The following is a 57,671-nucleotide window of genomic DNA, read 5'->3' on the forward strand; positions in this document are numbered from 1 at the left end:
ACGCGGGCGTCGTCGAACGCGCCGACGTCGAGCAACCGCCGCGCCTGCGGCACGGTCAGTCGGACCACGTCGACCGCACGGCCCGCCACCGCGGCCGGGACGTCCGACACGACGCGCAGCTCGTGCCCGGCGGCCAGCCACGCCAGCTGTTCCCACAGCCCTTCGCCGGTCGCGGTGAGGGCCACGCGCCGCCGGCCCGTCGCGGCCTGGAGGTGCGGCGACCGCAGCAGGTCCGACAGCGCGCCGTGCGACAGGACCAGGCCGGCGGGTCCGTGCGCCGTGCCGGGAGTGAAGACGACCGCGGCGGCGTCCCCCGGCGCCGGGGACGACAGGTCGCCCGACGCGGCGGCGGCCTGGTCGAGCGGTAAGCCCCGGACGTGCGGCACGGTCGTCGCGGCGTCATCGCAGAGGACCACGTCCACGTCGGCGCCCAGGGCGTCGAGCAGGAGCCGTTGCCTGGCCGGCGGGTCCTCGGGGTCGAGCGGCACGACCACCGCTCCCGCGCCCAGCGCACCGAGCAGCCCCGCGACGGCCAGGCCCGACGGCGCGGCGGCGACCGCCACGTGCCGGCGCCCGCCCACGGCGGCGGCGACGGACCCGGCGGCGTCGGCCAGTTCGGCGTACGTCCACGACCGGTGCGCGTCGACTACCGCCGTCACGTCCGGCATCGTCTCGGCACGGCGGCGGAAGGCGTCGACCAGCGTGTCGGCGGGCTCGGCCGCCTGCCGGCCCTCGCCGAGCGCCGCCAACGACTCCACGTCGGCGTCCACGACCAGCGGCAGCTCCGAGACCGGGGCCTCGGCGTCGTCCACCGCGGCGGCCACGAGGGTGGTGAAGAGCTCCGCGAGCCGTTGGGCGTCCTCGGCGGAGAACACCGACTCGGCGCAGTAGAACGAGCCCCGCAGCCCTTCGCCGTCGCGGAACAGGTCGAGGTTGAGGTCGAACCGGGGCGCGTCGGTGTCGGTGTCCAGCGCCGTCACGTCAAGGCCCGGCAGGTCGAACGTGCCGTCGGCGGGCTCCTCGAACAGCTGGCACGCCACCTGCACGAGCGGCGGCACGCCCGGCACGCGGTCCGGGTTCGCCGCCTCCACCAACCGCTCGAACGGGAGGTCCTGGTGCGCGAACCCGCCCAGCAGGGCGTCCCGCGCGCCGGCGACCACGTCGATGAACGCGGGGTCGTCGCGCAGGTCGCCGCGCACGGCGAGCAGGTTCACGAAGAACCCGACCAGGTTCTCCACCTCGGGCGCGGTGCGGCCCGCGACCGGCACGCCGACGAGCAGGTCGCGCTGCCCGCTCAGCCGCGACACCAGCACCTGGAACGCCGCCAGCACCGCCATGAACAGCGTGCCGCCGACCTCGCGCGCCAGCTCGCGCAGGCCCGCCGTCAGCTCCGGCGACAGCACGACCTCCACCGTGGTGCTGCGCCGTGACGCGGTCCGCTCCCCCGGCGCGAGCCGGTCGAGCACCACCGGCGCGCCCGCGATGTGGTCGAGCCAGTACGTCAGCTGCCGTCGCAGAGCCGGTCCGCGCAACGCCTCCCGCTGCCACACGGCGAAGTCGCCGTACTGCACCGGCAACGGCTCGGACGGCACCGGCTCGCCGGTCGTCAGCGCCCGGTAGGTCGCGGCGATCTCGTCCAGCATCAGGGTGACGGACCAGCCGTCGCACACGATGTGGTGCATGCTCAGCGCGAGCACGTGCTCCTCGTGGCCGAGGCGCAGCACCTCGGCGTGGAACAGCGGACCTCGCTCCAGGTCGTAGGTCCGACCCATGACGCGGGCCGTGAACGCCTTGATCGCGTCGTCGGCGGTCGGCGCGCAGACCGTGACCTCGACGGCTCCGGGCCGGCGCGGCTCCACCACCTGCGCGGGTTCGCCGTCGACCACGGGGAACCGCGTGCGCAGCGACTCGTGCCGGTCGACCAGGTTCTCCACCGCCGTGGTCAGCGCGGCCACGTCGAGCGGGCCGCGCAGCCGGTACATCTCGCCCATGTTGTACGCGGTCGAGTCGGGTTCGAGCTCGGCCAGCAGCCACAGGCGCAGCTGCGCCGACGACAGCGGGCGCGGGCCGGGCGCGTCGACCTTGGCGATCGGCGTCGGCGCGGTCTTCGCCGAGGCGCTGACGACGGCGGCGAACCGCTCGATCGTGGGGTTGTCGAACAGCGCCCGCACGGACACCGCCGCGCCGAACAGCTCACGGGTCCGCGCGACGACCTTGCCCGCGCTCAGGGAGTGCCCGCCGAGCTTGAAGAAGTCGTCGGTCCGGCCGACGCGCGGCAGGTCGAGCACGCCCGCCACGACCGCCGCGACGACCTGCTCCGCACCCGACCGGGGAGCGGCGTGCACGTCGAGGTCGTCCCGCGCCGCGGTGGGCAGCGCCGCCAGGTCGACCTTGCCGCTCGCCAGCCTCGGCAGCTCGTCGACCAGGATGAACGCCCTGGGCAGCATGTACTCCGGCAGCCGCGACAGCACGAGCATCCGCAGGTCCTCCGCGCCGGGCCGCGTCCCCGCCGAGGGCACGACGTGGGCGAGCAGTTCGGCGCCCTCTCCCCGGACGTCGCGGAAGCTCACCACGACGTCGACCACGTCCGGGTGGGCGGCGATGACGGACTCCACCTCGCCCAGCTCCACCCGGTACCCGCGCACCTTCACCTGGTGGTCGGAGCGGCCCAGGAACTCGACGGCGCCGCCCGGCCCGACCCGGCCGAGGTCGCCCGTGCGGTACATCCGCGCGCCGGGCTCGGCCGCGAACGGGTCGGGCACGAACTTGTCGGCGGTCAGGCCGGGGCGGCCGAGGTACCCGCGCGCCAGGTGGCGTCCGGCGAGGAAGATCTCCCCGACCGCGCCCTCCGGCACCGGGTCGCCGCTGCGGTCGAGCAGGTAGACCGCCGTGTTGTCGATCGGCGTGCCGATGAGCGGGGTGTCGCTGTCGCGCAGCCGCCAGGTCAACGCGTCCACGGTGCACTCGGTGGGGCCGTAGAAGTTCCAGGCGTCCACGCCGTCCTCGGCCGCGAGCCGCTGCCACAGCGCGGGCCGGATCGCCTCACCGCCCATGATCAACGTCGTCGGCCGGTGCCCGTCGCGGTCGAGCAGGCCGAGGTCGACCAGCTGCGCCATCTGCGACTGCGGGACGTCCAGCACGTCGATCCGGCGTTCCCGCACGAACCGCAGCAGACCTTCGGAGTCGCGGCGCGTGACCTCGTCCACCACGTGCAGCTCATGCCCCCCGACCAGCCACAACAGCTGGTCCACGGCGGCGTCGAACGCGAACGACGCGGTCAGCGCCACGCGCCGGGACCCGGCCTCGCCGAAGTGCGTGCGGCGGTGCGCGTCGAGCAGGTTCACCAGCGACCCGTGTTCGAGCAGCACGCCCTTCGGCACGCCGGTCGAGCCGGACGTGAACAGCACGAACGCCAGGTCGCCCGCCCGCACCGCCGGTCCGGGCGCGCCGACCGGGCCGGCGACGGCCTCGTCCAGCGCGATCCGCCGCAGCCCCAACGGCTCCAGCGACGCCGCCGACGCGTCGTCGCACAGCACGACGGACACCCCGGCGGTCTCGACCACCGACCGGACCCGGCGGATCGGGTCGGACAGCTCCAGCGGGACGACGGCGGCTCCGGCGCCGAGCACCCCCAGCTCGGCCGCCACCACCAGCCGGGTCCGCCTGCCCGCCACGGCGACCAGCGGGCCCGCGTCGGCGACGGCCGCCGTGACGGCGTCGGCGGCACGGGCCAGCTCGGCGAACGTCCACGCGCCGTCGGCGTCGGCCACCGCCACCACGTCGGGCGTCCGCGCGCACCGCCGCCGGAACTCGTCCACCAGCGACGCGTCACGCGCCGCGGTGGCCCTGCCGAACAGCAGGCCGCCCGCCGAGTCGTGCCCGGACGCGGGAAGCTGCGAGACGCGGCGCGCCGGGTCGCGCAGCACCTCCGCGACGAGGCGCAGGAACGTGGCGACGATCCGGTCGGCCTCGGCGGAGGTGAACACCGACTCGCTGAACGTCATCAGGCCGCGCAGGCGGTCGCCGTCGCGGTACAGGTCCATGGCGAGCGGCAGGTCGGCGTTGAGCACGCCGGGGGTGTCGAGCACCGGCGTCGCGGTCGTGTCGCCGAGCCGGAAGCCGAGGCCGGTCTCGTCCTCGAACACCTGGAAGGCCACCTGCACCAGCGGTTGCACGCCGGCCTCGCGCTCGGGGGCGACCGCCTCGACCAGCCGCTCGAACGGCAGGTCCTGGTGCGCGAACCCGTCGAGCACCACCTTGCGCACGGCGCCGAGGAGGTCGGTGAACACCGGGTCTTCACGGAGGTCCGCCCGCAGCGCCAGCATGTTGACGAAGAAGCCGACGACCCCCTCGACCTGCGCGGCGGTCCGACCGGCCACCGGCATGCCGACGAGCAGGTCGCGCTGACCGGTCACCCGGGACAGCATCACCTCGAACACCGCCAGCAACGTCATGTACAGCGTGCCGCCGGTCTCGCGGGACAGCGCCCGCAGCCCGGCCACGACGTCGGCGGGCAGCTCGAACTCGACGAAACCCTCGATGCCGCCGCGCTCGTCCACCGCCCGCCGGGGACGCAGGGCGTCGATCACGGTGGGCGCGCCCGCGATCGCGTCACGCCAGTGGGCGAGCTGGTCGGCGATGCCCGCGCCCAGCTCGGCGTGCTGCCAGACCGAGTAGTCGCGGTACCGCACCGGCAGCGGCGGCAGCTCGTGCCCCGCGTACAGCCCTGCCAGCTCGTCCAGCACCAGGCCGATCGACCAGCCGTCGCTGACGATGTGGTGCATGCCCAGCGCCAGCACCAGGTTCTCGTCGTCGAACCGCAGGACGTCGACACGGAACAGCGGCCCGCGCGCCAGGTCGAACGGCCGGGCGAGCACGTCGAGCGCGAACGCCCGCGCGGCGGCGTCGAGGTCGGCGGTGGGCGGTGCGTCGACCACCGCCACGCGGCCCTGCCACACGTCGTCCACGAGCTGCACGGGCGCGCCGTCGACCACGGCGAACCGGGTGCGCAGCGACTCGTGGCGGGCCACCAACCCGGCCACGGCCCCGGCCAGCCGGTCGAGGTCGAGCGGACCGGAGAGCCGGGACACCTCGCCGAGGTTGTAGGCGGTGCTCGCGGGGTCCAGCTCCTGCACGAACCACAACCGCTGCTGGGCGAACGACATCGGCGCGGGACCGTCGCCCGCCACCACGTCCAACGGCTTGCGCGGCGTGCCCCGCAGGTCCGACAGCAGCGCGGAGAACCGCTCGACCGTCGGGTGGTCGAACAGCGACCGCACGGTCACCCGCACGTCCAGCACGTCCCTGATCCGCGAGATCAGCCTGGTCGCGGGCAGGGAGTGGCCGCCGAGCGCGAAGAAGTCGTCCTGCCGCCCGATCCGGTCCACGCCGAGCACGTCGGCCATCAGCTCGGCCACCAGCTGCTCGACGCCGGGCCGGGGCGCTTCGAACCGCGTCACTGCGGTGTCCGCGGCTTCCGTCGTGTCGGTGGTGGTGGACGCGCGCACCAGGTCCGCCGGCACGTCGAGCCGGGACACCGGGGCGTCCGGATCGGCCAGCACCTGCGCGGCCAGCGACGTGAACACCTCGGCGAAGCGGGCCGCGTACCCGTCGTCGAACACGGCGCTGTCGTAGTTCAGGCGACCGGCCAGCCCGTCACCGTCGCGGAAGAAGTCCAGCGACAGCGCGAACGGCACGGCCCGCCCGAGCACCTGCAGCTGCGTCGCGCGCACTCCCGCCAGGTCCAGCTCGTACCGGAAGTCGCCGTCGAACAGCTGGAAGATCACCTGCACGAGCGGCGCGACGCCCGCCCGGCGGGCCGGGTTGACCTCCTTGACGACCTCTTCGAGCGGCACGTCCTGGTGCCCGAAACCGGCCAGCAGCGTCTCCCGCACGGACCGGAGCAGGTCGGCGAACGTCGGGTCGTCGCGCAGGTCCGCGCGCAGCGGCAGGGTGTTGACGAACAGGCCGATCAGCGGCTCGACCTCCGGGACCGGCCGGCCCAGCACCGGCACGCCCACGATCAGGTCGTCCGCGCCGCTCACCCGCGCCAGCAACGCCTCGTACACCGCGAGGAGCGTCATGAACAGCGTGGTGCCGGCCTCGCGCGACGCCTTCCGCAGCGCCGCGGTCAGCTCGGTGGGCACGGTGAACTCGTGCAGCCGCCCGACCGGCTCCACGCCGGGCCGCCTGGCGCACAACGGGTCCACGGCGTGCGGCACGCCGTCGAGGTGCCGGACCCAGTAGGCCGCCTGGTCCCGGATCTCCTCCGCGTACACGTCCTCCTGCTGCCAGCGGGCGTAGTCGCGGTACCGGACCGGCAGCGGCTCCAGCACGGGCTCCCGCCCCTCCACCTCCGCCCGGTACGCCTCGGCGACCTCGTCCAGCAGGATCGTCAGCGACCAGCCGTCGCCGACCGCGTGGTGCAGCCCGAACACCAGCAGGTGGTCGGACTCGTCGAACCGCAGCACCTCCACCCGGAACAGCACGCCGCCCGCCAGGTCGAACGGCCGGGCGATCACGCGTTCGGCGAACTCGTGCGCGGCCGCGTCCCGGTCGGGCGCCGGACCCGCGTCCACGACCTCGACCCGGCCACCCCAGACGTCGTCCACGACCTGGCGCGGCTCGCCGTCCACCACGGTGAACCGCGTGCGCAGCGGCTCGTGTCGGGCGGTCAGCCGCTCGACGGCGGCGGTGAGCGCGGCGACGTCGAGGGCGCCCGTCAGCCGGAACGCCTCACCGTCGTTGTACGCCGGGGAGTCCGGGTCCATCTGCTGGATGAACCACAGTCCCCGCTGCCCGTGGGTGACGGGAAAGGTGTCGCTGGACATGGTGCGGCGATCCATCTCTGTCGGTGGGGACCTCGGTCGGACACGGTCGGGCGGGGTGTTCGGGGTGTTCGGGGTGAGGCAGGCGCCCGGGGTCAGGACAGGTGCTCGGCGAGCACGCGCGGCGTCCGGTGCTCGAAGAGGTCCCTGATCGACAGGGTCACCCCTCGTTGGCGCAGGTCGCGCACGCACATGGCCGCGGTGAACGACTCGCCGCCGAGCGCGAAGAAGTTGTCGTCCGGCCCGCACGGCTTGCCCAGGCGCTTGGCGAACACCTCGCGGATCACGTCGAGCGCCGACGCCTCGGCGTTCTCCGACTCCGCGCGCACGGCGGTCGCGTCGGCCCTGGGTCGCGGCAGCGCGGTCACGTCGACCACACCGCCGCTGCGCGGCAGGTCCGTCACCCACACCACGTCGACCGGCACCAGCACGGCGGGCAGCCGTTGCGCCAGGCCGCCGCGCACGCGGTCGGTGAACACGGCCGCCACACCGGGCGGGTAGACCTCCGCGACCACCGGTTCGGCCGACACCGGGTCCGCGAACCGGAAGTGCGTGGCGGCGGCGAGCGCGGGCGGCAGCAGCGTCACGTCGAACGCGCCGTCCGGGTCGCCGTCCGCCCAGCTCACCCGCGCCAGCCAACCGTGGCGCTCGGCCAGCCGCCACAGCACCTCCGGGTCGACACCGGGGCCGGTCCCGGCGGCACGGCCGGCGGGCGTGAACCCGTGCCGGTCGCGGGCGGCCAGCGCCTCGTCCAGCCGACCGTTGCGCACGGCCCGGTAGCCGAACGGCTCGGAGCCGGCGAGCAGGCGGCGTTCCAGCGCCGAGAGCTGGAGGTCCGCGCCCGGTTCGGGCACGACCCGCTCCGGGGTGTCGGCGCAGTCGACGTGCAGCACGGCGTCGTAGCGGAACAGCGGCATCTCGGTGGTCGACTCGCCGCGCCGCGGCGCTATCTCGACGCGCGTCACCCGCGGCGCGCGGGCGGGCGCCGCGGCCAGCCACGCCGGGTCGACGCTCAGCTCGCCGTCGTGGTTGCGGTCGTGCCGGATCGCCTCCCGCACGTCGTCCGCCTCGCTGCGCAGCTCGTGCTTCAGGGCGAAGAACGCGTCGGCCACGGCCTCGTTGCGCAGGTCGCCCAGCACGACGTGGCCGCCGGGCCGCACCACGGCGAGCGCGGCGTCCAACGCCTCCGTCAGGTAGTGCAGCGAAGGGAAGTACTGGACGACGGAGTTGAGCACCACGACGTCGTACTCGCCGTCGGCGACGCGGGTCGCGTCCACCGCGTCCGCTTCCGCCACCACCAGCTTCGTGGTCGCGCCGGCGTGCCGCAGCTCGTCGGCGAGCTGGTCGAGCACCGTGATGGCGGACGCGGAGAAGTCCGTCGCCACGTAGGTGTCGATGGTCCCCGACGACACGAGCGGCCGGACCAGCAGACCGGTTCCCGCGCCGATCTCCAGCACCCGCTTCGGCGCGAGCGCGGCGATGCGGGCGACCGTCGTGTCGACCCACTCCGCCATCTGCGCCGGCGCGATCGGCTTGCCGGTGAAGCTGTCGTTCCAGCCGGTGGTCGCAGCCGCCGGCGTCAGGTCGTCGCCGATGGACCCGTAGGTCTCGTCGAACACCGCCCGCCACGAGTCGACGGCGGCGGCCCGCGCCTCGGAGACGTCGGCGGACCGCTCGGGCGCCGCGTACGCCACCAGGCGCCCGTCGACCGCCGTCACCGCCGCCTCGCGCACCAGCGGGTCGGCCAGCAGCTCCGCGGTCACCTTCGTGGCGTCCACCCGGACGCCCTTCACCACGATCGCGTGGTCCACCCCGCGCTCAGCCATGCCGGCCCACCGCGTTCGACCGCTGGTCGATGCGCTCGGCGACCTGCCGGACCACGGCCTCGCGGTCGATCTTCCCGCTCGACGTGAGCGGCAGCTCCGGCAGGACGTGCAGCGACACCGGCACGGACACCGCCGGCAGCACCTCGCGCAACGCGTCGAGCAGCGCGGCGACGTCCAGCGGCGGCAGGCCCGGCTCGGCGGTCACGGCCGCGTGCAGGCTGCGGGTGCCCTCGGACAGCTCCACGACGACGCAGATCGCCTCGGCGACGCCCGGCTGTTCGAGCAGGCACGCGTCGACTTCCAGCAGGTTCACCCGCGTGCCGCGGATCTTCACGTCGTGGTCGAGCCTGCTCAGGTACTGCACGACGTCCCCGTCGAGCCGCACCAGGTCACCGGTGCGGAAGGCCCGGGTGTGCCCCTGCGGCGTGGGCGGGATGGTGATGTACCGCCGAGCGTTCAGCTCCGGCTGGTTCAGGTAGCCCAGGGCCAGCGGCGCGCCCGCCACCAGCAGCTCGCCGATCGTGTTGTCGTCCGGCTCGACCGGGTCGATCAGCAGCTCGCAGCCGGGCAGCGGGCCGCCGATCGGCGGCTGCGACGGCCACTGCGACGGTGGTCCGGTCAGCGTGTGCGCGGTGACCATCGCCGACTCGCTCTGCCCGTAGTGGTTGTCGAGGCGGCAGTCGGCGAGCCGGGTGAAGAACTCCCGGATCGGCGGCGAGCAGACGATCTGCTCCCCGGCCGTGTTGACCTCGCGGAGCGCCAGGTGCGCCAACGACTTCTCCGACGCGGCGGCGACCGACAGCATGTGCAGACCCAGGTACGGCAGGAACAGCCGCTCGATCCGGTTGTCCGCCAGCCAGTCCAGCAACTCGAACGGGTCGGAGCGCAGCCGCTCGGGCACGATCACGAGCGTCCCACCGCCCGCCAGCGTGCCCAGGATCTCCTGGAAGCACACGTCGAAGTTGAGCGGCGCGAACTGGGCGGTGCGCGGGTCCGGGCGACGCGAGTGGCCGCGCTGCCACTCGACCATGTTGTCGACGCAGCTGTGCGGCAGGGCGACGCCCTTGGGCCGGCCCGTGGAGCCGGACGTGTAGATGACGTAGACGGGCAGGTCCGCCGAGCACGCGACGACGGGCCACGCCGAGGGGTCCGGCGCGTGGCCGGGGCGCGGCTCGGGGATGGCGACGACGGCCGCGCCGGTCGTGACCTCCGGCGCCGCCCCGACGTGCAGCAGCACCTTGGGCGCGCTGTCGGACAGCATGTGCGCCAACCGCCGCGCCGGGTACTCGGAGTCCAGCGGCACGTACGTCGCGCCGACGCTCAGCACGCCGAGCATCGCGGCGACCACCTCGGCGCTGCGCGGACCGGCGACGGCGACCCGGTCGCCCGCCGCCACGCCGCGGTCGCGCAGCAGGCCGGCGATATCGCCCGCCCAGCCGAGCAGTTCCGCGTAGGTCAGCTCCCGCTCGTCGTCCACGACGGCGACCTCGTCCGGGCGCTGCTTCGCGGTGTCCACGAGGGACTCCAGGAGGCAGGGCGGGTCGGCCGCGCCTCCCCACACCGAGGGCCGTTCCACATCCACCGACGCGGCGGTGCCAAGACCGAACTCGCGCATGATCCTCCCTACGTCGCGGCGTACCCCCGAGTCGGCGGCCTCGAACCGGGCGATGATCCGGTCCTGCTGCTCTGGGGTCTGGCCCTGGCTGAGCTTGAACATCGCGTCGACGTGCTCGACCCGCAGCTGGAACGCGCCGACGGCGCGGCCGATCGAGCGGAAGTAGTCCAAAGAGGACTCGGGGTTCCACCCGACGCCGAAGTCGTTCTCGTACGCCAGCACGGTGCCGCGCACGACTTCCAGCGTCCCGTCGAGGTCTTCGATACGCCGCAGCGTGCCGACGACGTGCACGGTGACGAAGTTCCACGTCGGCGCGGCGGGTTCGGTGTGGTAGTCGACCGGGGTGACGTACCCGTGCGGGCCGGCGAAGACGAGCTTCGCCGTCATGTCGTCCTCCAGCCAGCGCCAGTGCGGGTTGGCCCGGTTCAGGTGGCCGAGCAACGTCGTGCCGACCACGTCACCGCTCTGCGGCGAGCCCGGCGCGAAGATCACCGGCACGTGGGTGGCCTGCGGAACCCTCGGTCCCGGCGTCACCAGCGTGGCCAGCGGGTGGTTGCGCATGACGAACCGCGTCCACGCGTGTTCCCGGCTCTGGTACTGCTTGGGCACGTACATCGCACACCTCCTGTGTCAGGCGAGCCGGTCGAGGACGGAATGGGTGATCTCGCCGGCGCGGACGGCGGTGGTGGACAGCAAGCCGGCCGAGATGCCGTGCGTGTGCTCGGAACCGCCGCCGTGGACGTAGATCCCGCACCGGGTGGCGCCCGAGGTCAGCACGCGGTAGTCCCGCTCCAGCAGCAGCCTGCCGTCCGCGTCGCGCTTGCAGTCGCCGCCGAGGTCGCCGAGCAGCGCCAGCGGGTCGACCGGCCGGTAGCCGGTGGCGAAGACCGCGGCGTCGGCGTCGAGCACGTCCACGGCGCCCGTGGGCAGGTGCTCGACCGACAGCCGCACGCCCTGCGCGTGCTCCTCGACGTCACGCAGACGTGCCGCGTTGACGACCCGCAGCCGCTCCCGCCCGCGCACCTTCTCCTGGTAGTGCCTGCGGAACAGCTCGGTGCTCAGCTCCGCGTCGACCACCGAGTAGTTGGTGTTGGCGTGGTAGCGCAGCAACAAGTCCTTCACCCCGGGCGGCGCGGCGTGGAACGTGTCCACCGCCTCCGGGTCGAAGATCCGGTTGGCGAACGGGTTGTCGTCGGCGGAGCTGTAGCCGTACCGGGAGAACACCGCGCACACCTCGGCGTCGGTGAACTCGCGGTGCAGGAAGTCGACGACCTCGGCGGCGCTCTGACCCGCTCCGATCACGGCGAGCCGGCGGGGGCGTCGTGCGCGCAGGCCCTCGACGGCGCCGAGCAGCCCGTCGCTGTGCAGCACGCGGTCGGAGGGCACGACACCGGGCGGCAGGTGCGGGGCCAGGCCCGCGCCGATCACGACGTTGCGGGCGCGGTGGATCCGCACACCCCCGTCGGTGCGCACGGCGACCTCGACGTACTCGTCCGCCTCGCCCACCGCGACCACGCGCAACCCCTCCACGGTGGCCCCGTAATGCACGGGGACGCGCACCTTGGCCGCCGCCCACTCCAGGTACGCGTGGAACTCCGTGCGGTACGGGTGCAGCATCTTGCTGTTGATGAAGTCCGTCAGCCGGCCTACCTCGTGCAGGTACGCGACGAAGCTGTAGGTGCTCGCCGGGTTCCGCATGGTCACGAGGTCCTTCAGGAACGAGACCTGCATCGTGGCGCCGTCGAGCAGCATGTCCCGGTGCCACCCGAACTCCGGCTGCCGCTCGAAGAACGCCACCCGGGACAGGCCCGCGTCCTCCAGCGCGATCGCCAGCGCCAGGTTCGAGGGGCCGAACCCGCACCCGACGACGTCGAGCACCGGTTCGGTTTCTTCCTTCGTCGTCACGTCAACGTCCCCTGCTGCCGCGTCGCGCGGCCGTCGGCTCGGACTCGAACAGGGCGCGGTGCAGGCGCGAGGCGCGGAACGGCCCGCCCGCGTACCGGGAGTCGGCGGCCAGCGGCGTACGGCCGCCGTCGGCGCGGACCAGGGCGCCGGTGAACGCGTAGTCGGGGTGGATGTCGTCCGCGACGGTCTCGGCCCGGCACTCCAGGTCGATCACGTCCCCGTCCGCGAGGTCGAACGCCTCGGCGAACGGCACGTAGACGGGCAGCCAGTTCGTGACGGTGTCGAGGCTGTCCAGCACGGGCTGCCCCGGCGCGCAGCGCATGTTCAGCCACAGCAGCAGGCCGTCCACGCGGCCCGGTCCGAGCGCGTCGAGCCGGACGGACGGGAAGTCGGCCACGCCCTCGTCCAGGCGCAGGTCCTCGACCAGGGCGTCGGTGGTGCGCAGCGCGGAGCGGTCCACGTTGCCGACGCAGAACCTCAGGTCGAAGAACCCGCCCGCGGCGTCCAGCAGCCGTTCCACGTAGTCGACGTACTCGGGCCGGACGCCGTACCGGCCGCCCAGCAGGTCGTCCAGGCACACCGCCGCCGCCCGCGTGCCCACCGCGGCCGGCACGGTCGCCGCACCGGGCTTCAGGTGCCGGCGGCGCGCGTCGGCGAGCACCGCGTCGATGCCCTCCGCGCCGCCGATGTTGCCGACCAGCTCGGCGATGCACAGGTCGGCGGGCTCGGGCAGGGACAACGTCGTCGCCTCGCCGCCGAACACCCGGATGTCGTGGGCGGTGGTGCTCGCGAGGTCGGCGGCCCGTGCGGCGCTGTCCTCGTTGACGTCGGCGGCGAACACGCGTGCCGCGCCCGCCTCGGCTGCGCACAGCGTCCACAGCAGGTCCGGGCCGCACCCCAGTTCGACCACGGTCGCCCCAGGGGCCTCCTGCGCGATGGCGTCGCGGAAGAGCTTGTTGCGCGGCTCGTCCTCCAGCATCACGTGGTAGAGGTAGTCGTCGTAGACGGGGTACTCGCCCACCGACGGCCAGAGGTAGGGCGCGTCGCGGTCGAGGTCGGCGAGCACGCGCACCCTTGTCCGCTCACCGCCGACGGTGACGTTCCGCCAGTCCTGCCCGCTCATGCGGCCACCCCTTCCACGCCGTGTCGTTCGTCCGCCGCAGCCCGCCACAGGACCGACGGCGGTCCCCACACGTCGACCGCGCCGTAGGCGGCCCGGTAGACCGCGCCGACCGCGGGGTCGGACGTTCCCGCGGCCCCGTGCAGCTGCACTACGGCGTGCGCGGCCGTGATGGCGGCTTCCACCGCGGTCGCCAGCGCGGTGCGCGATAGGTGGCGGTCCACGCCCGCGTCGAGGGCGCAGGCCGCCTCCCACACCTCCACCCTGGCCAGCTCGACGGCGATCGCCGCACGGGCCAGGCGGTGTGCCGAGGCCTGCCGCTCGACGAGTGGCCGGCCGCCCAGCAGACGGGTCGCCACGCGGTCCGCCGCCAGCTCCACCGCCCGCCGCGCCACGCCGACGTGGTACGCCGCGCCGCGAACCCGGTCCCGGTGAAGTGCCGCGTCGACCACGTCGGCCGACACGGGTGAAGTGTCCACTTCGGACTCTCCGGTTGCCGGTTCCCACCGCCGGTTCCCGTCCGCCACGTCCACCACGACCTCCGGTCGCGGCCCGTCGTGCGGCGCCGGGCCGAGCGGCACGACCCGGCCCGCGTCCACGGCGGGCGTCCGCCGGCGCAGCTCCGCCACGGCAGCCGAGTCCGGCGCCCACAGGTCGAGCACGACGTGCGCGCCCCGGACGAACCGGCCGTCGCACAACCGCGCGCCCAGTTCCTCGTGCACCAGGCACAGGTCGGCGTGCCCGAGCCCGAGGCCGCCCTGGTCCGCGGGCAGCGCCAGCTCGACCAGCCCCGTGGCGGCGAGCTTCTTCCACACCGCGTGCGGGTCGTCCGGCACGACGTCGGCGAGCTGGTCGCGGACGAGCCCGCGCAGCTCCCGCTGTGCCGGCCCGAGGGTGATGTCCATCAGGCGCTCCCGGTGCACTGGTCGACGGCGATCAGGTCCAGCTGCAGTTCGACGGCGCCGCCGGAGATCGACAGCTCGGGCGCCTCGGCGAGGGCGTGCCGCACGACCCGCAGCCGGTCGCCGTCGGCCCCGCCGGTCAGCTCGGTGGCGGCCCACCGGGCCACGCCCTGCGCCGCCTCGCCGCAGGCGAGCTTCGAGTAGGCGGAGGCCACCTCGTCCATGTCGAACCCGTCGGCGGTGTTGACCGCGCGGAACGCCAAGGCGCGCGCGTTCGCCACCGCCCGCTCGTGGCGCAGGAGGTCCACCCGAAGGCGTGCCCGCTCGGCCGGCGGAGCGGCGTCGACCAGCTCCCCGGCCGTGCGCAGCCACCGCTGGGCACGGCTGAGGTAGTCGAAACCCGCGCGCTCGAACCCGATCGCCCGGATCAGCAGCGGCCAGCCCTGGTGCTCCGGGCCGATCAGCGCGTCCCGGCCGACGCGGACCCCGTCCAGCACGACGGTGTAGTACGGCTCACCGGCTTCCCGCCGCACCGGCCGGAGCGCGACGCCCGGCGCGTCGAACGGGACCAGCAGGAAGCTGATGCCGTCGTAGCGGTCCCGCCCGGCTCGGGTGCGGACCGAGACCAGCCCGAAGTCCGACCAGTCGGCGTAGAGGTTCCACGCCTTCCGGCCCGTGACGACGTAGCCGTCGCCGTCCGGGACGGCGGTGGTCTCGATGGCGGTCAGGTCGCTGCCCGCGTTGGGCTCGGACAGCAGCAGGCTCGCGAACGCCCGGCCGGCGGCGACGCGCGGCAGCCACCGGCGGCGCTGCTCCTCGGTGCCCGCGGTGAGCAGCGAGCAGCCCACGCCCTGCACCGTCACGAGGTGGACCTCGTCCGGCAGCCCGGCCAGGCCCATCCGCTCGGCGACCGCGGCGTGGTCGGTCAACCGCAGGCCCCGGCCGCCGTACTCCTCCGGGTAGTGCACGGCCACCAGCCGCCGATCGCCCAGCAGGGCGAACAGCTCACGCCGCGACGCGCCGGGGCCCGCGTCCGCGAAGACCCGGTCGACCTCGTCGAGCAGCCCGCGGGTGACCTCGTCCGGGGTGAACCGCACCGCTCACGCCCCCGGTTGCCGGGCGGCGAACGACATCCGCAGCCGGTCCAGCGGGTCGGCGGGAGCCTGCGTGCCGGCGGCGGCGGACCGCTCGCGCAGTTCCCGCACGCGCGCCGCGAGGTCGCCGAGCACCGGGCCGTCGAACATGGCCTTGACCCGCAGCGGCAGCCCGGTCTCCTTGGCGATGCGGCCCACGAGGTGCATGGCCGACATCGAGTCGCCGCCGAGCGCGAAGAAGTCGTCCGCCAGGGTCGCGTCGGGCCGCTCCAGCAGTTCCGCGGCGAGCCGCAGGACGAGCGCGTCGGTGTCCACCCCCGTGTCGGGCGCGCCCTGGCCACGGGACGCGTAGCGCTCCAACGCCTCGGCGAGCGCGCGGGCGCTGTCGGCGAAGTCGCCCTCCGACCGCATGAGCGCCACCCGGACGAACCCCTCGCCCGCCGAGTGGTCCGCCCAGAAGAACGGCCACCCCGGCAGCACCGAGACCTCCTGCTCGGTCAGCCAGTCGCACAGGTCGTCCGCCCGCCAGCCCTCGGGCAGCCGCAGCCACGCGACGCTCATCGGACCGGCCGCGGGCACCGGCGTCACCGGGCCGCCCTCCAGCGCGCGTTCCAGCACGCCGCGGTTGACCGCGCCGACCTGGCGGGAGCTGAGCTCGCGGTCGGCGTCCACGTAGTCGCGGATGAGCGCGAAGATGAACGGCGACACGTTGAGCAGCAGGTCGTCGGTGATCTCCTGGAGCCTCGGGTACACCCGCGCGTCGGCGATCAGCGAGCCGATCTTCAGGTCCAGCGTGGGCCAGGTCTTGCCGGTGTCCTCGATGCCGATGTGGCGCAGTCCGATCGACTCGAAGTAGGCGTACTGGTCCCAGTCGGCCAGGTGCGCGCTGAAGAACCTGAAGCTGTAGTCCACGATCAGCAGCACGTCGTGCTCGACGCAGCGCCGGGCGATCGTCCGCATCACGTCCGGCGCGGGGTCGGCGCCGGTGGGGTTGTTCGGCGTCACCAGGAAGATCGCGTCGGTGTCCCGGTAGAACGCCGGGTCGTCCGGCTCGGTGAAGATCCGCTCGGTGATCGGGGTGAGCGGCACCTGGTGTCGGCGCAGGATCGCGGGGATGTTGTCGAACGTCGGGTGCAGCAGCGAGACCCGCGACCCCTTCTCCCGCAGGTAGTTCGCCACCACCTCGATCGACAGCGACGACGAGTAGTGGTGCAGCGGCCGGCGCTCGCGGGTCACCACGCTGTGCTGCCCGGCGAGGCCGTAGAACGCCTCCTCGAACTCGCGCTGCAACGTCAGCTGCGGCACCTCGTCCGCCGTGGTGTACAGCTCGGGCAGCCGGGCGACGACCTCGCGCATCCGCGGGGTCTGCGCCTGGCGCGCGTGGCCGTCGGCGAGGTTGTGGGTGTTCATCAGGCCCGCCCACTCGTGCCGGGTCAGGCTGTCGGCCACGTCGTCCGCGGGCAGCGCCGGGGTGTTCGGAACCGGCAGGTCAGGCAAGCTCGACACGGTCATGGCCTTTCACGTCGTCAGGGCGGGAGGGGAGGGCCGGCCCGGCGGGCAGCGGCCGGCCGAGGGAGTGCACCGACGCCGCGAGCGCTCGCCGGTCGACCTTGCCGTGGCCGGTGAGGGGGATCTGGTCCACCTGCGCCCAGCGGGCCGGGATCATGTAGTCGGGCACGCGCTCGGCGAGCACGGCGTTGAGCTGCGCCGCGGTCGGCGGTGTTCCGGCGACCTCGACGAACGCGGCGAGCCGGGTCCCGGTCGCGGTCTCGTGGGCGACGACCGCGGCGGCGGCCACCGAGGGGTGCGCCAGCAGGCCGGCTTCCACCTCGCCCAGCTCCACCCGGAAGCCGCGCACCTTCACCTGGGCGTCGGCCCGGCCGCGGAAGACGAGGTCGCCGCGCTCGTCGACCACGCCGAGGTCGCCGGTGCGGTACATGCGGTCGCCGGGCGCGCCCGTGGGATCAGGCCGGAACCGGTCCGCGGTCAGCCCCGGCTGGTTGAGGTAGCCGCGGGCCAGGCCCGCGCCGGCGATGTGGATCTCGCCGACCTCGCCGGGTTCCACCTCGTCGAGGTTGTCGTCGAGCAGGCGCACGCGGACGTTCTCGATCGGCCTGCCGATCGGCACCAGCGGCGCGGGGTCGTCGAGGTCCGCCGGACGGCAGCGGTGCACCGTGCTCCACACCGTGCCCTCGGTGGGGCCGTACTCGTTGAACAGCGCGTTGTCCGGCGCCGCCGCGAAGTGCCTGCGGGCCAGTTCGGCGGGCAGCTGCTCGCCGGCGAGGACGGTGCAGCCGACGTCGCGCACGGCGTCGGGGTGGTAGGCCAGCAGGGCCGCGTACTGCGACGGCACGCCGTCCACGTGGGTGGCCCGCTCGCGGACGATCAGCTCGGCCAGCAGCGCGGGGTCCAGCACCTCGTCCGCCGTCGGCACGACGAGCCTGCCGCCGGTGCCGAGCGTGAAGTAGATGCCGGCCACGGCGGCGTCGAACGTGAACGGCGCGAGCATCACGTACGAGGCGCACGGCCGGGGGAACACCGAATACCTGGCCAGCGTGGAGTTCACGACCTGCCGGTGCGGGGTGACCACGCCCTTGGGCACGCCGGTCGAACCCGAGGTGTAGATGACGTAGGCGACGTTGTCCGGCCCCACCGGCGCCGACACGTCCTCGTCGGTCTCCTCGCCGGCGGAGACGACCGCCCGGCCCTCCGGGACGCCCGCCAGCGCGTCGGCGGAACCGGCGAACAGCTCGATGCCGGCGTCGGCCACGATGTGGGCACGCCGCTGCGCGGGGAGGTCGGCCGCGAAGGGCACGTACCCCGCGCCGGACCTCAGCACGCCGAGCGTCGCGGCGAGGGTGTGCGTCGAGCGGTCGGTCGGCACGCCGACTAGCGACTCCGGGCCCGCGCCCAGCCGGCGCAGCCGCGCGGCGACGTGGTCGGCCCGGCGGCACAGCTCGCGGTAGGTCACGTCGGCGCCCGCGGTGGTCACCGCGACCGCGTTCGGCGTGCGCGCCGCCTGCCGGTAGACGAGTTCGTGCAGGATCGCCATTGTCACGGCCCTATTCGGCGGTTTCCCGGATGCTGCGCGGTCGCATGTCCGACCACACCCGGTCGACGTGGTCCAAGCACTCCTGGCGACTTCCCGTGAAATCCGCGGAAGTCCAGCCGTCGGGCAGCTGCCGGTCGGCTCGCCAAATGGAGTACTGCTCTTCTTCGTTGATCAAGACCACGTATTCGCTCATCGCACTCGGCCCAATCTCACCTACCGGAACGGCTGTCCGATGCCATCTTGGACACCTCCCGGCGGTGCGGAGAAGCCCTCATTTGCTTCACAGCGCAGTTCCACCGTGAAGCACCGCTGAACACCCTCAGGTCAACCGTGCGGTGTTAATCAGGCATTAACAGGGTGGGTCGCTGATTAAATCTTCGAAATAGCCGGCGGTCATCCCCACCTGATAGGAATGCGCCGATCAGCGGATTCCCGCACGGTCGACGAATTCAGCTCGCCTGGAGCGCGGAGAAGCGCGAAGAGGAGACCTCGTGGTGGAGACGAACTCCGGCGGCGACGGCGCGACGCACGACGCCGCCCGGTTGCTGCACGAGATCGCGAGTGGGCTGGCGCGGGCCGGCGCGACCTCCGACACGGTGCTCACCGACCACCTGGAACGGGTGCCGGCCGAGCTGTCCGCCGCGCTGGCGGACGTGGTGGCGCTGCCGGACCGGACCACCGGCTGGTCGGTGGCGAGCGGTCTGCTCGCGGAGTTCGGCGACCCCGGGCCCACCCCGTTGCACTGGAAGGAAGGCGGCGACGAGGCCACCCGCGCGGTGGACATCGCGCTCGTCCTCGTCGGCTCGTCCCTCGGTCAGGTGTTCGGCTGGGCCGGGCAGCAGGCCGGGCGCATCGTGCACGACATCGTGCCGAGCGCGGGGTACGAGGACATGCAGGTGGGCGCGAGCAGCACCACCGCGCTGGCCTGGCACACCGAGGACGCGTTCCACCCGGACCGCCCCGACCTGCTGATGCTGGCGTGCTTCCGCAACCACGACCGCGTCGGCAGCCTCCTGTCGAGCATCCGCCGGGTCGTGCTCGACGAGCGCGACCTTGTGGTGCTGAGCCGGCCGGACCTGGTGATCGTGCCGGACGACTCCTACCCCGGCGACTGGTCGGGCGGCGACCTGTCCGAGAACGCCATGGCGACGGTGTGGCGTGCCGACGACGGCCTCTGCCTGCGCTACGACCCGTCGTACACCCGGTTCCTCACCGACGACGCCGAGCTGCGCGCGGCCTACGACCGGCTCGGCGAGGCGATCGACGCGTCCAGCGAGGAGGTGCCGATCCAGGCGGGCGACATCCTCCTGGTGGACAACGACATCGCGGTGCACGGGCGGGCCGCCTACCGGGCCCGGTTCGACGGCACGGACCGCTGGCTCAAGCGCGTGCTCGTGCGGCTGGACCGGCCCCGGCCCGCCGAGCAGCGGTCCGGCGGCTACGACCAGGCCATGGTGCGGCCGACGTTCCGCGGTCCGGTCGCGGGCTAGGCCGGGGACGCCGTGATGACCGACCACACGCCGGGCTGGAACGACACCGCGCACGACGTGCCCGCCGTGACGCTGCCGGACCTCTTCGAGGCGCAGGCCGCCCGCACGCCCGACGCGGAGGCGGTGCGCTTCGACGGCGAGGTCGTCACCTACCTGGAGCTGGACGAGCGCGCCAACCGCCTGGCCCGCCTGCTGGTCGCGCGCGGCGCCGGACCCGGCCGGATCGTCGCGGTCGACCTGCCCCGCTCGGTGGCGCTCGTCGTCGCGCTGCACGCGGTCCACAAGGCCGGCGCCGCCTACCTTCCGATGGACGGCGCGGACCCCGTCGAGCGGGTCCGGCAGCAGCTCGTCGACGCCGCCCCGGTGGCCGTGCTGACGACGGTCGCGCAGGCAGCCGGGCGTTTCCCGCCGGACGCGAACGTCGTCGCGGTCGACTCGCCGGGCACCGCCGCGGACCTGGACCGGCTGCCCGCCACGAGCCCCGAGCGGTCGGGCGTCACCACGGCCACCCCCGCGTACGTGATCTACACGTCCGGGTCGACCGGGCGGCCGAAGGGCGTGGTGGTCCAGCACGGCGCGATCGTGAACCGGCTCGTTTGGATGCAGCACCAGTACCCGATCACCGCGGGCGACCGGGTGGTGCAGAAGACGCCGTGCACGTTCGACGTCTCGGTGTGGGAGTTCTTCTGGCCGTTGGCGGTCGGCGCGACGCTGTGCGTGGCCCGGCCGGGCGGTCACCGCGACCCCCGGTACCTCGCCGACCTGATCCGCGCCGAGCGGATCACCGTGGCGCACTTCGTGCCGTCGATGCTGGACGTGTTCCTGGACGAGCCGTCCTCCGCCGACTGCCCCAGCCTGGAGCTGGTCGTGTGCAGCGGCGAGGCGTTGTCGGCCGAGCTGCGCGACCGGTTCTTCCGGACCTCCTCCGCCCGGCTGGAGAACCTGTACGGCCCCACCGAGGCCGCTGTGGACGTCACCTACCACTCCTGCTCCCCCGACGACGCCGAGCCGGTCGTCCCCATCGGGCGGCCGGTGTGGAACACGCGGGTGCACGTGCTCGACGACCGGATGCGCGAGGCGACCGAGGGCGAGCTGTACCTCGGCGGCGCCCAGCTGGCCCTCGGCTACCTCAACCGCCCCGGCCTGACCGCGGAGCGGTTCGTGGCCGACCCGTTCGGCCCGCCGGGCGCACGGCTCTACCGGACCGGAGACCTCGGGCGCAGGCGGCCGGACGGGGCGGTGGAGTACGTGGGCCGGGCCGACGACCAGGTCAAGATCCGGGGCATGCGGGTGGAGCTCGGCGAGGTCGAGTCCACGCTCACGGCCCACCCCGCGGTCGCCCGGGCGGCGGTCTCGGTGCACCGGGACCGGTCGGGCTCGGCGGTTCCCGTCGCGTACGCCGTGCCGGACGGGTCGCGGGCCGGCGCCGTGCGCAACCTCGTCACGTGGGCCGCGGAGGGTTCCACGCCGGACCTGCCGCTGCAACGCGTCGGCCGTGACGTGGTGATGTTCGGCCGCAGCAGGTCCGAGGCCGAGTTCCTGCACGAGGAGATCTTCACCAGGCGCGAGTACCTGCGCGGCGGCATCACCCTCCCGCCCGACGCGGTGGTGTTCGACATCGGCGCGCACATCGGGTACTTCGCGCTCCAACTGTCCCAGGAGTGTCCACAAGGGACGGTCTACTGCTTCGAGCCGATCCCCGAGCTGTTCGCCACCCTGTCCGCGAACTGCGCGCTGCACGACGTCGACGCCCGGTTGTTCAACTGCGGCATCGCCGACCGGGCCGGCACGGACGCGTTCACCTACTACCCCGAGCTGTCGATCATGTCCGGCCGGTTCGCCGAGGAGGCGGCCGACCGCGCGGTCGTGGAGACGTACCTGCGCAACGGGTTCGGCGCCGAAGGAGGCGCCGGGGCGGGCCCTCAGGTTGGCTCCGAGGTTGGCTCCGAGGTTGGCACGATCGCCGCGCCCGACCTGGCCGACCTGCTGACCGACCGGCTGCGCGCCACGCGCGTGACCTGCGAGCTGCGCACGGTCTCGGACGTCATCGACGAGCACGGCGTGGAGCGCGTGGACCTGCTGAAGGTCGACGCCGAGCGGAGCGAGCTGGAGGTGCTGCGCGGCGTCCGCGACGAGCACTGGCCGCGCGTGGCACAGGTCGTCGCCGAGGTGCACGACGAGAACGGTCGGCTCGACGCGGTGCTGGACCTGTTGCGGCGGCACGGCTTCACCGTCGCCGTCGACCTGTCCGACCCGCTGCGCGGCACCGGTCTGGTCAACGTGTTCGCGCGCCGACCGGACGCCCCCACCTCGGCCCCGACCGCGCGGGAGCGGACGTGGGCAGTGCCCGAAGCGCTGGTCGAAGACCTCCTCGACCACCTGCGCGACCGGCTGCCGGAGCACATGGTCCCCGCGTCCGTCACGCTGCTCGACCGGCTGCCGCTGACGCCCAGCGGCAAGCTCGACCGGCGCGCCCTGCCCAAGCCCCGCGCCACCACGTCGGCGGGCCGCGCCCCGGACGGCGTCCGCGAGCACGTCCTGTGCGAGTTCTTCGCCGACGCGCTCGGGCTGCCGTCCGTGTCGCCGGACGACAACCTCCTGCGCCTGGGCGCGCACTCGTTGCTGATGGCCAAGCTGGCCGCGCGCATCCGGTCCGCGCTCGGCGGCGCGGTGGTCCTGAGCGACGTGCTGCGCGAGTCCACCGTGGCCGGTCTGGTCCGGCTCGCCGGCGCGTCGGACGGCGGCGCCTACGAGCCGGTGCTGGCCTTGCGGCTGCACGGGAAGCTGCCGCCGCTGTTCGCCGTCCACGGTGCGGACGGGCTCGGCCGGCACTTCGCCGCGTCGCTCGACCACCTCGAACCCGGCCGGCCGGTCTACGCGTTGCAGGCGCGCGGCCTGAACGGCGACGGCCCGGTCGCGTCGTCGCTGCGCGAGGCGGCGGCCGAGTACGTCGCACGGGTCCGGGCGATCCAGCGACGCGGCCCGTACCACCTGGCCGGCACGTCGACCGGGGCCGTCATCGCCCGGGAGATGGCCGCGTCGCTGCGGGCCGACGGGCACGAGGTGGTGCTGGTTCCCGTGGACGGGGCGCCCGGCGGCGCCAACCCGACCGCCTCGCTGCTCGACGCGCGGGCGACCTCGATGGGCGCCGACCGCGCCGCCGCCGTCGCCGAGATCACCCGGCGGTTCGCGGACCTCCTCCGCGACCACAACGCCGACCACGGCCACACCGCTGACCAAACCCACACCGGCCACCACAGCCACACCGGCCACCACAGCCACACCGGCGACCACACCGACACCGCCGGCGAGCCGCACCGCACGCGGGGCGAGCCGCACCGCACGCGGGGCGACCACCTCGTGCCCGTCACCGCCCGACCCGCCGACGACCGCGCCCCGACCGCTCCGGAGAGCCTGACGTGACCGCTTCACCGCAGACCGCCGTCCTCCCCGACGAGAGCTGGAACGACACCGCCCGCGAGTTCCGCTCGGACGCCCTGGTGCACCAGCTGGTCGCCGAGGCCGCCGAGCGGCACGGCGACCGGCCCGCGCTGGTGACCGCCGACGCGACGGTGTCGCACCGCGAGCTCGACGCCGCGTCGAACCGGCTCGCCCGGCACCTGAAGGCCTCCGGCGTCCCGGAGCAGGCCTACGTCGCCGTGCTGGGCGACCACCGGCCGGCGACCGTCACCGCGCTGCTCGCCGTGGTGAAGGCGGGGGCGGCGTACGTCCCGCTCGACCCGAGGTGGCCCGCCGAACGCCTGGTCACGCTGCTGTCGTCGCTGAACGTGCGGTACCTGCTGGTGGACCGGGCGCACTACCCGGTGGCCGAGCGCATCCGGTGGTCCGTGCCCGGCCTGCGGCACGTGGTGTGCTTCGACGAGCCGGCCGAGCGGCCGTGGGCCGACCGCCTCGACACCGACGTGCTCGGCGAGATGTGGGACGTGGTCGCGGGCAGCGACGACGAGCTGGTGGCCGCGGGCTTCAACCGCGGCGACTCCGCCGAGAGCTACACCGAGGACGACGTCCGGGCGTACGCAAGACACGTGGCCGGTCTCGTCACCGACGCCCTCGGGCCGTCCGGCGGCGTGCTGGAGATCGGGTGCGGCACCGGTCTCATCCTGCGGGAGCTGGCGCCGCTCGTCGCGCACTACACCGGCGTCGACCCGTCCCCCGTGGCGATCGGCAAGGCCGGCGCGCGGCACCCCGGCGCGCACCTGGCCGTCGGCTTCGCGCATGACGTCGCGCGCCACACCCGCGGGCGGTACGACGTGGCGGTCCTCGCCAGCACCGTGCAGTTCTTCCCGGGGCTGGACTACCTGGTCGACGTGCTGGACGCGGTGGCGGACGTGCTCGGCGAGGGCGGGACCGTCGTGCTCGCCGACCTCATCGACCCCGATCACGAGGAGCACCGCGGCCTGCGCGTGCCCCCGTCGTTCTTCGCCTGGCTTGCCGACCGCGGTGACCGCTTCGCCTCCGTCGACGTCCGGCGGCGCGACGGCGGGTTCCGCGGCGAGCTGGCCCACCGCTACGACGTGCTGCTCCGGGTGGGCGGTCCGGGTCCGATCGCGCCGGTGACCACGGCCTGGCACGTCGACCGCCTGCCCGCCGACCCGGTGGCCGCGGGCATCGACTCCGGCGCACTGGCCTACGCGATCTTCACGTCCGGTTCGACGGGGCTGCCCAAGGCGGTCGCCGTGCGCCACCGCAGCGTGGTGAACCTGATCGACTGGGTGAACCGCACGTACGAGGTGACGTCGGCCGACCAACTGCTCATGGTCACGTCGTTCTCGTTCGACCTCTCGGTGTACGACGTGTTCGGCATCCTGGCCGCGGGCGGGTCGATCCGGCTCGTGGAGGACCGCCTGATCGCCGACCCCGACCACCTGGCCGACATCCTGGAGGTCGAGCCCATCACGTTCTGGGACTCCGCGCCCGCGGCGATGTCGGTGGTCCTGTCGTTCCTCGAGCTGCGAAAGGGCGCGGCGTCCCGTCCGGTGCGGCTGGTCTTCCTGAGCGGCGACTGGGTGCCGCTGACGATGCCGGACCGGCTGCGCGCGCAGTTCCCCTCGGCGCTGGTGGTGGCGCTGGGCGGTGCGACCGAGTGCACGGTGTGGTCCAACCACTTCCCGGTCACGACCGTGGACCCCGACTGGCCCAGCGTCCCGTACGGCCGGCCGATGCAGAACGCCCGGTACTACGTGCTGGACGAGCAGATGCGCACGTGCCCCGTCGGCGTGGCGGGCGACCTGTACATCGCGGGCGAGTGCGTGGCCGCGCGGTACGAGGGCGACCCGGAGCTGACGGCGCGGAAGTTCCTGCCCGACGTGGTCCGCCCCGGCGAGGATCGGATGTACCGCACCGGCGACCGCGCCTGCTGGCTGCCCGACGGGACGATGCGGTTCCTCGGCCGGGTGGACGATCAGGTGAAGGTGCGGGGCTACCGGATCGAGCTGGGCGAGGTGCAGGCGGCGCTCAACCGGTGCGAGGCGATGGTCGAGGAGTCGGCGGTGGTGGCCGCGTCGGGCGCGCACGGGCCGGAGATCGCGGCCTTCTACGTGCCGCGTGGCGGCACGGCGCCGGACGACGTGCGGGCCGAGCTGGCGAGGTCGCTGCCGGAGTACATGATCCCCGCGCGCCTGGTCGCGGTGGACGAGCTGCCGGTGTCCGCGATGGGCAAGGTCGACCGGAGGAAGCTCGCGGAGATGCTGGGCTGACGGCGCGGTCGGGCCGCGCCGGGCACAGCGGTTCATGGGCAACTGCTCGACGTGCCAGTTCCTCTTGACTGAGCCCGCAGCGCGCCTCGCCCGCACCAGCATCGCCGCCATATCCGCTATCCGGCCCTCCACTGACGTCTCCGATGGGATACGTCACGCCGCGAGTTCGCCTGCGACAACCCGCACCCGGCCCCGCACCCGACGAGCCGACCAGACAGAACGAGCTCGGCCCCCGATCAGCGGAACAGGTGCTCGGTATCTCGGGAAACCCGTTCGCGGCGATTCGGCCACCTGTACGCCTCACAGCCGCAGCTCGCCGGCGCCAACCGGTCCGGCCCTTGCCCTGTCACCCAGAGGCGCCCCGACGGTCGGCTGTGCGGTGGACCGGTCCGGAAGACCTGATCCGCGTGCCGGCGATGACCGTGTGTGCCGGCGTTCACCCGACACCTCTGCCCGGCACCACCTGTCCAGGTGGTGCCGGGCAGACCGGCCGGCCGGATCCCTGTAGTGCGACCACTCTGCGTCCAAAGGACGCCGGTGGCGGTGTCCTGTGACGCGCGGAGGGGCAGAATGCGCCAAGCGGAAGCAGCCGGAACGTCGGAGAAGCCCGAGCGACGGTGGTGGTCGCGGCTCCTGCTCGCGGCGTTGGTGGCGGCCTCGTCGGTCGTCACGCCGGTCGCCGCCTCGGCCGGTGGACTCGATGCTCTGGAACCGCTGACCGACGAGCAGTGGGCCGCCCACGTCCGGGAGGTCGACGCCAAGGTCGCCGAGGCACTCGAACAGGGCAGGGCCACCGCGGTCACGCACACCGTCGACGGTGACGGCGTCCGCTGGCTTCCCGAACGCGCGGCGTGGCAGCGCAGGATCGCCGCGGAGTTGTACGCGCGGGGCGCGTGGGTGCCCGACGAGGGCGAGGCGCTGTTCACCGGCGGTCTGCCGGGCGCGGGCAAGACGACGGCGCTGAACCAGAACCCCGACGTGGACCCGTCTCGCTACCTGGTGCTCAACGCCGACGACGCGAAGGAGAAGCTGTGCGAGCACGGCCTGGTCCCCCAGATTGACGGGATCGCGCCGCTGGAGGGCTCGGAACTGGTCCAGGAGGAGGCTTCGGTGATCGCCGGGCTGGTCGCCGGCATGGCCGCCCAGAGCCGCAAGAACGTCGTCTGGGACACCACCATGAGTTCCCACGGCTCGGTCGACCGGCGGCTCGACCGGTTGCGTGACAAGGGCTACGACCGGTTCACCGCGCTGTTCCTGGACGTCCCGATCGACGTCAGCCTCCGACGCGTCGACCAACGCCACCGCGAAGGCTACGAGAAGTACCGCAACGGTGACCGCTGCGAGGGCCGCCACGTCCGGGCGTCCTACATCCAGAGCTCCGTGGACCCGGACTACACCAGCGTCAACCGCCGAGTCTTCGAGGACCGCAAGGCGCGCTTCGACCGCTGGTACCTCTACGACGCCACCGACATCCCCGCCACCCTCGTCGACCAAGGCTGACGCCAGGCCCACAGGTCCCCGCCGTCGAAGCCGGAATCCGGCGCGTGTCCCGGAAGTGGAACCGCACCCGTTCGCCACGCGTGGCAATACGTTCCGGGCACTGCGACCGGGACGTGTTCGGATCAATCAGCGTGGCGCCGCGAGCATTCCCCGGACCGTCCGGGAGTCACGACGGGCGTCCGGACACCCAACCCTTGAACCAGCCGCCCACCCTGCCCCGTTGCGGCGGCGCCGCACCCGGCACGCCGAGCAGCCCGCCCATCGGCCTGCGTTCCGGGGTCAGCGACGTGCCTCCCTGCAAGCCCGCCCGCGCCACCCGGTTGAGCGGCGGCACGGAGGTCAGCGGCGTCCGGCGCAGGGAAGCCGCCAGCCCGCACCCCGGCCCCACCATCGGCCCGCGCAGATGGCCCGCGACACCACCGACGAACAGGCTCCCGATCAGCAACGGCAGCACCACCGTCGGCATCACGCCGAACGCGGGGGCCGCCAGCACGCCGATCGCAGCCAGGTTCCCCAGCCACGCCACCAGCGTCAGCGCCCGCCACCGTCGCGGCGGGACCAGCAGGCCCCGCTCGATGAACGGCTCCACCCGCACCTGCGCCGCGACCCCGTCCACCAGCGCCCCCAACGACCCTGGTCGCGCCGCCAGCGCCAACACGCGCGCCTGCGCCTGCGTCACGGCCCCGCCCGTGCGGACGGCACGCACCATCCCGTTCCCGTCGAACACCAACGCCCCGACCCCCGCCAGCGCCGCCACCGCCACCTCCGCGACCCGCCGCGGCCCGGCGATCAACATCGCCTCGTCCTCCGGTGCCACTCGCTCCCCCGCGTCCGTCGACCGCGCCAGCATGGCCGAAGCGGCGGCGGACGGGTCCGGTATCCGCCGGATCCCCCGCCGGGAATCCGCTCGTTCCCCTGTGCCTGCAAGTGGATCTCGCCGCGGTAGTACGTAGCGACCTGGGTGACGTGGTTCAACATGGCCCACCGCAACTCCGAACCGCTCATGCTCTGCCAAGTCAGGCGGCCGGATCGAATACGGCCTGCGGTGACCAGCCGGGCGTCGACTGCGGCAGCTGAAGCACCGAGAGAAGGCGACACACGACAGGCGCCGTGTCCCCCGCAGCCGGCGGTGGTGCTGCGCAACCACATCCGGCTGCAGTCCTGTTCAAGATCTACGCCACGTGCCTTCCAGGACAGGAGGCGGTTGCGCGCAAGCAGTTGTGGGGCATCTACCGCACTGAGGATTGACCGGCCGGAGTTCGGCGCGCATTCGGCACGGATGGCCATGGACAGCAGGTGACGGCCGGACACGGCGGCCGGCCAACACGAGATCGGCCCTGACCTCATCAGTCGAGGACAGGGGCCGATCCTATGTGGTCCAACTATGTGCCCCCGGTGCGACTCGAACGCACACTGGACGGATTTGAGTCCACCGTCAAGCCAGGCAATCGACGTCACCACTGGCGACCGAGTCCCGTGGTTGCATCATGGAGGTGGCGCAGGCGCGGTGGCACAGTGGTTCATGGACACGCCCATGGACAGCCGGGTCCACAAAGGATGATCAACTAGGGCGGTCGTCAACCAGCTCGACGGCCCAGCTCGCGAAGAACGACCGAAGTTCCGCCACTCGGTCACCGGGGATGGGGAGTTCGCTGTCCTCGAAGCGGGACAGCGTTCCGAGCATCTGCGCGAAGACCGCCATGTCGAACCCCATGTCGACTTCAGCGGCGCGGGCGAGCAGCAATTGTTTGCCATAGCGGTGGACCAGCGCGTAGACGTCCGTGAAGTCGCGAGCTTCCGCACGGTCGAACAGGGCGAGCGTCTTACGGCCGGCCAGCTCCTCCAAGTCGAACGTCGGCCCGATGAAGCTGGCCGTGGGCGGCCTGCTCGGAGGCGTGTCGAGAGCGAGGTCGACCACCAGCGAATCCGGCCCGGAGACCACCAGCCGACAGAACGTCACCCCGTCCCGCACTCGCCGCACAGACCAGCCCCGCTCTCGCGCAGCCGTTTCGAAGGCGTCACGAGCGGCAACGACATCTCCGCTGTCGGGGCCGGCGAAGAAGTCCAAGTCCTGCGTGGGCCGGTCGGTCAAGGCTTGAGCCACCAGTGCCGCGCCTCCGGCGAGCAGGAACCCCTCGCTCTCCGCGAGACCGAAGAACACCCTGGCCACCTCTACCTGGAAGTCGGTCAAGCCTTCCGGAGACGACTCGTCAGGCATCACGCGGCCTCTGCCGCCGCACGACCGACAACCGACGACCAAGCGGCTCGGACGTCACGAGGAAGGACGAGTTCGTCCCACAAGTCGACGAGCAGAGCACCGTCAACATACGTGATCACGTCCTCCGGTCCACCCTCGCGAAGCACGATCTCGTAGACGCGTGCCCGTTCGGACCGGTTGGCCAGGTTGAACCACCGCCCCGGCGCAGACCAGTTCAAGTGGATCGGCAGCGTCACAACGGAAAAGGCCCGGTCCATCGGAAGACGAGGAAGCTCGCTCAACGTGAAGACCACGCGACCACGCGAAGTTACGTGCTCGACAACCCGCGGCACGGGCACGACCACCAACTCGTGACCGGCTTCAGCCAGCAACCGCCCCAACGTGTCCACCGTGGGCGACTTCCGTCCGTGTTCGTAGGCGGACAGCGTCGGCCGCGAAGTACCTGCTCGACGTGCCAGTTCCTCTTGACTGAGCCCCGCAGCGCGTCTCGCCTGCACGAGCATCTCTGTCATATCCGCCATACCGGCCCTCCAGTGACGTATCCGATGGGATACGGTACGCCGCGAGTTCGCCTGCGACAACCCGCACCCAAGCCCCGCACCCGACGAGCCGACCAGGCAGAACGAGTTCGGCCCCCGACCAGCAGAACAACCGGTCAGGGGCCGAACTTCAGATGAATCGCGATGTGCCCCCGGTGCGACTCGAACGCACACTGGACGGATTTTGAGTCCGCTGCCTCTGCCGATTGGGCTACGGGGGCCGGTGGGAGCACTCTACTCGATCAGGTTGCCCGGCCGCCGCACGACCCCCGACTTCGGGGAGCGACGGCCGGGCATCCCCCCGCGCGTCAGGATCGGACGAGGCGGCCGATTGCGGCGGACGCCTCGGCGATCTTCGCGTCCGCCACCTCGCCCCCCTCGGCCGCCGCCTGCGCCACGCAGTGCTTGAGGTGCTCGTCCAGCAAACCCAGGGACACCGCCTGCAACGCCTTCGTCGCGGCCGAGATCTGGGTCAGCACGTCGATGCAGTACTCGTCGTTCTCCACCATCCGCTGGAGGCCGCGGACCTGCCCTTCGATGCGCCGCAATCGCTTGAGGAACGCGTCCTTGTCCGGCGTGTAACCGTGCATCGCTCCCGACCTTCCCTACCCTGGGCGGGTACCCGACTCCCAGGATAGGCCACTCGACCGAGTGTGACCGGCACCACGGGCAAGCCTTCGGGCTGCTCGCATTTCGGCGGGTGCGGTTTAGCCGGCGAAATGACCCGTCCGGGGGCATCAGTCACATTTTCGGCGCGAAAGGTTAGGCGATATTCCTCTCGTGCACTATGGTGTCGTCGAAGCGTGTGGCGCAGAACAAGTCGTAGGCAGCACGCGCTATGCGAGCACACACGGAGGAACAGTGGCACAGCAGACCGTCGTCCAACTCATCGACGACCTCGACGGCAGCGAAGCCGCCGAGACCGTGACCTTCGCGCTGGACGGAGTGGAGTACTCCATCGATCTCTCCAAGGACAATGCGGACAAGCTCCGCGACTCCCTGGCCGACTTCGTCGCCAAGGCGCGCCGCGCGGGTGGCCGCAAGCAGCGCAAGGGCACCGGCAAGAGCACGGTAAAGGCTGGTGACAAGGCGCAGGCGCAGGCGATTCGGGACTGGGCGCGCGCGCAGGGCCACCAGATCTCCGACCGCGGTCGCATTCCCCAGGGCCTGGTCGTGCAGTTCCAGGAAGCGCACGCCTCCTGAGTCGCGTCGTTTTCCCCTGCGGTGGACCGCCACTGCCGCAGGGGAAAAACGCAGGTCAGAGACCCTCACGTCATTCTGGTGCGCCCCGGGAACTCGGCGTCCAGCAGGCTGAGCAGGGCGGTCGCCTTGACCGCGGTCTCCTCGAATTCCTCCGCCGGGTCGGACAGCGCGATGACCGCGCCACCCACCCCGAAACTCACCTTGTCCCGGTCCACCACCAGCGTCCTGATGACGATGCTGAAGTCGGCCGTTCCGGAGAGTGAGAAGTAACCGAGCGCCCCGGAGTAGACACCCCTGGGCCCGGCTTCCAGCCCGTCGATGATCTGCATTGTCCGGATCTTGGGCGCACCCGTCATGGACCCACCCGGGAACGCCGCCCTAACGACGTCGGCGGCGGAACTTCCGGAACGCAGTCTGGCCCGAACCGTGCTGACGAGCTGGTGCACTGTCGCGTAGCTCTCCACCTCGAAGATCCTGGGCACCTCGACGCTGCCGACTTCCGCGCAATGGCCCAGATCATTGCGGACCAAGTCCACGATCATGAGGTTCTCGGCCCGGTCCTTCGCGCTGGTCGCCAAGGCTGTGCGCAAAGCCTCGTCCTCGGCCGCGGTGGCCCCGCGGGGTCTCGTGCCCTTGATTGGCTCGGATTCGACGACACCCTGTCGGTCCACCCGGATGAACCGCTCGGGTGAAGTGCTGAGCACCGAGAGCGCGCCGAAACGGAGCAACGCGGCGAACGGCGCCGGGCTTTCCGCGCGGAGGAACCGGTAGGCGTCCCACGGGTCGACCACGCCGCGCCACGTCACCGTGTTCGTCAGGCATACCTCGTAGCTCTCGCCCGCCGTGATGGCCTCCTGACATGCCGCCACCAGCTTGAGATAGTGCGAACGGCTATGCCGCGCCTGCACGGACTCCGCACGCGGTGGTCGGGGAGCCGATGCGGGCGACGCGGTGAAATCACGCAGGAAATCGGCCGTTCGGCCCAACCACCCGTCCTCGTCGGACAACGCCAACAGGTAGACGCATCTCGAAACGTGGTCGAAAACCAACGCCCGGTCGGCGAACACGAATGCCGCGTCGGGCTGCTCCGAACGGTGCGCGGCCACTCCGCCGCATTCGGCCTTCAGCTCGTACCCGAGGTAGCCGACCCAGCCGAGCGCGAACTCGAAGGGGACGTCCGGCTGCGTCACCCGCCACGCGGCCAGGTCGGCCTCCAGCCAGTCGAAGAACGGCCCGGGATGCGTCACCCCGTCCACCGTGACCGCGCCGGTCCACACGTCGTACGTCGCCACGCGCGCCAGAGGGCCCTGGGCGTCGCCCATCACGGAGAACCGACCCCGTGCGCCGACGAGGCTGCTGTCCAGCCAGAAGGCGTTCTCGGACGCCCCGTACAGGGCCGCGTAGACGTCCTCCGCCGACGGGTGCACGGCCACGCGCCGCACCAACACCTCCCGCGCCGAAGCGACGGAGGGAGGAGAAGGGGGAGAGGGGGCGCGCGCAGAGTTGGAGGCGGGAGGGGGAGCCACGGAGGGGGGAGGAGTGACTGCGGGCTCGACGGCAGCGGCGGCGGTTAGGTTGTGGAAGTTGGCCAGTAGCTGGTGACCGTGTGACGTGCACACCGACTCGGGGTGGAATTGCACACCCCACGCGGGGCGGGAGCGGTGGCGTACGGCCATCAGGACGTTGTCCGAGGTCGTCCAGGCGATCGGCTCCAGCGAATCGGGCAGATCGGACACGGCCAGCGAGTGGTACCGCACCACGGGCAGTGGCGACGGCAGGCCGGCGAACAGGTCCACCCCGGTGTGCCGCACCAGGTCCACCACGCCGTGCCGGGGCGGCACCAGCCCCACCGACGCGCCATGCGCCAGGCACAGCCCCTGGTGGCCGAGGCACACCCCCAGCAGCGGGATCTCCGCGTGCTCGATCACCGCACGGCACAGCCCGAAGTCGGCCTCCCGCTGCGGCCGTCCGGGACCGGGCGAGATCACCACGTTGTCGAACCGGCGCAGGTCGGACAGCCGGAACCGCGGGTCGTCGTTGGTGATGACGACCGGCTCGCGCCCGTTCACCTCGGCCAGGTACTGGAAGAGGTTGAAGGTGAACGAGTCGTGGTTGTCGATGAGCAGGGTCCGCATGGCGGACACGACGTTACCTGCACGAACACCCGGATGGAGTACCCCTGGACGGACGACACACCGGGACCCGGACACACTCCGACACCGAAGACACCGAAGACACCGGCAAGACCGAAGAGGCCGGGCACACGCGCTGCCCGGCCTCCCCGTCCCTCCCCGACTCAGTCCAGGTGGAACTTCGGGTCTACCGCGATCGCCGCGAGCTGCTGCGACGTCAGCGGCCTCTCGGCCAGCGCCGGGTGACCGGAGTTCAGGTACTCCCGGGACTGGGCCACGATCACCAGCGTGCTGTCGTCATACCGGTAGAAGGCGGCCTGCTCCATGCCGTTCTCCGGGCCGGCCGCCGTGACGACGACGACCTGCTTGCCGCCGACGTCGAGGATGTCGCAACGGCCGCTGCCGTCGGTTACCGGGTACGTCTGGCGGATCACCATGCCGCAGCCCGACACGTCCTCGACGCGCGAGTTCCCCTTGGTCTCGACCTGCATCCACAGGTGTCCGACGCCCTCGGTGCCGCCGCGCACCACCGGCGTGTACGCCAGGTACTCCCAGATCTCCAGCCCATCGGCGGTGTAGTCCGCGAACTGCGACTGGGTGCGCCGCAACGGCCCGTAGTCCAGCCTTCCGACCGCGGCCTTGTCCACGGCCTCCACGCCGTTCGGCAACGACGAGCCCAGGTCGTTCAGCACCGCCACGCTCTTGTCCGCTCGCGGCCCGTTGGTCGAGGTCCGGTCGCCCTGCCCGTTCGGCCACGGCCTCTCGGTGGACGCCTTCGCGTCCTCAGACGTCGGCGGCGGGCTCAGCGTCGCCGTGACGGACGGCGGCACGCTGGTCATGGGCGGCGCGCTCGCCGGGACCGACGACTGCCCTCCCGCCACCTGGACGCCGTCGCCACCGGCCAGGTTCGGCACCAGCACGGCGCCGACCGCGATGGCGACCACCCCGAGTCCGGCGACCGCCACCGCCCACGTGGCCTTCCGGCGGCGGTCCGCACGGCGGCCCCGGTCCAGCGCAGCCCCGGCATCCATGGGTGGCGGCGGGCTGCTCGCCACCATCACATCCTGCAACGCGCTCTTCAGCTCGTGCTCGTTCATCGCACCATCTCTCCCTGCTGAGGGGTGATCAGGCCGCGCAGCGTCTGCAGCCCCCGCGCGGCCTGGCTCTTCACCGTTCCTTCGGAACAGTTCAACGCCCTGGCGGTCTCCTCGACCGACAGGTCTTCCCAGTACCGGAGCACGAGCACGGCCCGTTGCCGCGGCGGGACCTTGGCCAGCGCCGCCAGCAGCACCAGCCGGTCCTCCGTCGAGCCACGTCCGACGGCCGCCGTGTCGACGTCCGTCTCGCTCACCCGCTCCTTGCGGAACCAGCCACGGCGCAGTTCGGACACGAACGTCCGAACCAGCGTCTGCCGCGTGTAGGCGTCGAGTGCCTCGTGCCGGTCGATCCGCCGCCACGCCACGTAAAGCTTGGTGAACGTGGCTTGGACCAGGTCCTCGGCACGGTGCCAGTCGCCGCACAGCAGGTACGCCGTGCCACGCATGGCATCGGACCGCGCCGCGAAGTACTCGGCGAACGCGGTGTCCCGATCACTCATCTGTCCTCCCCCGTGCTGCGGTACGAGGTAATCACGCTCGCGGGCGCTCAGGGGGTTGCATGCGGGTTCCGGGGATTCGTGGAAACTGGTCTCATCACCACTCGGGAGGCCCTGCTTGTTCTTCTTCGTGCTGTTCGCCGTCGTGATGGGCGCAGCCCACTACTACATCTGGAAGCGGGCCGTCCGGGACACGACGCTGCCCGGTCGTGGCCGCCGGATCGGCACCGTCGTGGTGCTCCTCCTCTACGTGCTGGTGATGGCCGGCCTGTCGGTGAGCAGGCTCGGGTGGGCGCTCGGTGACGCGGTCGCCTGGCCGGGGTTCATCTGGCTGGCGGGCGCGTTCTACTTCTCGTTGATCCTGGGCGTGCTGGAGATCCCCCGGCTGCTGATGCTGCGCTCGACCCGGCGGCTGGAGGTGGCGGTCGCGGCGGGCGTGCCCAACGCCGTTGCAGAAACACCAGAGACGCCGGAGCAGCCGGAGGCGCCGGAGCAGCCCGCCGACCCTGGCCGACGGCTGTTCATCGCACGGTCGCTCGCCGTCGTGGGCGGGGTGGCCACGGCGGGCGTCGTCACGTACGGCGCCACGCAGGCGTTGGGCGACCCAGTCCTCAAGCGCGTGCCCGTGACGCTGGGCAAGCTCGACCCGCGGCTGTCCGGCTACCGCATCGCGGTCGTGAGCGACATCCACCTGGGACCGCTGCTCGGCCGCGCGCACACCGAACGGGTCGTGCGGATGATCAACGAGCAGCAGGTGGACCTGGTCGCGATCGTGGGCGACCTGGTCGACGGCACGGTGGACGAACTGGGCGAGGCGGCGGCTCCGCTGCGCGACCTGGTGAGCACGCACGGCAGCTTCTTCGTCACCGGCAACCACGAGTACTACTCGGGCGCCGAGCCGTGGTTGACGGAGCTGGACCGGCTCGGCGTGAGCCCGCTGCGCAACGAGCGGCTGACGATCGAACGGGCGGGCGCGTCGTTCGACCTCGCGGGCGTCAGCGACGTCACCGGCGCGGCCTTCGACGACGGCCCCGACTACGCCCGCGCCCTGGACGGCCGGGACACGTCGAAGCCCGTGGTGCTCATGGCGCACCAGCCGGTGCAGGTCCGCGAAGCCGCGAAGCACGGGGTGGACCTCCAGCTGTCCGGGCACACGCACGGCGGCCAGATGTTCCCGTTCCACCTCGCGGTGGGCCTCCAACAGCCGATGCGCAGCGGGCTGGAGACCATCGACGGCACGCAGGTCTACACGACCAACGGCGTCGGCTTCTGGGGTCCGCCGGTGCGGGTCGGCGCGCCGCCGGACATCACCGTCCTGGAGTTGCATCACAACTTCGCCGGCCGATAGCGCATTTTTCGCCCGCACCACCTAGAGTGGACGGCCGTGCCCGAACACGGTTGCGGAGGGGGACCCCTAGCGAGATGACGAAGAGCTTTGCCGATCAACGGCTTGACGAGGCAACAGCTCGTATCCGTCATTTCCTGGACAATGAGCGACCGGACACCCCCTGTCTGGTGATCGACCTGCCGACCGTGCGCGACCGGTTCACGGCCATCCGTTCGGCGTTGCCGCGGGCGGGGATCTTCTACGCGGTCAAGGCGAACCCGACGCCCGAAGTGGTCGAACTGCTGGCCGCCGAGGGGTGTTCGTTCGACGTCGCCAGCCCCGCGGAGATCGACCTGTGCCTGGCGCGCGGCGCCGCGCCGGAGACCATCTCGTACAGCAACCCGATCAAGAAGGCGCGGGACATCGCCTACGCGTACGGGCGGGGCGTGCGACTGTTCGTGTCCGACAGCGAACAGGACGTGCTCGCGCTCGCCGAGCACGCGCCCGGCGCGTCCGTGATGCTGCGGATCCTGGTCAACAGCAAGGGTTCCACCTACCCGTTCGGCAAGAAATTCGGCTGCTCGCCCGAAATGGCGACGGATTTGCTGCGGTTGGCGTCGGAGTCGGGGCTCGTTCCGCTGGGCGTGGCGTTCCACGCCGGGTCGCAGCAGCTCGACCCGGGCGGCTGGGACGCCGCGATCGCCGACGCCGCGCTCGTCACCGCGAAGCTGCGCGCCGAGGGCCTGTCGCTGACGACGGTCAACCTGGGCGGCGGCCTGCCCGCCGGCTACCTGGAGCAGCCACCTCCACTGTCCGTGTACGGCGCGGCCATCACCGCGTCGATCGAACGCCACTTCGGCGACCTCAAGCCTCACGTGATGATCGAGCCGGGACGCGCGATCGTCGCCGAGTCGGGCGTCATCCGGTCCGAGGTGGTGCTCGTGGCGCGCAAGTCCTATTCGGACGAACGCCGGTGGGTGTTCCTCGACATCGGCAGGTACGGTGGACTGGCGGAGACCGAGGGCGAGGCGATCGCCTACCCGCTGCGGACCAGCCGGGACGGTGGACCCGTCGGCCCGGTCGTGATCGCCGGCCCGACGTGCGACGCGGACGACGTCCTCTACCAGAACACGTGCTACCAGCTGCCCCTGGAGCTGCGCGCGGGCGACCACGTCGACCTGCTCGGCGCGGGCGCCTACACGGCCAGCTACTCCTCGGTGGCGTTCAACGGCTTCCCGCCGCTGGCCACCCACTGCGTGCGATGAGCACGCCCCCGCCTGTCCGTCGCAGTGCACCTCCTGAAGATGTTTGGAGTGATTGATGTCCGAACTCCCGTGCGAAACCGAGCCGGTTGGCTTGTTCGCAGGACAGCACGTGCTCGCCGAGCTTGAAGGCGTGAGCCCCGAACTGCTCGACGACGAGCAGTTCCTGCGACACGCGCTCGGTGAAGCGCTCACCCAGGCGGATGCCACGGTGTTGGAGGTGGTCTCCAAGCAGTTCGAGCCGCAAGGGGTCACCGTGCTGGCCCTGTTGTCGGAGTCGCACGCGTCCATCCACACGTATCCGGAAGTCGGAGCGGTGTTCGTGGACGTGTTCACCTGCGGCACGCGCGCCAAGCCCGCGCTCGCGGTGCAGTTGCTGGCCGAAGCGCTGGGAGCTGCGTCGGCACGGACGGACATGGTCAGCCGGGGTCGTCGCGTCCCCGCGCTCGTCGGTGAGGAGAAAGCGTCTTGATCCGCGAACCGCTCGCGGCCGGGATGACCCGGCACTGGGACGTCGAAGAGGTCGTGGTCGACACCCGGACCGAGTTCCAGCACCTGGTGATCGCGCGCACCGCCCAGGGGTTGTCGCTGTTCTGCGACGACGACCGGCAGAGCACCGAGTTCAGCCAGTTGACGTACCACGAGGCGCTGATGGCGCCGGCGCTGCTGCTCGCCGACCGCGTCGACCGGGTGCTGGTCATCGGGTCGTCGGAGGGCGTCGTGTGCCAGATGGCGGTGGCGGCGGGCGCTTCGGTGGTCGACCACATCGACATCGACTCGCAGGCCGTGCGGCTGTGCGCCGAGCACCTGCCGTACGGGTACACGCAGGACGAGCTCGCTCTCGCCGAGAAGGGCGAGGGCGCGATCCGCGTGCAGTACATCGACGGCTACGAGTACATCCGGACGACGTCGGAGCGTTACGACATCGTCCTGGTGGACCTGCCGGACGAGCGCGAGGAAGAGGCCCAGCACAACCGCTTGTACGGCGCGGAGTTCCTCGCCCTGTGCAAGGCGCTGCTCACGCCGGGCGGCGTCGTGGTGTCGCAGGCGGGCTGCCAGACGATGTGGCGCAACACCACGCTGATCCGGATGTGGCAGCGGTTCAACGAGGTGTTCGACACGGTGGCGTACTACGGCTCGGACGAGCACGAGTGGGCCTACCTGTTCGGGCGGGCCGACGAGGTGGCCGACCCGACCGCCCTCATGGTCGAGCGCCTGCCCGAGTGCGGCTACCAGCCGGAGACGATCGACGACCTCGCCCTGGTCGGCAACTCGATCCCGCCCTACCTGGTGCGGCACTCTTTGGCGTGACCCCCACCGCCGCGTGAGTCCTACGTTCAGAACGCGAACGTAGGACTCACGCGGTTCAGGCGAGTGAGCGCTTGAGGAAATCGACCTGGAGCAGCAACAGGTTCTCCGCGACCTGCTCCTGCGGGGTCATGTGCGTGACGCCGGACAGCGGCAGCACGGTGTGCGGACGCCCGGCGGCCAGCAGTGCCGACGACAGGCGCAGGGTGTGGGCGGCCACCACGTTGTCGTCCGCCAGACCGTGCACGATCATCAGCGGGCGCTCCAGCTTCGGGGCGTCGGCGATGAGCGAGTTCGCGTCGTAGATCTCGGGCTTGTCGTCCGGGTGGCCCAGGTAGCGCTCGGTGTAGTGGGTGTCGTACAGCCGCCAGTCGGTGACCGGAGCGCCCGCGATGCCCGCGTGGAACACGTCCGGACGGCGCAGGACGGCCAACGCGGCCAGGTACCCGCCGTACGACCAGCCGCGGATGCCCACCCTGGTCAGGTCCAAGTCGGGTTCGACGGCGGCGACGGCGTGCAGGGCGTCCACCTGGTCTTCGAGGGTGGCGCCGGCGAAGTCGAACGCGATCTCCCGCTCCCACACCGGCCCACGACCGGGCGTGCCGCGGCCGTCCACCACCAGGACCGCGAAACCCTGGTCCGCCAGCCACTGCGACGTCAGGTAGGCGTTCCGCGCCGACACCACGCGCTGCGCGTGCGGCCCGCCGTACGGGTCCAGCAGCACCGGCACCTTCACGCCCGGCACGTGGTCGCGCGGGAACAGCAGGGCCGTCCTCAACTCCCGCTCGCCAACGGTCCGCAGCCGCACTTCCGGTGTGAGCACAGGGGTTTCCGCGAACGTCCCGATCTCGCCGCCGGTCGACAGCGTGACCTTCGGCCCGAAGCGGTCCATCGCCGACGACACCAGCAGCAGCACGCCGCCCGCCCGCGCCGCGCCGTGCACACCGTCCTCAGTGGACAGTCGGGTGCGTCCGTCGGCGGTGACGAGGAAGACGTGCGTCTGCGTCGGGTCGTCGGTGGACGCCGACACCAGGACGCCGTCCTCGGCCACGTCCAGCACCGCGCGCACCTGGAACCCGTCCGGCGTCCACGGGCGGTCGCCCACGACGAGCCGGTTCGCGTCACCGATCGGCAGCACGCGCAGCAGTTCGCCGTCCGGCGTCCAGCGCGGCACGCCCGGCACGATCTCCAGCCAGTGCGGGTCGGTGTCGTCCGCCACCACGTCCACCGCGCCGGTCTCGACGTCCACCGCCAGCACGAGGGCGCGGCGCTGGTCCCGTGACTGGACCTGGAGCAGCGGCTTGCCGTGCGACGACCACGACACCGTGGCCAGGTACGGGAACGCGTCGCGGTCCCACGTCACGTCGACCCGGCCCGCGCCGAAGACCGACACGCCGACCACCGCGTTGGCCTCACCCGCGGCGGGGTAGGCGATCTCGGCGGCGGGCTTGTCCGGGTTCGCCGGGTCCGCGATGTGCCAGCGGGGCACGGGCGCGTTGTCCACCCGGGCCGCCAACACCCGCTCGCCGTCCGGGGAGAACCAGTACCCGCGGTACCGGCTCATCTCCTCGGCCGCGATGAACTCCGCCAGACCCCACGTCACGTCCGGCCCGTCCGGCGCCGCGACCACCCGGTCCGCGCCCGACTCCAGCTCCACGACGTGCAGCGCGCCGTCCGCCACGTACCCGACCTTGCGGCCGGTCGGGTCGAGCCGGGGGTCGATGGCCGCGCCCGGGACCGGCAGCTCGCGCACCGCGCCGGTCGCGAGTTCGACCACGAACAGCCTGCCGGACAACGCGAACACCGCCTGCCGCACGGCGCCGTCCGTGGCGTAGCCGACGATGCCCGCCGCCTGCTCACGGGTGCGCTCGCGGCGTGCCCGCTCCTCCGGGGACAGGTCCTCGGGGTCGGTCAGCAGCGTGTTCGGGTCGACGAGCAGCGTCTCGGACCGGGTCGCGGTGTCGAACGCCCACAGGCCGTTCGCCCGGCTCGTGGCCGCGGCGGTGCGGAGGAAGTACACCGTGGCGCCGTCCGGAGCCACGGTGAAGGTGCGCGGTGCGCCAAGGGTGAACCGCTGGGTGCGCGCGTGCTGGCGCGGGAAAGAGATCTCGTTGCCCACCGGAACACCCTACGTGGTGTCCGAGGGGTCGGCCCGGACGTCGGTGCGCGAGCGGGCCGACCCCTGTCTCCGCGCCGGGCCTGAACCACGTCCGAGGAAGGGCCGTATTGGTCGGTGGAGCGATTGACGGACCAAGGAGGAGTGAGTGTGATCCGACGAAACCGCATCGCCATCGCCGTCGCGGGCGGCATGGCTGCCGTGCTCGCGCTGGTCATGTGGACTTCCAACGCCACCGGCCTGCAAGGCAGGACGGTCGCGCAGACCGAGCAGGTGGGTGCCGCGGCCCAGGGCGACTACGGCGACGTGCAGGAGCCCTTGGCCCCTCCGACCAGTGCGGAGGCGGCGCCCACCGAGGAGACGACCGCCGAGGAGACCATCGCTGGGGAAACCGCCGAAACGCCGGCGGGCCAGGCCGCACCCGCGCCGTCCGGTCCCCAGGTCTCGTTGGTGGGCAAGAGCGTTCCCAAGATGGGCGACGTCGTGCAGGACGGCGACGGCCGGACGCTGTACCGGTTCGACAAGGACACGCCGAAGCCCGCGAAGTCCAATTGTGAGGGTCAGTGCGCTGTCACGTGGCCGCCCGTGCTGTCGAACGGCACGCCGCAGTTGCAGGGCGTCGACCCGGCGCTCGTGTCGTCGGTGAAGCGGGCCGACGGCAGCGAGCAGGTGACCCTGGACGGCTGGCCGCTCTACACCTACGCGAAGGACGAGGCGCCGGGCCAGTGGAAGGGCCAGGGTGTCGGCGGCACCTGGTTCGTGGTGCAGCCCAACGGGAAGCGCAACGTGGAGTGCCTGCCGCCGGGGGTGACGGCGCCTGCCGCCTAGTCCACCGGCCGTCTGGTCCACTGTGGAGACACTGATCCCCCGGCCTGGGGTTGGCCGGGGGATCGGCACGCGTCAGATGACGCTGACGGCCTCGGCGTAGTCCAGGCGCGGGTTGCGCGGGTGGGTGCCGGAGTGGTCCGGGTGGCCGATGTTGACGATCACCAGCGGGAGCAGGGTCGTGTCGGCGAAGAACTCGCGGCGCACGCCGTCCTTGTCGAAGCCGCTCATCGGGCCCGCGGCGAGACCGGCCGCGCGGACGCCCAGGATGAAGTAGCCGACCTGGAGCAGGGCGTTCATCTTGGCCGCCTCGGTCCGCCCGGCGTCATCGGCGAACGCGGCCTTGGCGCCCGGGTAGTTCGGGAACGTCCGGGGGAAGTGCTCGTGGAAGTCCGTGTCGGCGGACAGGATCGCGGTCACCGGGGCGGATGCCGTCTTCGCCCGGTTGCCCTCCGACATGTGCGGCGCGAGCCGGGCCTTGGCCTCCTCGCCGCGCACGAACAGCACCCGCAGCGGCTGGCTGTTCATCGACGTCGGGCCCCACTTCACGAGCTCGTAGACCTCGCGGAGCTGCTCGTCGGTCACGGGCTCGGCGGTGAACGCGTTCGCCGTGCGCGCCTCGCGGAAGAGCAGGTCCTGTGCGTCGCGCGGCAGCGCCAACGCGTCGAACGTCGTGGTCATGATGCCTCTTTCGGTTGTCCCGTACGCGGGTGGCGCACGGGACAACCTCCAGTCGGCACGGGCTATTTCGTGGCGTACTTCACAGGTTCGGGTACAGCGGGTGCTTGGCCGCCAGCACCTCGACCCGGGACCGCAGCTCGGTCAGGTCCGGCGACGCCTGCAACGCCGCCGCGATGACGTCCGCCACCTCGACGAAGTCCGCCTCGCCGAAGCCGCGGGTGGCCAGCGCCGGCGTGCCGATGCGCAGGCCGGACGTCACCATCGGCGGACGCGGGTCGTTCGGCACCGCGTTGCGGTTCACCGTGATCCCCACCTCGTGCAGCCGGTCCTCGGCCTGCTTGCCGTCGAGCTCCGACCCCACCAGGTCGACCAGCACGAGGTGCACGTCCGTGCCGCCGGTGAGGACCTTCACGCCGGCCGCCGCCGCGTCGGGCTGGGACAACCGGTCGGCGAGGATCTTCGCGCCCTCGACCGTGCGCCGCTGCCGGTCGGCGAACTCGGGCGACGCGGCGTGCTTGAACGCCACCGCCTTGCCCGCGATCACGTGCTCCAGCGGACCGCCCTGCTGGCCCGGGAACACCGCCGAGTTGATCTTCTTCGCCAGGTCGGCCTCGTTCGTCAGGATCACACCGCCGCGCGGACCGCCGAGGGTCTTGTGCGTGGTCGTGGTCACGACGTGCGCGTGCGGCACCGGGCTCGGGTGCAGGCCCGCCGCCACCAGACCGGCGAAGTGCGCCATGTCGACCATCAGGTAGGCGCCCACCGAGTCGGCGATCCGGCGGAACTCGGCGAAGTCGAGCTGACGCGGGTACGCCGACCAGCCCGCCACGATCAGCTTCGGCTTGAACTCGGCGGCCAGCCGCTCGACCTCGGCCATGTCGACCCGGCCGTCCTCCTCCGACACGTGGTACGGGACCACGTTGTAGAGCTTGCCGGAGAAGTTGATCCGCATGCCGTGGGTGAGGTGCCCGCCGTGCGCCAGGTCGAGGCCCAGGATCGTGTCGCCCGGCTGGATCAGCGCGAACATCGCGCTCGCGTTGGCCTGCGCGCCCGAGTGCGGCTGCACGTTCGCGTAGCCCGCGCCGAACAACGCCTTGACCCGCTCGATCGCCAGCCGCTCGATGACGTCGACGTGCTCGCAGCCGCCGTAGTAGCGGCGGCCCGGGTAGCCCTCGGCGTACTTGTTCGTCAGCACCGAACCCTGCGCCTGGAGCACCGACACCGGCGTGAAGTTCTCCGAGGCGATCATCTCCAGCGTGCCCTGCTGGCGGCGCAGCTCGGCGGCGACGGCGTCCGCGACCTCCGGGTCGAACTCCGCGAGAGAGGCGTTGAAGTGCTCGGACATGGTGGGTCTCTCCCTTAGCTGGTTCGCGTGTAGAACGGCAGTGCCACGACCTCGACCGGCTCGTGCCTGCCCCGGACGTCCACGGACAGCCGGGTGCCGGGCTCAGTCTCGCCGACGGCGACGTAGGCCATCGCCACCGAGTACCCGAGCGTCGGCGACAGCGCGCCGCTGGTGATCTCGCCGATCGGGTCGCCCGCCGCGTCCAGCACCGGGTACCCGTGCCGCGGCGCGCGGCGCGAGGTGGTCTTCAGGCCGACCAGCTTGCGGTCGACGCCCTGCTCCGCGACGGCGGCCAGGGCCTCGCGGCCGACGAAGTCGCCGGGCTTGTCCAGCTTCACCACCCGGCCGAGGTTCGCGTGGAACGGCGTGCGGTCGCGGCCCAGCTCGTTGCCGTACAGCGGCATGCCCGCCTCCAGCCGGAGCGTGTCGCGGCAGCCGAGGCCGGCGGGCTTGAGGTCGTGCGGCTCGCCCGCCTCCAGCAGCGCCTGCCAGACGTGGGCGGCGTCGTCCGGCGCGACGAACAGCTCGAAGCCGTCCTCGCCGGTGTAGCCGGTGCGGGCCAGCAGCACCGACTTGCCCGCGACCTCGGTCGGGTACGACGCGTAGTACTTCACCTCGGCGAGCTCGGTGGGCGTGAGGCCGGCGAGGATCTCGGTGGCCTTCGGGCCCTGCACGGCCAGCAGCGCGTAGTCGGTCGACCTGTCCTCGACCGCCGTGTCGAAGGCCTTCGCCCGCTCGACCAGCGCGTCGCGCACGACGGCGGCGTTGGAGGCGTTGGCGACGACCAGGTACTCCTGCTCGCCGGTGCGGTAGACGATCAGGTCGTCGATCACCCCGCCGTCGGCTTCGCAGATCATCGTGTAGCGGGCGCGGCCGAGGCGGATCGCGGACGCGTGGCCGACCAGGGCGTAGTCGAGCGCGGCGCCCGCCTCGGGGCCGGTGAGCACGATCTCGCCCATGTGGGTGAGGTCGAACAGGCCCGCGGACGTGCGCACGGCGTGGTGCTCGGCCAGCTCGCTGTCGTAGCGCAGCGGCATCCGCCAGCCCGCGAAGTCGGTGAACATGGCGCCCAGCGCTTCGTGCTCGGCGTGCAGGGGCGTGCGGCGGCTTTCCATCAGGCGAGGTCCTCCCTGGGGTGCGGACATGCCGTCAGCGCCGACCGGTCGGGTCGGCGCGGGGCTGGTCCGAGAATCACACGTGCGAAACGAGAGCGCTCGGGTGGGCCCGGGTCACAGGCTCTTCTCGGCCCGGACGCTCTCGACCACCTTGCGTTCGGCGTAGAACGACACGAACGGGATCGTGCCCGCGAGCAGCACCAGCGCCGTGCCCTTGATCGACCAGCGGGCCTTGAGCGCGAGGTCGACCGTCAGCACGAGGTAGACCGCGTAGAGGAAGCCGTGGACCGGGCCGACGACCTGCATCATGCCCTCGCTGTCGCCCGCGTACTTGGCGATCATCGCGAGCACCAGGAGCAGCAGGCCGACACCGACCACGTAAGCCATGAACCGGAACCTGGTCAACGCGCCGCTCATCGCCCTACCTTCGTTCACCGCTGGTCCCGCGCGTTGAGGGCGGCGAGCATGCGGTTGTAGGCCGCGAGCTCTTCGTCCTCGTCGTCGTGCGCGGGTGCTCTGACGGGCTCAACGGTAACGACCGGCCGCGACGGCGCGACCACCGGCTCCGGGACGGCCTCATCAGCGGCGTCGTCCGGGTCACCGGCCGCCGCGGCGGCTGCCTCCTCGGCCTTGCGGCGGGCGTCCAGCTTGCGCAGGCGCCACACCATGAACGCCGGGAAGAGGCCGAACAGCGGCCACTGGAAGACGTAGCCGAGGTTCTGGAACGAGCCGCCGGCCGTGGAGAACCGCTCCCACTGCCAGTAGGCCAAGCCGCAGCACACGACCATCGCCGCCACACAGACGGCCGCTATGGCCAGACGCCGGGGAGTGATGAGGCCACGCACGCCTCAAGAGTACTGCTCCGGGGCTGGGGCTCCCCGCACAGGAGCCCGCCCCTCAAGGTAAGGGCTCCTCTACCGCGCAGGAGCCCGCCCCGACTCGATCCGACTAGGCCACGCCGTCCCGGCGTTGCCTCTGCAACCTGGCCACGCACCAGGCTGCCGCGCTACCCCGACGCAGGTGCTGGAGCACCGTCATCGGGCCGAGGCGACGACCGAGGTCGGCGGGTGTGAGCCCGGCCGCCCGGTAGTCCAGAGCGCGCTGGTCCAACGGGCTGATGCCCGCGTCCCACCACTGCTCCGCCTCGCGCAGGTCTCCCACCAGCTGCCAGTAGCTGGCGGCGGCGGCGAGCAGAGCCTCGGGCACCTCGGGCGCCCGCTTCCGCATCGCTGCCACGTACGCGGGATCCGCGGACTCGACCTTCACCAGGCCGCGGGAACCGCCGTTCGCCCGCTGCACCGGGATTCCCGGAACGGACGGCGGGGCTTCCGCGAGCCACGCGTCCTTGATCCGGTTCACCTCTTGCAGCTCGGCGTCATCCGAGCGCTCGGCCGCCCACTGCCGCAACAGCTCGTCGACTCCGGAGTCCTCGACCATTCTGCCTCCCATCGGTCGAAGATCAGCCAATGCGACGCACCGTATTAGCGGGTAACGACAACCGCTAGACCCTTGTTTGTCTAAAACCCTGTTACCAGGGCGTTATAGCCCTCATTCCACCCGTACGGTGCAACGTCTGACCTGCGTGATCACCGATCGTGACCGCATTGAGCGGAGTTCGCCGGGCCGGCTACGCGAAGAGGCTGCGGACGAAGGTGATGATCGACTCGGCGCCGGACTGGAGCCAGCCGAGCGCGGTCCGCACCGCCTCCGCCGACTCGTTGGGCTGGGTGATCAGGAGGAACAGCACCAGCGCGACCGCCGCCAGTGTCACCACCTTCTTGACGTTCACTGATCGGTCTCCGTCCGTATCACAGGGCAGGGCGGCCGAGCGCCGCTCCGGTCGGGTCACCCGCCATGGTCCCCCATTCACCCGGATGATGACGGCGGAACCCGCCGTCATCGCTCGACCGGTCTCACCACCGACCAAAAACCCTGCCTGAGCGACGCCCACTGTCACCCGAACGGACGATCAAGGGGACCTTGGGTCCCGCCGATCACCAAGGTACGGGCCACTCGCCCATCCCCCCGGCACGGACATCGAGGTTCATCGACACTGTCAGCGCTCCGTCGGCTCTCGTAGCTCATCACCTGATTGCGCCGGTGTACGCACCGAGCGTGACAAGGCCGATGTCGGCCGTCACACATTTCCGTTACCCCTTCAGGTGATTTCCCGCGCCCTTTTCCACGATCGTGCCGACGATCATCTCGGCGGCGCGGAAGCGGGTCAGCCGATGACGCCCGATCGCCGCAGACGATCGATCTCGGTTTCTCCCAGTCCCAGTTCGCCCAATACCTCGACGGTGTGTTCACCCACCACCGGCGGCGGGTTCGGCGCCGACGCGGGCGTCCGCTCGAACCGGGGCGCGGGTGCGGGCTGCGAAACGCCTCCTACCTCGACAAACGTCCCTCGCGCCGCGATGTGACCGTGCTTGGCGGCCTCGGCGGGAGTCAGCACGGGCGCGAGGCAGGCGTCCGTGCCCTCGGCCAGCGCCGCCCACTCGTCTCTCGTCCTGGTGGCCACCGTCGCGCCGATCCGGGCCCGCAGCTCCGGCCAGTTCGCCGGGTCATGCCGTCCGGGCAGGTCCGCGTCTGCCAGCCCCAGCACCGCCAGCAGCTCGGCGTAGAACTTCTCCTCCAGCGCCCCGATGCTGACGAACAGGCCGTCCGCCGCCTCGTACACGTCGTAGAACGGTGCGCCGCCGTCCAGCAGGTTCGTCCCGCGTGCGCCGGACCAGGCGCCCATGGACGACATGCCGTGCAGGAACGTGGTCAGCAGCGCCGCGCCGTCGACCATGGCCGCGTCCACCACCTGCCCGCGCCCGGACCGTTCCCGCTCGTACAGCGCCGCCAGCACGCCCATCGCCAGCAGCAGCCCACCGCCGCCGAAGTCGCCGATGATGTTCAGCGGCACGGTCGGCGGCGCGCCGGCCCGTCCGATCGGCTCCAGCGCGCCCGCCACCGAGATGTAGTTGATGTCGTGCCCGGCGCGGTCGGCCAGCGGCCCGTCCTGGCCCCACCCGGTCATCCGCCCGTAGACCAGCCTCGGGTTGCGGGCCAGGCACTGCGCCGGCCCGATGCCCAGCCGTTCCGTGACGCCCGGCCGGAAGCCCTCGATCAGCACGTCCGACTCGGCGACCAGCTTGAGCACCAGTTCGGCGCCCTCGGGCCGCCGCACGTCCACGCCGATCGACCGCCGCCCACGTCCCAGCACGGGCACTTCGGTGCCGCCACTGACGCGGTCCACCCGGACCACCGACGCGCCGAGGTCTGCCAGCACCATGCAGCCGAACGGCGCGGGCGCGAGCCCGGCCAGCTCGACCACCTTCAGCCCTTCCAGCGGCCCCGGCACTAGAGCGACCTCGCGATGATTTCCTTCATGATCTCGTTCGTCCCGCCGTAGATCTTCTGGACGCGTGCGTCCGCCCACGCACGGGCGATCGGGTACTCCGTCATGTAGCCGTAGCCGCCGAAGAGCTGGACGCACTCGTCCACCACCGTGCACAGGCGCTCGCTGGCCCACCACTTGGCCATCGCCGCCGTGGGCACGTCGAGCTTGCCCTCCAGGTGCTCCGCGATGCACTGGTCCACGAAAGCCCTGGTCACGCGGGCCTCGGTGGCGCACTCGGCGAGCTTGAACCGGGTGTTCTGGAACTTGATCAGCTCCCGCCCGAACGCCGTGCGGTCCTTCACATACGCCAGCGTGAGGTCCACGGCCGCCTCGATGCCCGCGACCGACGCCACCGCGATGATCAGCCGTTCCTGCGGAAGCTGCTGCATGAGCTGGACGAACCCCTGGCCCTCGGCCTCGCCGAGCAGGTTCGCCGCGGGCAGCCGGACGTCGTCGAAGAACAGCTCGGCGGTGTCCTGGCCCTTCAGCCCGATCTTGTCCAGCACCCGGCCGCGCCGGAACCCCGGAGCCGACTCGGTCTCCACGACCAGCAGCGAGATGCCCATGGCGCCCTGGCCGGGATCGGTCTTGGCGACCACGATCACCAGGTCGGCCTGCGCGCCGTTGGTGATGAACGTCTTGGAGCCGGACAGCACGTACTCGTCGCCGTCGCGCAGGGCCTTCGTCTTGATGTTCTGGAGGTCGGAGCCGCCGCCGGGCTCGGACATGGCGATCGCGCCGACCGACTCGCCGGACGCCAGCTTCGGCAGCCAGCGCCGCTTCTGCTCCTCGGTGCCGTAGGCGTTGATGTAGTGGGCGACGATCCCGCTGTGCACGCTGTTGCCCCACGCGCTGTCGCCGCACCGCGCCTGCTCCTCCAGCAGGACCGCCTCGTGCGCGAACGTGCCGCCGCCACCGCCGTACTCCTCGGGGATGGACAGGCAGAGCAGCCCGATCTCCCCGGCCTTGTTCCAGAAGTCCCGGTCGACCTGCTTCTGCGCGGCCCAGCGCTCGTGGTGCGGGACCGACTCCCTCTCGAAGAACGTCCGTGCCAGCTTGCGCAACTGGTCGAGGTCCTCGTTCATCCATGCGGAACGGCGAGTTGGCATGAGGATGACGTTCCCACCGTCCGGCCCCCGCCGCCATGACCGCGACATGCCAACGTGAGTGGTGATCGTGAGCACAATTGTCAGGATCGGACGGCGTCCCGGTCGAGGTCGTGGGTGTTGGAGCTGCTCCGTGAGCTAATAAGTCACCTTGTGCGGTCATGGGCAACGGTGCTTGGTGTCCCTACCGTTGAGTACATGAGCGAAGCCTTGATCTTCGACGCGGTGCGCACACCGCGTGGCAGGGGAAAGCGCGGATCGCTGCACAGCGTCAAGCCGATCACCCTGGCTTCCGGGGTGCTCGCGGCGCTGGCGCGGCGAAACGACCTGGACACCTCGGCGGTGGACGACGTGGTGTTCGGCGTCGTGTCGCCGGTCGGCGAGCAGGGCTCGGACATCGCCCGCACGGCGGTCCTGGCGGCCGGCTGGGACCTGCGGCCGGCGGGCGTGCAGCTCAACCGGTTCTGCGCGTCCGGACTGGAGTCGGTGAACCTGGCCGCGGCGAAGGTGGCGTCCGGGTTCGAGGACCTGGTGGTCGCGGGCGGCGTCGAGTCGATGTCGCGGGTGCCGATGGGCTCGGATGGCGGCGCGTGGATGGCCGACCCGGAGACCAACATGGCGGTCAACTTCGTGCCGCAGGGCGTGAGCGCCGACCTGATCGCCACGTTGGAGGGGTTCAGCCGGGACGACGTTGACGCGTTCGCGCTGCGCTCGCACCAACGGGCGACGCTGGCGCGTGACAAGGGGTACTTCGACCGGTCGCTGGTGGCCGTGGTCGACCAGAACGGCGCGGTCGTGCTCGACCACGACGAGGCGATCCGTCCCGAGACCACGCTCGAAGCCCTGGGCAAGTTGAAGCCGAGCTTCGCGTTCCACGGCGACCTGGGCTTCGACGCGGTGGCCATCGACCGCTACCCGACCGTGGAGCGCATCTCGCACGTCCACACGCCGGGCAACTCGTCGCAGATCGTGGACGGCGCGGCGGCGATGCTGATCGGCAACGCCCGCATGGGCAAGGACCTCGGCCTCACGCCCCGCGCCCGGATCATCGCCACCGCGGTCATCGGCACCGAGCCCACGATCATGCTGACCGGTCCGGCCCCGGCCGCGCGCAAGGCGTTGGACAAGGCCCGGCTGACGGTCGAGGACATCGACCTGTTCGAGATCAACGAGGCGTTCTCGTCGGTGGTGCTGAGGTTCCAGCGGGAACTGGACCTGCCGGACGAGAAGGTCAACGTCAACGGCGGCGCGATCGCGATGGGCCACCCGCTCGGCGCGACCGGCTGCATGATCCTCGGCACCTTGCTCGACGAGCTGGAGCGCCGGGACCTGCGGCGAGGGCTGGCCACGTTGTGCGTGGGCGGCGGCATGGGCATCGCGACGATCATCGAGAGGGTCTGATGGCTATCCACTTCGAGCGGGACGACGAGGGGATCGTCACCCTCACGATGGACATGTCCGGTTCGGCGAACGTGATGAACGCCGAGTACCACCGGGACATGGGTGAGGCGGTCGCCAAGCTGGAGGCCGCCCGTGACGACATCACGGGTGTGGTGCTGACGTCGGCGAAGAAGACGTTCTTCGCGGGTGGCGACCTGAACCTGCTGATCCAGATCACGCCCGAGAACGCGCTGGAGTCGCTCGGCTTCCTGGAGGAGGTCAAGGGCCAGCTGCGGCGGTTGGAGCAACTGGGCAAGCCGGTCGTCGCGGCGATCAACGGCAGTGCGCTGGGCGGCGGGTTCGAGATCGCGCTGGCGTGCCACCACCGGGTTGTGCTGGACGACGACAAGATCAAGATCGGCCTTCCCGAGGCGACGCTGGGCCTGCTGCCCGGCGGTGGCGGCGTGACCCGGATGGTGCGGCTGCTCGGCGTGCAGCCGGCGTTGCCGCTGTTGATGGAGGGCAAGCAGTTGCGGCCGGCGCGGGCGTTGCAGGCCGGGTTGGTGCACTCGTTGGCTTCGTCGCGCGAGGACCTGATCGCCCAGGCGCGGGCGTGGATCAAGGAGAACCCGGCGCCGCAGCAGCCGTGGGACAAGCCGGGGTACGTGGTGCCGGACGTGCGGTTCGGCGACCCGAACATGTACGGCCTGCTCGCCGCGGCGCCCGCCGTGCTGCGGAAGAAGACGCACGGCGTGTACCCGGCGCCGGAGAAGGTGCTGGCGGCGGCCGTCGAGGGCGCGCTGGTGGACTTCGACACGGCGTTGCGGATCGAGACGCGGTACTTCGTGGAGCTGGCCTCGGGCCAGGTCTCCAAGAACATGATCAACACGTTCTGGTTCCAGCTGAACGAGATCGGCGCGGGCAAGTCGCGGCCGGCCGGGGTGCCGGCGTCGAAGGTGTCCAAGGTCGGCGTGCTCGGCGCGGGCATGATGGGCGCGGGCATCGCCGAGGTCAGCGCGAAGGCCGGCATCGAGGTGGTGCTGAAGGACGTGACGCTGGAGGGCGCGCGGCGCGGCGCCGGTGACACGCCGGGCATCACGCCGACCGACTCCGACGCCGACCTGGCCGGGTGCGACCTGATCGTCGAGGCGGTGTTCGAGAACCGGGAGCTGAAGAACAAGGTGCTGCCGGCGGCGGAGTCCGCTGCCCTGCCGGACGCGGTGATCGCGTCGAACACGTCCACGCTGCCGATCACCGGGCTGGCGTCGGCGGTGGGTGATCCCTCGCGGTTCGTCGGGCTGCACTTCTTCTCGCCGGTGCCGAAGATGCGGCTGGTGGAGATCATCCGGGGCGCGGAGACGTCGGACGAGACGCTGGCGCGGGCGTTCGACTACGTGTTGCAGATCGGCAAGACGCCGATCGTGGTGAACGACAGCCGCGGCTTCTACACGTCACGGACGTTCGGCACTTACGTCACCGAGGCCGTGTCGATGGTGGCGGAGGGCGTGGCGCCGGCGTTGATCGAGAACGTGGCGCGGCGTGCCGGGATGGCCGTCGGGCCGCTGGCCGTGTCGGACGAGGTCACGTTGACGCTCCAGCTGAAGATCCGTGACCAGACGTTGGCGGACGACCCTTCGGCTTCGGGCGCTTTGGCCGATCATCCGGCGTTCCGGGTGCTGGAGGAGCTGGTCGGCGAGGGTCGGACCGGCAAGTCCGGCGGGGCGGGGTTCTACGAGTACCCGTCGGAGGGCCGGAAGTTCCTGTGGCCGGGGCTGGCGCGGTACGTGCGGGCCGATGCGGGCGTGACGGAGCGGGACGTGGAGGACCGGCTGCTGTTCGTGCAGTCGTTGGAGACGGTGCGGTGCCTGGACGAGGGTGTGCTGACGTCGGTCGGTGACGCGAACGTCGGCAGCGTCTTCGGGTTCGGCTTCGCGCCGTGGAGCGGCGGCACGCTCCAGTTCGTCAACTCGTACGGCTTGGCGGAGTTCGTGGAGCGCGCGGACTACTTGGCCGACACGTACGGCGAACGCTTCCGCCCGCCCGCTTCGCTCCGCGAGCGCGCCACCCGCAACACCCCCTTCTAACCCGCGAGTCGAACCCTCACGCCCCGCGTGTCGAACCTCCAGACCCCGTGAGTCCTACGTTCAGGACCCGTGAGTCCTACGTTCGGAACCCCCGAATTCAACGCTCAGTACAAGATCGTTTGTTCTGAGCGTTGAATTCAGGGGTCCTGAACGTAGGACACGGTGGTCCTGAACGTACGACTCGCGCGTTCTGAACGTAGGACTCACTGGAACAGGGGGTCGTAGGGCTCGTTCTCGGGGGTGAAGATGAGGACGAAGTCCTTGCCGGGGCCGGTGGCCACCTCGTGGAGGCGGGTCAGGACTTCGGTCTCGGTGGGGAGGGTCAGGCCCAGGGCTGCGGCCGCGCGGTCACGTTGAGCGACCAGGTCTGGGATGTCTTGCACGTACTCGGCGGCACGCGCGGCGCTCTCCTCCGCGGTGAACGTCCGGCAGTCCCGCCACCACGGCACGACCAGCAGAAGCCGCAGCAGCTCCGGCAGGCCGATCGCGAGCATGCACGCGCGCCCTTCGGAGTCCGCGTACAGGACCGGACGTTCCTCGCCACCGTCACCGCAGAAGAAGTACGTCCCGCCGCACCCGTCACCCGCGAACCCCTCCAGCGTCGCGCCGGACGCGAGGTGGACTTCCTCGACGTGGTCCGCCCGATCGAGTTCGAGGTCGCCCGGCCAGCCCAAGAACCGGGCGACGTCGTCGTCTTCGGCGATGACAGTGAGCAGCGATCGCACGTTCAGCCTCCTGAGTGTTGAACTCAGGATGCCTGAGCGTTGAACTCAGGTGTTCTGAACGTAGGACTCACGGGTCCTGAACGTAGGACTCACGCGGGGTGGGTTAGGCGACGGCTTGGGTTGGGGTGGGGAGGGCGGTGGTGACGTCGGTGCGTTGCGTCACGCCGTTGACGGTCACGGCGACCGTCACCTGACCCGGCCGGAGAGCCGTGAACGCGCCGGTGACCGGGTCCAGCCACGCCACGTGCCACGGCCGCACACCGGACTCCGCGCCGATGTGGAGCTTCGGCGAACCGGACCAGTCGGCCGAGACGGGATAGGCCACCGGCACCTGCCGTGAGCCCTGGGCCAGAGTGGCGGAGACGACGGTGGGGCTGCCGATTCGGACAGTCGACGGCACGGTTAGCGCCAACCCGTCCACGTGCGGGCGGATCTCCGCGGCCAGCCAGTCATCACCCGACGAACCGGGATCGACACCGAGCATCGTCCACCCGGTGAACCCACCGCGCCCCGCCTCACCCGCGGGCGCCTTGCCCGAGTTGCCGTTGATCAGGTACGGCACCCCGTCCACCCGCGAAGCGTGGAACAGCCCCACGTGCGCCCCGATGAACGCCGCGCCCTTGCCGGTCGTGCGCCGGAAGTCGCCCAACCAGTCCTCGACCACGTCCGCCTCCAGCCGGTCGGTCAACTGACTGCCCTTGGTCGGCGTCGGGTCACGCGGCGGGTGGTGCTCCATCACCACGACCGACTGCACGGCGGAGTGGTCCCGCAACGCATCCCGCAGCATCACGGCCTGGTCGAACCCGCCGCCGCGCAACGTCCCGGTGGACGAGTCCATCAGCACGAACCGCGTGCCCTTGTGGTCGAACACCCGGTTCGTCGCGCCGAACTCGCGCCGGAAGTTCTCGATCGTGCCCGGTCCCATGATCTCGTGGTTGCCCGGCACGTAGTACCAGGGCAGCTCGTCACCCAGCTCCTCCGTCAGCACCCGACGCGCCAACGCCAGGTCCGCGGGCGAAGCCTCGTCCACGAAATCGCCGTTCACCACCAGGAAGTCCGGCCGCTGCGCCTTGATCTCCCGCAACGTCCGCCGCGCCGCCCGCACCAGCTCGCTGTCCGGGTTGCGCGCCACGAACTGCGCGTCGGACATCACCGCGAACCGCCACGGCTTGTCGGCCACCGTGCCGTCCTGCACCACGAACCGGTCCGCGGGCTCCGTGACCACCGGCAGCTCCACCGCGGGCGGCACCTTGACCACGATGTCGTCCACGATCACCTCGCCGGTGTACTGCCGGTCCGCCTTGGTCTCGATCGTGTAGAACCTGTTCACCCGCAAGGGGAACGCGAGCCCGGACGGCACCGGCACCTCCAGGTACCGCCACCCCGTCCACGTGATGTACGGCCCGTAGAGCGAGCGGCTGATCCCGGACGCGTCGGTGACGGTGAACGCCGTCCACTCCCCGCGACCGTGCCCGTACACCCACGCGCCCAACGCCAACGGCTGGCCGGTCACCTCGATCGGCTGCGGCGGGATGGCGTACGCGGTCCGGGTGCCCGTGGACTTCGAGAAGTCGTACGTCATCCGCAGCCCGGCCCCGGTGTGCCCCTCGGACACCGGCGTCACCGAGCCCGAGGCACGCGCCGTGCCGAACTTCCACGCCGCGCCGTCGTCGAACCCGGCGATCAGCCGTTCCTCCAGGCCGACCGTCACCGGCACGCGCACCACGTGCTCGCCCACGCGAGCCACGACCGTCGTCGCACCGGCCTTCAGAGCCGTGATCCGCAGGTCGCCGTTGGTCCCGGCCGCGATGTCGACCACCGACCGGTCGTACTCCAACGCCAGGTCGGCGGGCTCGACCGGCGCGGTGAACCCGTCGCCGTCACGCCCGACCACACCGAACCCGCCGACGCCGCCCACCTCGGGCAGGCTCAGCCGGCTGGTGGTCGCGGACAGCCCGGCCAACGCGCCCAGCACGGTCAGCTCCACCTCGCCGGACGCTCCACCACGCTGCGCCACAGCGGTCGTCTTGCCCGGCCGCAGTGCGTGGAACACGCCGTTCTCGTCCACCTTGCCCACGTCCGCACGGGCCGTGTGCCACCGGTGCGCTTCGTCGAGTGCCGGCCCGTACGTCTCGTCGTGCCCGTCGGCGATCAGCCGCCGGGTCAGCCCGGGGAACACCCGCTCGGGATGCCCGCCCGGCACGGTGTCCGCACCCGGGGCCCGACGCGCGTCGATCGCGGTCCGCACCCAGAACCCGGTCAGCGAGCCGCTGCCCTCCGGCGCGTACAACGCCAACCCGTTGGGCACCAAGCGCTCGCCGCCGTCGGACGGGGTGTTCTCCACGTCCACCGACTCGGCGCCCGGCATCCGGGCCACCAGCGTGGACGAACCGCCGCCGTCGAGGTTGAGCGCGTTGTGGGCGCCCATCTCCAGCAGGATCGAGGCCACGTCCTTGAGGTTCAGCCCGAGCATGAACGCGCCCTGGCGGCCGTCCACGGTCAGCATGAACATCTTCTTGCCGTCCGCCGAGAACCCGACCGCCGTGCGCGGGTGCAGCGGGTCGTCGGGCGCGACCACCACGCCGTCCTTGAGCAGCAACTGGTTCCCGCCGATCGCGGCACGCAACGAGCTGCCGTCACCGGCCTTCGTGGTGTGCTCCACGGTGATCCGCTGCCCGACGGCGAGGGTGGCCAGCGCGTCGGCGCCCGCCTCCCGCCCGACGAGCACGAAACCGTCGGCGGGGATCGGGTCCGCGCCCGCGAGAGCACGCCGTTCGGTCACCACGCCCGCACGCACCACGACCTCGGTCACGCGTGACGCGCCCTGCACGGCCCGCGCCCGGCTGTACGAGCCCCAGATCGGGTCGAACACGCCGACGCCACCGGACTGGATGGCCGCGCCGTTGAGCTGGTCCAACCGGATCGAGGTGCCGTCCTCGCGGACGACCTTGCCGTCGAAGAAGACCTCCATCACCCGGCCAACGCCGGCCGCGTCGAGGCCGACCGCGCGACGGTGCCCGGCGGCGGGCGACTTCACCGTGCGGCCGTCCTGGACGCCGACGCCCTGCGGCGCGTTGGAGTTGTTGATGTCAAAGAAGTCGCCGTTGACGGCGGCCACCGCGCGGGTCCGGTCCGCCTGCGCGGAAAGCGGTTCGGCGGCGGCGACCGTGCCGGGGTACAGGTAGTCGACCTTGGTGCCCGCGGTGAGGTCGACGGTGAGCGCGTCACCGCGGATCCAACCGCCCGCGCCGCCCGGCTCGTACCAGTCGAACGAGCTGAGGGAGACGCCCGGAGCGACGGGGCGGGTGGTGCGCGCGGTCTCGATGCGGCGGGCTGGGTCGACGGCGGGCGCGACCGCCACACCGGGCAGGTCGACGACGGGGGCAGGGGGCTCGGCGTGTGCCGCGGGCGCCGCCAGGGCGAGCACCAGCACCGCGGCCAGGGCGGAGGAGCGAGGGCGTGGGGACACGGGGACTCCCGCAGGGTGGGTGAGAAATTACGCGATATCAGTCCACCGTGTTGGAAGTTATCCGGACACGGCCGTTCGGACGCAGTTGGCGACCCGAACGGCCGCCTGCGTCAGCTTGCAGGCCCACCCCGGTACGTTCCAGGACTGCTACCCGTCCACCGCTTGAACGCTCGGTGAAATGCGCTCGCCTCGGAGAACCCCAGCCGCAGCGCCAACTCCTCCACCGACTCGCCGCCGCGCACCAGGCTCGCCACCGCCTGGTCCCGCAGCAGCTGCTCCCGCACCTCGCGGAACGACGTGCCCTCGGCCGCCAGCTTCCGCCGCAACGTCGGCGCGCTCACCCCGAGCCGCGCGGCCACGTGCTCCAGCCCCGCCACCCCGCCGGCCAGCATCCGCCGCACCTGGCTGGACGCGTCCGCGCCGTAGTCGCGCCGGGACAGCAGCTCGGCCGGCGAGTTCCGCAGGAACCGGCGCAACGCGGACTCGTCCTGCACCACCGGCATCCGCAGGAACCGCGCGTCGAACGTCAACGTCGTCGCCGGCGCCGAGAACCGCAGCGGCGCGCCGAAGATCAGGTGGTACTCCGCGCCGTGGGCCGGCTCCGGGTACGCCAGGTCGACCCCGCGCAGCGGGATCCGGCGGCCGATCAGCCACGACGAGAACCGGTGCCACAGCACCAGCAGCGACTCGACCAGGAACCGGTCCGGGTCGTCCACGCCCTCCGCGGACAGCGTGAACGCGGCGACGCCGTCCCGCTCGGACAACGCCATCGACGGCCGCACGTCGAACAGCCCGTAGAACGCGAG

The 57,671-nt window shown here is 71.9% G+C and carries 41 protein-coding genes, 1 tRNA gene and 1 pseudogene (2 of these 43 only partly in view); 12 read left to right on the top strand and 31 right to left on the bottom strand.

Annotated elements, in window-relative coordinates:
* The 10 genes from F4560_RS23430 to F4560_RS23475 all read right to left on the bottom strand — a co-directional run.
* Positions 1-6,830: the 5' portion of a non-ribosomal peptide synthetase gene (locus F4560_RS23430; RefSeq protein WP_184923208.1), read on the bottom strand. It extends 1,744 nt beyond the left edge of the window; the window shows 6,830 of its 8,574 coding nt (coding positions 1-6,830); its start codon is at positions 6,828-6,830; its stop codon lies off the left edge, out of view.
* Positions 6,831-6,922: 92 nt separating this feature from the next.
* Positions 6,923-8,653 (bottom strand): class I SAM-dependent methyltransferase, encoded by a 1,731-nt coding sequence (locus tag F4560_RS23435; protein ID WP_184923210.1) that lies wholly within the window; start codon positions 8,651-8,653, stop codon positions 6,923-6,925.
* Complete coding sequence (locus F4560_RS23440; protein WP_184923212.1) at positions 8,646-10,883, bottom strand: AMP-binding protein; 2,238 nt, start codon at positions 10,881-10,883, stop codon at positions 8,646-8,648. Before F4560_RS23440 ends, F4560_RS23435 begins: the two co-directional genes overlap by 8 nt.
* 15 nt (positions 10,884-10,898) lie before the next feature.
* Positions 10,899-12,173, bottom strand: coding sequence for a lysine N(6)-hydroxylase/L-ornithine N(5)-oxygenase family protein (locus F4560_RS23445; protein WP_184923214.1), 1,275 nt, complete (start codon positions 12,171-12,173; stop codon positions 10,899-10,901).
* A 1-nt stretch (position 12,174) separates the two neighbouring features.
* Complete coding sequence (locus F4560_RS23450) at positions 12,175-13,296, bottom strand: SAM-dependent methyltransferase (protein ID WP_184923216.1); 1,122 nt, start codon at positions 13,294-13,296, stop codon at positions 12,175-12,177.
* Complete coding sequence (locus tag F4560_RS23455; protein ID WP_184923218.1) at positions 13,293-14,198, bottom strand: acyl-CoA dehydrogenase family protein; 906 nt, start codon at positions 14,196-14,198, stop codon at positions 13,293-13,295. Before F4560_RS23455 ends, F4560_RS23450 begins: the two co-directional genes overlap by 4 nt.
* A complete protein-coding gene (locus F4560_RS23460) occupies positions 14,198-15,292 on the bottom strand; it encodes an acyl-CoA dehydrogenase family protein (RefSeq protein ID WP_184923220.1) in 1,095 nt (364 codons plus the stop codon). The genes F4560_RS23455 and F4560_RS23460 overlap by 1 nt, the downstream gene beginning before the upstream one ends.
* Positions 15,293-15,295: 3 nt before the next feature.
* Positions 15,296-16,801, bottom strand: coding sequence for a pyridoxal phosphate-dependent aminotransferase (locus F4560_RS23465; protein WP_184923222.1), 1,506 nt, complete (start codon positions 16,799-16,801; stop codon positions 15,296-15,298).
* Complete coding sequence (locus F4560_RS23470) at positions 16,779-18,341, bottom strand: amino acid adenylation domain-containing protein (protein WP_184923225.1); 1,563 nt, start codon at positions 18,339-18,341, stop codon at positions 16,779-16,781. Before F4560_RS23470 ends, F4560_RS23465 begins: the two co-directional genes overlap by 23 nt.
* 10 nt (positions 18,342-18,351) lie before the next feature.
* Complete coding sequence (locus tag F4560_RS23475) at positions 18,352-18,534, bottom strand: MbtH family protein (protein WP_184923227.1); 183 nt, start codon at positions 18,532-18,534, stop codon at positions 18,352-18,354.
* 298 nt (positions 18,535-18,832) lie between these two features.
* Here F4560_RS23475 and F4560_RS44910 point away from each other — a divergent pair, with 298 nt between their 5' ends.
* The 4 genes and pseudogenes from F4560_RS44910 (at position 18,833) to F4560_RS23495 (ending at position 27,048) form a co-directional block, all read left to right on the top strand.
* Positions 18,833-19,831, top strand: coding sequence for a TauD/TfdA family dioxygenase (locus tag F4560_RS44910; RefSeq protein ID WP_184923229.1), 999 nt, complete (start codon positions 18,833-18,835; stop codon positions 19,829-19,831).
* Between the two features lie 36 nt (positions 19,832-19,867).
* Positions 19,868-23,254: pseudogene (locus tag F4560_RS44915) on the top strand (amino acid adenylation domain-containing protein); the annotation flags it as partial.
* Entirely contained in the window at positions 23,251-25,548 is a 2,298-nt protein-coding gene (locus F4560_RS23490; protein ID WP_184923233.1) for an AMP-binding protein, read from the top strand. The pseudogene F4560_RS44915 and the gene F4560_RS23490, both read left to right, overlap by 4 nt.
* Positions 25,549-26,118: 570 nt before the next feature.
* Positions 26,119-27,048, top strand: a complete 930-nt coding sequence (locus tag F4560_RS23495; protein WP_184923235.1) for a zeta toxin family protein — start codon at positions 26,119-26,121, stop codon at positions 27,046-27,048.
* Between the two features lie 166 nt (positions 27,049-27,214).
* Here F4560_RS23495 and F4560_RS23500 read toward each other — a convergent pair whose 3' ends face one another.
* From F4560_RS23500 to F4560_RS23520, 5 genes are all read right to left on the bottom strand, one after another.
* Complete coding sequence (locus F4560_RS23500) at positions 27,215-27,865, bottom strand: hypothetical protein (RefSeq protein ID WP_184923237.1); 651 nt, start codon at positions 27,863-27,865, stop codon at positions 27,215-27,217.
* A 744-nt stretch (positions 27,866-28,609) separates the two neighbouring features.
* Positions 28,610-29,266, bottom strand: coding sequence for a nucleotidyl transferase AbiEii/AbiGii toxin family protein (locus F4560_RS23505; RefSeq protein WP_221483621.1), 657 nt, complete (start codon positions 29,264-29,266; stop codon positions 28,610-28,612).
* Positions 29,266-29,787 carry a helix-turn-helix domain-containing protein gene (locus F4560_RS23510; protein ID WP_184923239.1) on the bottom strand — a complete coding sequence of 174 codons (522 nt, stop codon included), beginning with the start codon at positions 29,785-29,787 and terminating at the stop codon, positions 29,266-29,268. Before F4560_RS23510 ends, F4560_RS23505 begins: the two co-directional genes overlap by 1 nt.
* Positions 29,788-29,952: 165 nt before the next feature.
* Positions 29,953-30,026: transfer RNA gene (locus F4560_RS23515), tRNA-Leu, on the bottom strand.
* 87 nt (positions 30,027-30,113) lie between these two features.
* On the bottom strand, positions 30,114-30,395 hold the full coding sequence (locus F4560_RS23520; RefSeq protein WP_184923241.1) for a metal-sensitive transcriptional regulator: 282 nt from the start codon (positions 30,393-30,395) through the stop codon (positions 30,114-30,116).
* 271 nt (positions 30,396-30,666) lie between these two features.
* Between F4560_RS23520 and F4560_RS23525 the strand changes: the two genes are divergently transcribed.
* Positions 30,667-31,008: a histone-like nucleoid-structuring protein Lsr2 gene (locus F4560_RS23525; protein ID WP_184923243.1), complete on the top strand. Its 342-nt coding sequence runs from the start codon at positions 30,667-30,669 to the stop codon at positions 31,006-31,008.
* 65 nt (positions 31,009-31,073) lie between these two features.
* Here F4560_RS23525 and pabB read toward each other — a convergent pair whose 3' ends face one another.
* The 3 genes from pabB to F4560_RS23540 form a co-directional block, all read right to left on the bottom strand.
* Complete coding sequence (pabB, locus tag F4560_RS23530; RefSeq protein WP_184929341.1) at positions 31,074-33,143, bottom strand: aminodeoxychorismate synthase component I; 2,070 nt, start codon at positions 33,141-33,143, stop codon at positions 31,074-31,076.
* Positions 33,144-33,304: 161 nt separating this feature from the next.
* Positions 33,305-34,237, bottom strand: coding sequence for a hypothetical protein (locus tag F4560_RS23535; protein ID WP_184923245.1), 933 nt, complete (start codon positions 34,235-34,237; stop codon positions 33,305-33,307).
* The gene (locus F4560_RS23540; RefSeq protein ID WP_184923247.1) at positions 34,234-34,737 is read right to left on the bottom strand and encodes a SigE family RNA polymerase sigma factor; all 504 of its coding nucleotides are present in this window, start codon (positions 34,735-34,737) and stop codon (positions 34,234-34,236) included. The genes F4560_RS23535 and F4560_RS23540 overlap by 4 nt, the downstream gene beginning before the upstream one ends.
* Positions 34,738-34,852: 115 nt before the next feature.
* Here F4560_RS23540 and F4560_RS23545 point away from each other — a divergent pair, with 115 nt between their 5' ends.
* The 4 genes from F4560_RS23545 (at position 34,853) to F4560_RS23560 (ending at position 38,634) form a co-directional block, all read left to right on the top strand.
* Positions 34,853-36,082 (top strand): metallophosphoesterase, encoded by a 1,230-nt coding sequence (locus F4560_RS23545; RefSeq protein ID WP_246477875.1) that lies wholly within the window; start codon positions 34,853-34,855, stop codon positions 36,080-36,082.
* A 74-nt stretch (positions 36,083-36,156) separates the two neighbouring features.
* Positions 36,157-37,326 (top strand): type III PLP-dependent enzyme, encoded by a 1,170-nt coding sequence (locus F4560_RS23550; protein ID WP_184923249.1) that lies wholly within the window; start codon positions 36,157-36,159, stop codon positions 37,324-37,326.
* 55 nt (positions 37,327-37,381) lie between these two features.
* Positions 37,382-37,795: an adenosylmethionine decarboxylase gene (gene speD, locus F4560_RS23555; RefSeq protein ID WP_184923251.1), complete on the top strand. Its 414-nt coding sequence runs from the start codon at positions 37,382-37,384 to the stop codon at positions 37,793-37,795.
* The gene (locus F4560_RS23560) at positions 37,792-38,634 is read left to right on the top strand and encodes a spermidine synthase (protein WP_184923253.1); all 843 of its coding nucleotides are present in this window, start codon (positions 37,792-37,794) and stop codon (positions 38,632-38,634) included. The genes speD and F4560_RS23560 overlap by 4 nt, the downstream gene beginning before the upstream one ends.
* Positions 38,635-38,689: 55 nt before the next feature.
* On the opposite strand, the gene F4560_RS23565 is transcribed toward F4560_RS23560, so the two are convergent.
* A complete protein-coding gene (locus F4560_RS23565; protein ID WP_184923255.1) occupies positions 38,690-40,750 on the bottom strand; it encodes a S9 family peptidase in 2,061 nt (686 codons plus the stop codon).
* 147 nt (positions 40,751-40,897) lie between these two features.
* Between F4560_RS23565 and F4560_RS23570 the strand changes: the two genes are divergently transcribed.
* Positions 40,898-41,575 (top strand): COG4315 family predicted lipoprotein, encoded by a 678-nt coding sequence (locus F4560_RS23570; protein ID WP_312869443.1) that lies wholly within the window; start codon positions 40,898-40,900, stop codon positions 41,573-41,575.
* A gap of 72 nt (positions 41,576-41,647) precedes the next feature.
* Here the strand turns inward: F4560_RS23570 and F4560_RS23575 are convergent, their stop codons facing one another.
* From F4560_RS23575 to F4560_RS23615, 9 genes are all read right to left on the bottom strand, one after another.
* Entirely contained in the window at positions 41,648-42,253 is a 606-nt protein-coding gene (locus tag F4560_RS23575; protein WP_184923257.1) for a malonic semialdehyde reductase, read from the bottom strand.
* A 79-nt stretch (positions 42,254-42,332) separates the two neighbouring features.
* On the bottom strand, positions 42,333-43,598 hold the full coding sequence (gene glyA / locus F4560_RS23580) for a serine hydroxymethyltransferase (RefSeq protein WP_184923260.1): 1,266 nt from the start codon (positions 43,596-43,598) through the stop codon (positions 42,333-42,335).
* Between the two features lie 14 nt (positions 43,599-43,612).
* The gene (gene gcvT, locus F4560_RS23585; RefSeq protein WP_376775336.1) at positions 43,613-44,713 is read right to left on the bottom strand and encodes a glycine cleavage system aminomethyltransferase GcvT; all 1,101 of its coding nucleotides are present in this window, start codon (positions 44,711-44,713) and stop codon (positions 43,613-43,615) included.
* Positions 44,714-44,827: 114 nt separating this feature from the next.
* Positions 44,828-45,130, bottom strand: a complete 303-nt coding sequence (locus F4560_RS23590) for a DUF3817 domain-containing protein (RefSeq protein ID WP_184923261.1) — start codon at positions 45,128-45,130, stop codon at positions 44,828-44,830.
* A 14-nt stretch (positions 45,131-45,144) separates the two neighbouring features.
* Positions 45,145-45,501, bottom strand: coding sequence for a hypothetical protein (locus F4560_RS23595; protein WP_184929345.1), 357 nt, complete (start codon positions 45,499-45,501; stop codon positions 45,145-45,147).
* A 160-nt stretch (positions 45,502-45,661) separates the two neighbouring features.
* Positions 45,662-46,150, bottom strand: coding sequence for a helix-turn-helix transcriptional regulator (locus tag F4560_RS23600; protein ID WP_184929346.1), 489 nt, complete (start codon positions 46,148-46,150; stop codon positions 45,662-45,664).
* Between the two features lie 190 nt (positions 46,151-46,340).
* The gene (locus F4560_RS23605; RefSeq protein ID WP_181319924.1) at positions 46,341-46,502 is read right to left on the bottom strand and encodes a hypothetical protein; all 162 of its coding nucleotides are present in this window, start codon (positions 46,500-46,502) and stop codon (positions 46,341-46,343) included.
* Positions 46,503-46,937: 435 nt separating this feature from the next.
* Positions 46,938-48,062 carry a CaiB/BaiF CoA transferase family protein gene (locus F4560_RS23610; RefSeq protein WP_184923264.1) on the bottom strand — a complete coding sequence of 375 codons (1,125 nt, stop codon included), beginning with the start codon at positions 48,060-48,062 and terminating at the stop codon, positions 46,938-46,940.
* Positions 48,062-49,186 (bottom strand): acyl-CoA dehydrogenase family protein, encoded by a 1,125-nt coding sequence (locus F4560_RS23615; RefSeq protein ID WP_376775338.1) that lies wholly within the window; start codon positions 49,184-49,186, stop codon positions 48,062-48,064. Before F4560_RS23615 ends, F4560_RS23610 begins: the two co-directional genes overlap by 1 nt.
* A 219-nt stretch (positions 49,187-49,405) precedes the next feature.
* Here F4560_RS23615 and F4560_RS23620 point away from each other — a divergent pair, with 219 nt between their 5' ends.
* Positions 49,406-50,608, top strand: coding sequence for an acetyl-CoA C-acetyltransferase (locus tag F4560_RS23620; protein ID WP_184923268.1), 1,203 nt, complete (start codon positions 49,406-49,408; stop codon positions 50,606-50,608).
* The gene (locus F4560_RS23625) at positions 50,608-52,671 is read left to right on the top strand and encodes a 3-hydroxyacyl-CoA dehydrogenase NAD-binding domain-containing protein (RefSeq protein WP_184923270.1); all 2,064 of its coding nucleotides are present in this window, start codon (positions 50,608-50,610) and stop codon (positions 52,669-52,671) included. Before F4560_RS23620 ends, F4560_RS23625 begins: the two co-directional genes overlap by 1 nt.
* A 203-nt stretch (positions 52,672-52,874) precedes the next feature.
* Here F4560_RS23625 and F4560_RS23630 read toward each other — a convergent pair whose 3' ends face one another.
* The 3 genes from F4560_RS23630 to F4560_RS23640 all read right to left on the bottom strand — a co-directional run.
* Positions 52,875-53,396: a hypothetical protein gene (locus tag F4560_RS23630; protein ID WP_184923272.1), complete on the bottom strand. Its 522-nt coding sequence runs from the start codon at positions 53,394-53,396 to the stop codon at positions 52,875-52,877.
* 103 nt (positions 53,397-53,499) lie between these two features.
* Positions 53,500-56,865: a phosphodiester glycosidase family protein gene (locus F4560_RS23635; RefSeq protein WP_184923274.1), complete on the bottom strand. Its 3,366-nt coding sequence runs from the start codon at positions 56,863-56,865 to the stop codon at positions 53,500-53,502.
* Between the two features lie 110 nt (positions 56,866-56,975).
* Positions 56,976-57,671, bottom strand: the 3' portion of a protein-coding gene (locus F4560_RS23640; protein ID WP_184923276.1) for an AraC family transcriptional regulator. The gene runs 297 nt beyond the window's last position; only the last 696 of its 993 coding nucleotides appear in the window; its start codon lies beyond the right edge, outside the window — the gene reads right to left on this strand; its stop codon occupies positions 56,976-56,978.

Origin of the sequence: Saccharothrix ecbatanensis, assembly GCF_014205015.1 — a bacterium.
GTDB classification, from domain to species: domain Bacteria; phylum Actinomycetota; class Actinomycetes; order Mycobacteriales; family Pseudonocardiaceae; genus Actinosynnema; species Actinosynnema ecbatanense.

Excerpts from the sequence above, each read along its gene's own strand:
- F4560_RS23550 (WP_184923249.1), top strand. The coding sequence starts at position 36,157 with ATGACGAAGAGCTTTGCCGATCAACGGCTTGACGAGGCAACAGCTCGT.
- F4560_RS23600 (WP_184929346.1), bottom strand. The coding sequence starts at position 46,150 with ATGGTCGAGGACTCCGGAGTCGACGAGCTGTTGCGGCAGTGGGCGGCC.
- F4560_RS23620 (WP_184923268.1), top strand. The coding sequence starts at position 49,406 with ATGAGCGAAGCCTTGATCTTCGACGCGGTGCGCACACCGCGTGGCAGG.
- F4560_RS23575 (WP_184923257.1), bottom strand. The coding sequence starts at position 42,253 with ATGACCACGACGTTCGACGCGTTGGCGCTGCCGCGCGACGCACAGGAC.
- F4560_RS23540 (WP_184923247.1), bottom strand. The coding sequence starts at position 34,737 with ATGAGTGATCGGGACACCGCGTTCGCCGAGTACTTCGCGGCGCGGTCC.
- F4560_RS23470 (WP_184923225.1), bottom strand. The coding sequence starts at position 18,341 with ATGGCGATCCTGCACGAACTCGTCTACCGGCAGGCGGCGCGCACGCCG.
- pabB (WP_184929341.1), bottom strand. The coding sequence starts at position 33,143 with ATGCGGACCCTGCTCATCGACAACCACGACTCGTTCACCTTCAACCTC.
- F4560_RS23595 (WP_184929345.1), bottom strand. The coding sequence starts at position 45,501 with ATGGTCGTGTGCTGCGGCTTGGCCTACTGGCAGTGGGAGCGGTTCTCC.
- gcvT (WP_376775336.1), bottom strand. The coding sequence starts at position 44,713 with ATGGAAAGCCGCCGCACGCCCCTGCACGCCGAGCACGAAGCGCTGGGC.
- F4560_RS23535 (WP_184923245.1), bottom strand. The coding sequence starts at position 34,237 with ATGAACGAGCACGAGCTGAAGAGCGCGTTGCAGGATGTGATGGTGGCG.
- F4560_RS23440 (WP_184923212.1), bottom strand. The coding sequence starts at position 10,883 with ATGTACGTGCCCAAGCAGTACCAGAGCCGGGAACACGCGTGGACGCGG.
- F4560_RS23615 (WP_376775338.1), bottom strand. The coding sequence starts at position 49,186 with ATGAACGAGGACCTCGACCAGTTGCGCAAGCTGGCACGGACGTTCTTC.
- F4560_RS23455 (WP_184923218.1), bottom strand. The coding sequence starts at position 14,198 with ATGGACATCACCCTCGGGCCGGCACAGCGGGAGCTGCGCGGGCTCGTC.
- F4560_RS23450 (WP_184923216.1), bottom strand. The coding sequence starts at position 13,296 with ATGAGCGGGCAGGACTGGCGGAACGTCACCGTCGGCGGTGAGCGGACA.
- F4560_RS23465 (WP_184923222.1), bottom strand. The coding sequence starts at position 16,801 with ATGACCGTGTCGAGCTTGCCTGACCTGCCGGTTCCGAACACCCCGGCG.
- F4560_RS23505 (WP_221483621.1), bottom strand. The coding sequence starts at position 29,266 with ATGCCTGACGAGTCGTCTCCGGAAGGCTTGACCGACTTCCAGGTAGAG.
- glyA (WP_184923260.1), bottom strand. The coding sequence starts at position 43,598 with ATGTCCGAGCACTTCAACGCCTCTCTCGCGGAGTTCGACCCGGAGGTC.
- F4560_RS23475 (WP_184923227.1), bottom strand. The coding sequence starts at position 18,534 with ATGAGCGAATACGTGGTCTTGATCAACGAAGAAGAGCAGTACTCCATT.
- F4560_RS23520 (WP_184923241.1), bottom strand. The coding sequence starts at position 30,395 with ATGCACGGTTACACGCCGGACAAGGACGCGTTCCTCAAGCGATTGCGG.
- F4560_RS23590 (WP_184923261.1), bottom strand. The coding sequence starts at position 45,130 with ATGAGCGGCGCGTTGACCAGGTTCCGGTTCATGGCTTACGTGGTCGGT.
- F4560_RS23510 (WP_184923239.1), bottom strand. The coding sequence starts at position 29,787 with ATGGCGGATATGACAGAGATGCTCGTGCAGGCGAGACGCGCTGCGGGG.
- F4560_RS23495 (WP_184923235.1), top strand. The coding sequence starts at position 26,119 with ATGCGCCAAGCGGAAGCAGCCGGAACGTCGGAGAAGCCCGAGCGACGG.
- F4560_RS23625 (WP_184923270.1), top strand. The coding sequence starts at position 50,608 with ATGGCTATCCACTTCGAGCGGGACGACGAGGGGATCGTCACCCTCACG.
- speD (WP_184923251.1), top strand. The coding sequence starts at position 37,382 with ATGTCCGAACTCCCGTGCGAAACCGAGCCGGTTGGCTTGTTCGCAGGA.
- F4560_RS23435 (WP_184923210.1), bottom strand. The coding sequence starts at position 8,653 with ATGGCTGAGCGCGGGGTGGACCACGCGATCGTGGTGAAGGGCGTCCGG.